The sequence below is a fragment of the Aeromonas sp. PI_26 genome (assembly GCF_027854445.1).
Classification (GTDB): domain Bacteria; phylum Pseudomonadota; class Gammaproteobacteria; order Enterobacterales; family Aeromonadaceae; genus Aeromonas; species Aeromonas veronii.
The window spans coordinates 1-57,671 of record NZ_JAJNOE010000007.1 but is presented as its reverse complement, the minus strand read 5'-3'; the positions used below and the strand labels follow the sequence as shown (position 1 = coordinate 57,671).

The 57,671-nt window shown below is 59.1% G+C and carries 50 protein-coding genes and 1 tRNA gene (1 of these 51 running past the window's edge); 29 read left to right on the top strand and 22 right to left on the bottom strand.

Annotated elements, in window-relative coordinates:
• Positions 1-759, top strand: the 3' portion of a protein-coding gene (locus LRL22_RS09675; RefSeq protein WP_270905277.1) for a winged helix-turn-helix domain-containing protein. Its footprint begins 468 nt before the window's first position; the window shows 759 of its 1,227 coding nt (coding positions 469-1,227); its start codon lies beyond the left edge, outside the window; the stop codon is at positions 757-759.
• A gap of 91 nt (positions 760-850) precedes the next feature.
• A complete protein-coding gene (locus tag LRL22_RS09670) occupies positions 851-1,600 on the top strand; it encodes a substrate-binding periplasmic protein (RefSeq protein ID WP_103250772.1) in 750 nt (249 codons plus the stop codon).
• A 90-nt stretch (positions 1,601-1,690) separates the two neighbouring features.
• Here LRL22_RS09670 and LRL22_RS09665 read toward each other — a convergent pair whose 3' ends face one another.
• The 10 genes from LRL22_RS09665 to mscM all read right to left on the bottom strand — a co-directional run bounded on the left by LRL22_RS09665 (position 1,691) and on the right by mscM (position 14,111).
• The gene (locus LRL22_RS09665; protein WP_270905276.1) at positions 1,691-2,815 is read right to left on the bottom strand and encodes a M20 family metallopeptidase; all 1,125 of its coding nucleotides are present in this window, start codon (positions 2,813-2,815) and stop codon (positions 1,691-1,693) included.
• Positions 2,816-2,840: 25 nt separating this feature from the next.
• On the bottom strand, positions 2,841-3,308 hold the full coding sequence (locus LRL22_RS09660; RefSeq protein ID WP_005335063.1) for a YjiG family protein: 468 nt from the start codon (positions 3,306-3,308) through the stop codon (positions 2,841-2,843).
• The gene (locus tag LRL22_RS09655; protein ID WP_270905275.1) at positions 3,305-4,033 is read right to left on the bottom strand and encodes a nucleoside recognition domain-containing protein; all 729 of its coding nucleotides are present in this window, start codon (positions 4,031-4,033) and stop codon (positions 3,305-3,307) included. Before LRL22_RS09655 ends, LRL22_RS09660 begins: the two co-directional genes overlap by 4 nt.
• Positions 4,034-4,285: 252 nt before the next feature.
• Positions 4,286-4,642, bottom strand: a complete 357-nt coding sequence (gene frdD, locus LRL22_RS09650; protein WP_040066869.1) for a fumarate reductase subunit FrdD — start codon at positions 4,640-4,642, stop codon at positions 4,286-4,288.
• 10 nt (positions 4,643-4,652) lie between these two features.
• Positions 4,653-5,051 (bottom strand): hypothetical protein, encoded by a 399-nt coding sequence (locus LRL22_RS09645; RefSeq protein ID WP_005335058.1) that lies wholly within the window; start codon positions 5,049-5,051, stop codon positions 4,653-4,655.
• Between the two features lie 16 nt (positions 5,052-5,067).
• The gene (locus LRL22_RS09640; protein ID WP_005335057.1) at positions 5,068-5,802 is read right to left on the bottom strand and encodes a succinate dehydrogenase/fumarate reductase iron-sulfur subunit; all 735 of its coding nucleotides are present in this window, start codon (positions 5,800-5,802) and stop codon (positions 5,068-5,070) included.
• A complete protein-coding gene (gene frdA, locus LRL22_RS09635) occupies positions 5,795-7,579 on the bottom strand; it encodes a fumarate reductase (quinol) flavoprotein subunit (RefSeq protein ID WP_047437968.1) in 1,785 nt (594 codons plus the stop codon). Before frdA ends, LRL22_RS09640 begins: the two co-directional genes overlap by 8 nt.
• A 509-nt stretch (positions 7,580-8,088) precedes the next feature.
• On the bottom strand, positions 8,089-9,966 hold the full coding sequence (locus tag LRL22_RS09630) for a methyl-accepting chemotaxis protein (RefSeq protein ID WP_005354019.1): 1,878 nt from the start codon (positions 9,964-9,966) through the stop codon (positions 8,089-8,091).
• Positions 9,967-10,121: 155 nt separating this feature from the next.
• Positions 10,122-10,805, bottom strand: coding sequence for a glycerophosphodiester phosphodiesterase (locus LRL22_RS09625; protein WP_270905274.1), 684 nt, complete (start codon positions 10,803-10,805; stop codon positions 10,122-10,124).
• 24 nt (positions 10,806-10,829) lie between these two features.
• A complete protein-coding gene (gene mscM / locus LRL22_RS09620) occupies positions 10,830-14,111 on the bottom strand; it encodes a miniconductance mechanosensitive channel MscM (protein WP_088868674.1) in 3,282 nt (1,093 codons plus the stop codon).
• A gap of 155 nt (positions 14,112-14,266) precedes the next feature.
• Between mscM and LRL22_RS09615 the strand changes: the two genes are divergently transcribed.
• Complete coding sequence (locus tag LRL22_RS09615) at positions 14,267-15,604, top strand: MATE family efflux transporter (RefSeq protein ID WP_270905273.1); 1,338 nt, start codon at positions 14,267-14,269, stop codon at positions 15,602-15,604.
• An 88-nt stretch (positions 15,605-15,692) separates the two neighbouring features.
• On the opposite strand, the gene LRL22_RS09610 is transcribed toward LRL22_RS09615, so the two are convergent.
• A complete protein-coding gene (locus LRL22_RS09610) occupies positions 15,693-16,514 on the bottom strand; it encodes a peptidoglycan DD-metalloendopeptidase family protein (protein WP_101529520.1) in 822 nt (273 codons plus the stop codon).
• A 301-nt stretch (positions 16,515-16,815) separates the two neighbouring features.
• Here LRL22_RS09610 and LRL22_RS09605 point away from each other — a divergent pair, with 301 nt between their 5' ends.
• Positions 16,816-17,595, top strand: coding sequence for a BPSS1780 family membrane protein (locus LRL22_RS09605; protein ID WP_270905272.1), 780 nt, complete (start codon positions 16,816-16,818; stop codon positions 17,593-17,595).
• A gap of 66 nt (positions 17,596-17,661) precedes the next feature.
• Here LRL22_RS09605 and LRL22_RS09600 read toward each other — a convergent pair whose 3' ends face one another.
• Positions 17,662-18,561 (bottom strand): LysR family transcriptional regulator, encoded by a 900-nt coding sequence (locus LRL22_RS09600; protein WP_270905271.1) that lies wholly within the window; start codon positions 18,559-18,561, stop codon positions 17,662-17,664.
• 126 nt (positions 18,562-18,687) lie between these two features.
• Between LRL22_RS09600 and LRL22_RS09595 the strand changes: the two genes are divergently transcribed.
• The 4 genes from LRL22_RS09595 to oxyR all read left to right on the top strand — a co-directional run bounded on the left by LRL22_RS09595 (position 18,688) and on the right by oxyR (position 23,137).
• Positions 18,688-19,548 (top strand): Vmh family MBL fold metallo-hydrolase, encoded by an 861-nt coding sequence (locus LRL22_RS09595; protein ID WP_058055949.1) that lies wholly within the window; start codon positions 18,688-18,690, stop codon positions 19,546-19,548.
• Positions 19,549-19,623: 75 nt separating this feature from the next.
• Positions 19,624-20,268 carry a DsbA family protein gene (locus tag LRL22_RS09590; protein WP_270905270.1) on the top strand — a complete coding sequence of 215 codons (645 nt, stop codon included), beginning with the start codon at positions 19,624-19,626 and terminating at the stop codon, positions 20,266-20,268.
• A 172-nt stretch (positions 20,269-20,440) separates the two neighbouring features.
• Positions 20,441-22,081: a methyl-accepting chemotaxis protein gene (locus tag LRL22_RS09585; protein WP_151286593.1), complete on the top strand. Its 1,641-nt coding sequence runs from the start codon at positions 20,441-20,443 to the stop codon at positions 22,079-22,081.
• Between the two features lie 156 nt (positions 22,082-22,237).
• On the top strand, positions 22,238-23,137 hold the full coding sequence (gene oxyR / locus LRL22_RS09580; protein ID WP_005354003.1) for a DNA-binding transcriptional regulator OxyR: 900 nt from the start codon (positions 22,238-22,240) through the stop codon (positions 23,135-23,137).
• A 49-nt stretch (positions 23,138-23,186) separates the two neighbouring features.
• Here the strand turns inward: oxyR and LRL22_RS09575 are convergent, their stop codons facing one another.
• A complete protein-coding gene (locus LRL22_RS09575) occupies positions 23,187-25,658 on the bottom strand; it encodes a penicillin-binding protein 1A (protein ID WP_042054572.1) in 2,472 nt (823 codons plus the stop codon).
• 300 nt (positions 25,659-25,958) lie between these two features.
• Between LRL22_RS09575 and tapM the strand changes: the two genes are divergently transcribed.
• From tapM to LRL22_RS09480, 19 genes are all read left to right on the top strand, one after another.
• Positions 25,959-27,020, top strand: coding sequence for a PilM family type IVa pilus assembly protein TapM (gene tapM / locus LRL22_RS09570; protein ID WP_270905269.1), 1,062 nt, complete (start codon positions 25,959-25,961; stop codon positions 27,018-27,020).
• Positions 27,008-27,586, top strand: a complete 579-nt coding sequence (tapN, locus tag LRL22_RS09565; RefSeq protein WP_005353997.1) for a PilN family type IV pilus biogenesis protein TapN — start codon at positions 27,008-27,010, stop codon at positions 27,584-27,586. Before tapM ends, tapN begins: the two co-directional genes overlap by 13 nt.
• Positions 27,583-28,182: a PilO family type IV pilus biogenesis protein TapO gene (gene tapO, locus LRL22_RS09560; RefSeq protein WP_005353996.1), complete on the top strand. Its 600-nt coding sequence runs from the start codon at positions 27,583-27,585 to the stop codon at positions 28,180-28,182. The genes tapN and tapO overlap by 4 nt, the downstream gene beginning before the upstream one ends.
• The gene (locus tag LRL22_RS09555; protein ID WP_005335020.1) at positions 28,179-28,712 is read left to right on the top strand and encodes a pilus assembly protein PilP; all 534 of its coding nucleotides are present in this window, start codon (positions 28,179-28,181) and stop codon (positions 28,710-28,712) included. The genes tapO and LRL22_RS09555 overlap by 4 nt, the downstream gene beginning before the upstream one ends.
• Before the next feature lie 16 nt (positions 28,713-28,728).
• Positions 28,729-30,957, top strand: a complete 2,229-nt coding sequence (gene pilQ, locus LRL22_RS09550; protein WP_270905268.1) for a type IV pilus secretin PilQ family protein — start codon at positions 28,729-28,731, stop codon at positions 30,955-30,957.
• Positions 30,958-31,148: 191 nt separating this feature from the next.
• Positions 31,149-31,667 carry a shikimate kinase AroK gene (gene aroK / locus LRL22_RS09545; RefSeq protein ID WP_005335014.1) on the top strand — a complete coding sequence of 173 codons (519 nt, stop codon included), beginning with the start codon at positions 31,149-31,151 and terminating at the stop codon, positions 31,665-31,667.
• Positions 31,668-31,681: 14 nt separating this feature from the next.
• Entirely contained in the window at positions 31,682-32,764 is a 1,083-nt protein-coding gene (gene aroB / locus LRL22_RS09540; protein ID WP_021229792.1) for a 3-dehydroquinate synthase, read from the top strand.
• Entirely contained in the window at positions 32,754-34,334 is a 1,581-nt protein-coding gene (locus LRL22_RS09535) for an SPOR domain-containing protein (RefSeq protein ID WP_270905267.1), read from the top strand. Before aroB ends, LRL22_RS09535 begins: the two co-directional genes overlap by 11 nt.
• A gap of 70 nt (positions 34,335-34,404) precedes the next feature.
• Positions 34,405-35,277 carry a Dam family site-specific DNA-(adenine-N6)-methyltransferase gene (locus LRL22_RS09530; RefSeq protein WP_005335008.1) on the top strand — a complete coding sequence of 291 codons (873 nt, stop codon included), beginning with the start codon at positions 34,405-34,407 and terminating at the stop codon, positions 35,275-35,277.
• A gap of 189 nt (positions 35,278-35,466) precedes the next feature.
• A complete protein-coding gene (gene rpe / locus LRL22_RS09525; protein WP_270905266.1) occupies positions 35,467-36,141 on the top strand; it encodes a ribulose-phosphate 3-epimerase in 675 nt (224 codons plus the stop codon).
• Positions 36,128-36,796, top strand: a complete 669-nt coding sequence (locus tag LRL22_RS09520; protein ID WP_216961321.1) for a phosphoglycolate phosphatase — start codon at positions 36,128-36,130, stop codon at positions 36,794-36,796. Before rpe ends, LRL22_RS09520 begins: the two co-directional genes overlap by 14 nt.
• A 42-nt stretch (positions 36,797-36,838) precedes the next feature.
• A complete protein-coding gene (gene trpS, locus LRL22_RS09515; RefSeq protein WP_005362251.1) occupies positions 36,839-37,843 on the top strand; it encodes a tryptophan--tRNA ligase in 1,005 nt (334 codons plus the stop codon).
• Between the two features lie 118 nt (positions 37,844-37,961).
• Positions 37,962-38,177 carry a hypothetical protein gene (locus LRL22_RS09510; RefSeq protein WP_005334997.1) on the top strand — a complete coding sequence of 72 codons (216 nt, stop codon included), beginning with the start codon at positions 37,962-37,964 and terminating at the stop codon, positions 38,175-38,177.
• A 21-nt stretch (positions 38,178-38,198) separates the two neighbouring features.
• Entirely contained in the window at positions 38,199-38,780 is a 582-nt protein-coding gene (locus tag LRL22_RS09505) for an aminodeoxychorismate synthase component II (RefSeq protein ID WP_139463500.1), read from the top strand.
• A 276-nt stretch (positions 38,781-39,056) separates the two neighbouring features.
• Complete coding sequence (locus LRL22_RS09500; protein ID WP_158112935.1) at positions 39,057-40,274, top strand: aspartate aminotransferase family protein; 1,218 nt, start codon at positions 39,057-39,059, stop codon at positions 40,272-40,274.
• 76 nt (positions 40,275-40,350) lie between these two features.
• A complete protein-coding gene (gene astA / locus LRL22_RS09495) occupies positions 40,351-41,370 on the top strand; it encodes an arginine N-succinyltransferase (RefSeq protein WP_005334994.1) in 1,020 nt (339 codons plus the stop codon).
• A gap of 72 nt (positions 41,371-41,442) precedes the next feature.
• The gene (astD, locus tag LRL22_RS09490; protein WP_270905265.1) at positions 41,443-42,912 is read left to right on the top strand and encodes a succinylglutamate-semialdehyde dehydrogenase; all 1,470 of its coding nucleotides are present in this window, start codon (positions 41,443-41,445) and stop codon (positions 42,910-42,912) included.
• Between the two features lie 64 nt (positions 42,913-42,976).
• Positions 42,977-43,774 carry a DUF1338 domain-containing protein gene (locus LRL22_RS09485; protein ID WP_270905264.1) on the top strand — a complete coding sequence of 266 codons (798 nt, stop codon included), beginning with the start codon at positions 42,977-42,979 and terminating at the stop codon, positions 43,772-43,774.
• Positions 43,775-44,008: 234 nt separating this feature from the next.
• Complete coding sequence (locus LRL22_RS09480) at positions 44,009-44,269, top strand: hypothetical protein (protein ID WP_270905263.1); 261 nt, start codon at positions 44,009-44,011, stop codon at positions 44,267-44,269.
• An 85-nt stretch (positions 44,270-44,354) separates the two neighbouring features.
• Here LRL22_RS09480 and LRL22_RS09475 read toward each other — a convergent pair whose 3' ends face one another.
• Positions 44,355-44,957 carry an HAD family hydrolase gene (locus tag LRL22_RS09475; protein WP_270905262.1) on the bottom strand — a complete coding sequence of 201 codons (603 nt, stop codon included), beginning with the start codon at positions 44,955-44,957 and terminating at the stop codon, positions 44,355-44,357.
• Between the two features lie 185 nt (positions 44,958-45,142).
• Between LRL22_RS09475 and LRL22_RS09470 the strand changes: the two genes are divergently transcribed.
• Positions 45,143-46,507, top strand: a complete 1,365-nt coding sequence (locus LRL22_RS09470) for an MDR family MFS transporter (protein ID WP_270905261.1) — start codon at positions 45,143-45,145, stop codon at positions 46,505-46,507.
• A 111-nt stretch (positions 46,508-46,618) separates the two neighbouring features.
• Here LRL22_RS09470 and nifJ read toward each other — a convergent pair whose 3' ends face one another.
• From nifJ to pnuC, 7 genes are all read right to left on the bottom strand, one after another.
• A complete protein-coding gene (gene nifJ / locus LRL22_RS09465; RefSeq protein WP_270905260.1) occupies positions 46,619-50,164 on the bottom strand; it encodes a pyruvate:ferredoxin (flavodoxin) oxidoreductase in 3,546 nt (1,181 codons plus the stop codon).
• Positions 50,165-50,390: 226 nt separating this feature from the next.
• A complete protein-coding gene (locus tag LRL22_RS09460; protein ID WP_270905259.1) occupies positions 50,391-52,031 on the bottom strand; it encodes an alpha-glucosidase in 1,641 nt (546 codons plus the stop codon).
• Between the two features lie 200 nt (positions 52,032-52,231).
• Positions 52,232-52,612, bottom strand: coding sequence for a DUF1622 domain-containing protein (locus LRL22_RS09455; RefSeq protein WP_270905258.1), 381 nt, complete (start codon positions 52,610-52,612; stop codon positions 52,232-52,234).
• Positions 52,613-52,679: 67 nt separating this feature from the next.
• Entirely contained in the window at positions 52,680-53,003 is a 324-nt protein-coding gene (yqfB, locus tag LRL22_RS09450) for a N(4)-acetylcytidine aminohydrolase (protein ID WP_139408067.1), read from the bottom strand.
• 42 nt (positions 53,004-53,045) lie between these two features.
• Positions 53,046-53,717, bottom strand: a complete 672-nt coding sequence (locus LRL22_RS09445) for a Crp/Fnr family transcriptional regulator (RefSeq protein ID WP_139408065.1) — start codon at positions 53,715-53,717, stop codon at positions 53,046-53,048.
• A gap of 105 nt (positions 53,718-53,822) precedes the next feature.
• Positions 53,823-54,548: a nucleoside phosphorylase gene (locus tag LRL22_RS09440; RefSeq protein ID WP_270905257.1), complete on the bottom strand. Its 726-nt coding sequence runs from the start codon at positions 54,546-54,548 to the stop codon at positions 53,823-53,825.
• A gap of 3 nt (positions 54,549-54,551) precedes the next feature.
• Complete coding sequence (pnuC, locus tag LRL22_RS09435) at positions 54,552-55,268, bottom strand: nicotinamide riboside transporter PnuC (RefSeq protein ID WP_042656944.1); 717 nt, start codon at positions 55,266-55,268, stop codon at positions 54,552-54,554.
• A gap of 263 nt (positions 55,269-55,531) precedes the next feature.
• Here pnuC and LRL22_RS09430 point away from each other — a divergent pair, with 263 nt between their 5' ends.
• Positions 55,532-57,364, top strand: coding sequence for an SLC13 family permease (locus tag LRL22_RS09430; protein WP_270905256.1), 1,833 nt, complete (start codon positions 55,532-55,534; stop codon positions 57,362-57,364).
• A gap of 218 nt (positions 57,365-57,582) precedes the next feature.
• On the opposite strand, the gene LRL22_RS09425 is transcribed toward LRL22_RS09430, so the two are convergent.
• Positions 57,583-57,666: transfer RNA gene (locus LRL22_RS09425), tRNA-Leu, on the bottom strand.
• Positions 57,667-57,671: the final 5 nt, after the last annotated feature.

The window sequence follows — 57,671 nt, the reverse complement described above, 5'->3', positions numbered from 1 at the left end:
TGGAAACCGGAGAAGCGCCATCTCGAGGTGTTATTTACCAGCGGTCAGCTGATGGTACGGGAGCGGCGCAACTTTCAGCGGGTCTATGACCTGGCCGAGCGGGTTATCCCCGAGTGGAGCGACCAGCGGGATCTGCCGAGCGTCGAGCAGGCGCAGCAGGATATGGTGCGCGCCAGCTGCCGGGCGCTGGGGCTGGTCAAAACTGGCTGGGTGGCGGATTACTACCGGCTGCGGCGCGGCAAATATGACGCCCTGCTCCATCAGCTGGCGGACGAGGGGGAGCTGTTGCCGGTACGGGTGGAGGGGTGGCAGCACGGCGCTTTTGTGCACGCCTCGCTGGCCGATGAGCTGGTGCAGGCAGAGGAAGGCCATCTCAAGGCAACCCATACCACCGTCTTGTCGCCGTTCGATCCGCTGGTATGGGATCGCAAACGGGCCAGTGAGTTGTTCAACTTTGACTATCGTATCGAGTGCTATACCCCGGCCCCCAAGCGTCAGTACGGTTACTTCGTGTTGCCCTTGCTGCATCGTGGCAAGCTGGTGGGCAGGATGGATGCCAAGGCCCATCGCCAGCAGGGGATCTTCGAGATCAAGAGCCTCTATCTGGAAGCCGGTGTGAGAGTGACCCGCACGCTTGCACAGGATCTGGCGAAAGCCCTGCAAAAGCTGGCTGACTGGCACCAGACGCCGCAGCTTCGTTATGGTGCCATTCCGGCCAATTTGCTGGCGTTATGGCATGAAAGCTCCCCTGCAAAGTGAGCAAAATCCCTTCTGGGCTAAGCTGCAAGAGGGATCAACAGTCCGGGAGCGGGAGATGAAACGAGTGGCAACATGGTGGGCGGGATTGGCGATGGCCATCTTGTCCCCCGCGCTATGGGGGCAAGAGCCGCCAGTGAAGATCTGTCTGGGGGAGGGCAACGAGTGGGCCCCCTTTACCTACTGGGAGCGCAAGGACGGGGTGCCCGATACCAGCCGCCTGACCGGTTCGGCGACAACGCTGGTGCTCGATGCCCTGCAACAGAGCGGGCTCTCGCACCAGATCCGCTATCTGCCCTGGGCGCGGGTGCAGCAGGAGCTGGCGGATTATCGCCAGAATGGTCTGTGCGAGCTGACCTGGGATGCCAGCTACAAGCCGGAGCGGGCCGAGTTTGCCTTCTACAGCGTCCCCCTATATTACACTCATCTCGGTTTCTTCTATCTCAAGCGCCGCTACCCCGAACCGCCGGATCTGCAGACGGTCAATCGTTCCCGGGTGTGCGGGGTGATTGGCTACAACTATACCCCCTACGGGCTTGCGCAGGAGCCACGCCGGGTCAAGCAGTTGCAGCAGGCGCTCGATATGCTGGAACGGGATCGCTGCGACTTTCTGCCAAGTGAAATCGAACCTCTGGTGGCTGGCATCAGCCTTGGCATCTACCGCAGCGAGAGCGGGTTGCTCAATCTCGCCCTGCCCAGCCGCAAGGGATTCTATCTGCTGGTGAGCAAGGGCTCCCCCCGCGGTCACCAGCTGGTGAACATCCTCAATCAGTCGCTGGTGGCATTTCAGGAAGGGGGGCATACGGATGAGGTGATGCGCCGCTTCTTGCCGCCAATGGAGTAATAGCGAAGGGTTGCTGTCATTCAGGGGGAGCAGATAAACAGAGGGCACCGCCGGTGCAAACCGGCTGGCCCTTTTTTACGTGAGAGGCTGTCAGGCCGCCAGACGGGTCAGTACCTTCACCAGCAACTCGATGCGCGGGGCAATGCTGACCAGATCCAGATACTCCTCGTCACTGTGGAAACCTGCACCGATAGGGCCCAGACCATCCAGAGTGGGGATACCGAGGGCGGCGGTCAGGTTGGCATCGGAGCCGCCCCCCACCTCTTGCCAGCTGATCGGCAGCCCCAGTTCGGCGCCACACTCCTCCACCAGTTGCATCAGTGCCTGGGTGCCCTCTGACGGCACCATGGCCGGTTTGTGGGCCTCGCGGGTCAGCTGGATGGTGACGCCGTCGAGATGGGGACGATCGGCCAGGGTCAGCAGATGATCGTCGATCTGGTGGTACTCCTGATTGTCCCAGAAGCGGACGTCTACCACGGCGCTGGCATGTGCCGGCACTATGTTGGCGCCATTGCCCCCCTCGACAATGCCGATGTTGAGGGTGGTGCCGCTCTCGAAGTTGGTCAGGGCGTTGATGGCCAGGATCCAGTGGCCCAGCTCGGTGATGGCGCTGCGCCCCTTCTGCGGTTCGTTGCCCGCGTGGGCTGCCTTGCCGGTGAAGTCGATGCGATAACGGGCCATCCCCTTGCGCGCCTTGACCAGCGAGCCATCGGCGCGGGCAGCTTCGGCCACCAGCACCTGTTTCGCCTGTTTGGCCACCGTTGCCAGCCAGTCGCTGGAGTGGAGGGAGCCAATCTCCTCATCCGGGTTCATGCAGACGCAGATGCTCAGGCGATCGCGCACCTCGCGGGGGAGTTCACGCAGCGCATAGACGATGTTGAGCAGGCCGGATTTCATGTCGGAGACACCGGGACCGTAAGCGCGCTCACCATCGATGCTCATCGGGCGGGCGGCGGCGGTGCCGAGCGGGAAGACGGTATCCATATGACCGATCAGCATCACATCGATCTGCGCCGCATCAGGCTGGTTGCGGATCTCCAGCCCCACCCCGGCGGCGCCGCAGTCGACCCGCTTGATCTGCCAGCCGCCCATCGCCTCATATTTGGCGGCCATCAGGTCGGCCACTGCCGCAATGCCCGGCTGGTGCAGGGATCCGCAATCCAGATTGATCAGCGGGGCCAGTTCGGTCAGGTATTGATCCAGAGAAAAAGTCATTGCTTGCTCCACTATCAGGTTCGGGTCAGAGAAGGATGTTCATCACCAACATGGCGCCGAAGGCGTTGAGTACCGAGATGGCGACCATGATGGGGATATAACGCCCTTCGGTGCCGATACAGCCGAGGATGCGGCCCATGTACTGCACCTGGGAGCCCATCAGGTAGATGGCTGGCGCCAGAATGGCGATGTGGGTGCCGTTGAGGATCCCCTGATCGAACAGGGTGATGACCACACCGACCGCGCCCCCCATCGACATCCAGGCGCCGATCAGCACGGCTGCCGCCTCACCGGGCAGACCGAAGATGGCCATGACGGGGGAGAAGATGGCGCCCATGGCATCCAGCGCGCCGGTGATCTGCAGCGCCTTGATGATGACGAAGGCCATCAGTACGTTGGGTACGGTGGAGGTGGTGGCGATGACCCAGCCCTTCTTGGCCCCTTCGACGAATATATCGGTGACGATGGGTTTCTTGATGTTGGCCTGGCTCATTTGGCTTGCTCCTGAGTGTTGAGGGTCTGCTGGGTGTTGTTATCGGTCTGCTTGTCTTCGCTCATATTGAGGTAGACCCGGAACAGGTTGGCCCCGACAAATTTGAAGGCGAACATCACGATGACAGCCAGACCGATGGAGGAGCTGACCGCCGGGCTGCCATCTGCCAGTGTCAGGGTGAACAGCACGGCGCCGGAGGAGAAGAAGTTGACGATGGTGGCACCAGCGGAGAACTGGAACATGGTGAACACGTCGGTTTCACGCTTGGTGATGAGCCCTTCATCCTTGAGCTGACGAGTCATGGCGGCACCGGCATCGGTACTCTGCAGGGAGGCGATAAGGGCGAGGCCGGTGTTGCCCGGGATCCCCATCAGCGGACGCAGCAGCGGGGTCAGTAACTTGCGGGCCGCTTCCAGCGCGCCGTAGTGCTCCAGCACATTGATCATGCCGAGGGCAAACATCACGGTGGGGATCAGGGTCAGGGCAAACAAAAAGCCATCGCGAGCGCCGTTGCCCCCTTTGCCGCGCATGTCGGTCATGGCGGTCTTTATGCCGTCACCATTCTCGCTGACGCTCTGGACCATGGTACCGAACGAACCGTTCAGCGTGGTGAAATCGAATACCCCGTACCACTCGCCGGATTGCAACAGTCCGGAGAAGAAGACCACGGCGAAGGCCAGTGCCAGGTAACTGCCTATGCTCACCGAGCGTGTTTTGTCTGTCATTAGCTAGCTCCATATGAATAATTATTTAATCTGAATAATTATAATTGATATAGATGTCACTAAATTGATGGTGGTCAAAATGGTTTGCTGCAAATGACGAATGTATTGGGGTTATGTGACTGTGATCGCCATATGCTTGGACGATAATCTGGTTTTCATCGAATTGTTTGAGTGAATAAAAAGCAGGGGCGGGATAGCGTGGCAATAAAAAACCGGGCACTTGGCCCGGTTTGGTCAATCAGTCAGATGTGATTACTGGAGTACCAGCACCATCAGCAGGCCGACGGTAATGGCAGATACCAGGAAGGCAAAGCCATAGAACACATAGTGGTGCAGCTTGGTGGTGTGGATCCCCAGATCGTGCAGACCGTGGTAGATACGGTGCATGCCGTGCCAGACTGGCAGGGCGATGATCACCAGCAGGATGCAGGCACCCCACCAGGAGCTGGCGAACGCGTGCACGCGGTCATAGCTCATAGTTTCCACGTCCATGATGCCCATGGGCACCAGCAGACCGGTGATGAGGACAATGACCGGCAGCAGCATGGCAACGACCATGCCACCCGCACCAAACAGACCCCAGTAAATTGGTTCGTCAGAACGTCTCATTGTTTTCTCCTCAGGCCACGATGATCAGGACAAGCAGGGACACCACCGCCAGCGCCACATACTGGGCGAGAACGATCGGCTTCTCCGGTACCAGGTCTTCACCACGGAAGATACGCATGGCTTTCGGCGCCAGGGCGAACCAGGTTTTGGCATGGAACAGGCACGCCGCCAGAGCGACGACATGGAACAGGATGGCGATCGGGCTTTGCAGGGATTCCAGCCAGCCGTTGAACGCTTCCTGACCCTGAACCAGGCGCATCAGGCCCCACATCAGCACAACGGCGTAGATGGAGACGAAGATACTGGTGCCTTCACGGATCATGTAACCGGTGTAGAAGGCGTTCTTCAGCCACCAGTCTTTCTTCATTTCGCGGACGTAAGGTTTACGTTTGCTATCAGTGTTGTTCATGGTCTCAATCCTGCTCTCAATCTGGCTTGAACATGGCGATCATGTAGTCCTTGGCGCTTTCGACCTTGCCAAGCTGGATGGCCGCCGCCGGATCGACGCCTTTCGGGCACACTTCGGAGCAGTAGCCCACGAAGGTACAGCCCCAGACGCCTTCGTCCTGGCTGATGATGCGCATACGCTCTTTGGCGCCGGCATCACGGTTGTCGACGTTGTAGCGATAGGCCAGAGCCAGTGCCGCCGGACCGGTGAACTTCTTGTTGATGCCGTACTGCGGGCAGGCTGCGTAGCAGAGACCACAGTTGATGCACTGGGAGAACTGCTTGTACTGCGCCATCTGGGCCGGAGTCTGGATGTACTCGCCATCACACAGGCTGCGCGGCTCGCTCGGGATGATGTACGGCTTGATGCTCTCCAGCTTCTCGATGAAGTCGGACATGTCGACCACCAGATCGCGCTCGATCGGGAAGTTGTTGAGCGGCTCGACGGTCATCTTGCCCGGCAGATAGTCGCGCAGGAACGCCTTGCAACCCAGCTTGGGCACACCGTTGACCATCATGCCGCAAGAGCCGCAGATCGCCATCCGGCAGGACCAGCGGAAGCTCAGGGTAGAGTCCAGGTGATCCTTGATGTACTGCAGGGCGTCCAGCAGAGACATCTCTCTCTGGTATGGCACCTGGAAGGTTTGCATCCAGGGCTCGTTATCCTGTTCCGGACGGTAGCGCAGGATCTCAATTTCAATCATCTCAGCCATTCTTCTTAGCCTCGTCTTGTTTCTCACCCTCGGAGCCGTACACGCGTTTTGCCGGCTGGGACTTAGTGATCTTCACATCGGAGTAATCGATGGAGGGCGTTTCGCCATTTTTGTAGAACGAGAGCGTGTGCTTGAGGAAGTTCACGTCATCGCGCTCTTCGTAACCATCCAGACGCTGGTGGGAACCGCGGGACTCTTTACGATTGATGGCGGAGTGCGCCATGGCTTCAGCCACGTCCAGCATGTAACCCAGTTCGATGGCGTACAGCAGATCGGTGTTGAAGACAGAGGACTTGTCGTTGATCTTGACCTTCTTGTAACGGGCTTTCAGCTCGTTGATCTTGTCGATGGTGCCCTGCATCAGCTCTTCGGTACGGTAGATACCGACGCCGGCTTCCATGGACATGCCCAGCTCGTTGCGGATATCGGCCGGGTTTTCGGTACCGTCTATGTCCATCAGGGAGAGGTGCTGCTTGATGAGCGCCTCGGCCTTGGCGGCCAGCGCTTCGGTGTTGCCATGCTTCTGAGTCTTGGCAAATTCACCTGCCTGCTCACCGGCCAGCTTGCCGAATACCACGATCTCGGACAGGGAGTTGGAACCCAGACGGTTGGCACCGTGCAGACCGACGGAGGCACATTCGCCCGCGGCGTAGAGGCCGGGCAGACGGGTGGCACACTTGTTGTCAGTCTCGATACCACCCATGGTGTAGTGGGCAGTCGGACGTACCGGGATAGGCTCTTTGGCCGGATCCACGTTGACGTAGGCTTTGGCCAGTTCGCAGATGAACGGCAGACGCTCTTTCAGGTACTTCTCGCCAAGGTGACGCAGGTCGAGGTGAACCACATCGCCCATCGGGCCCTGAATGACGCGGCCTTTCTGCTGCTCTTGCCAGAATGCCTGGGAAACGCGGTCGCGCGGACCCAGCTCCATGTATTTGCTCTTCGGCTGGCCGATCGGGGTTTCCGGGCCCAAGCCGTAGTCTTGCAGGTAGCGGTAGCCATCCTTGTTCAGCAGGACGCCACCCTCACCACGACAACCTTCGGTCATCAGGATGCCGGTGCCCGGCAGACCGGTCGGGTGATACTGGACGAACTCCATATCACGCAGCGGTACGCCGTGACGGTAGGCCAGTGCCATGCCGTCGCCGGTGACGATGCCACCGTTGGTGTTGTAGCGATAGACACGGCCAGCGCCGCCGGTTGCCACAATCACGGATTTGGCCTGGATGAAGCGGGTGATACCGTTCTGGATGTCGAAGGTCAGTACGCCCTGAACGCGGCCGTCGTCCACGATCAGATCAAGACAGAAATGCTCGTCGAAGCGCTTGATGCTCGGGTATTTGACGGAGGTCTGGAACAGGGTGTGCAGAATATGGAAACCGGACTTGTCTGCGGCGAACCAGGTACGGGGAACCTTCATGCCACCAAACGGACGCACGTTGGCTTTGCCATCCGGCTTGCGGCTCCAGGGGCAACCCCAGTGCTCCAGCTGGATCATCTCTTTGGTCGCGTTGTTGACGAAGTATTCCACTACGTCCTGCTCGCACAGCCAGTCACCACCGGAGACGGTGTCGTTGAAGTGGTTTTCGAGGGAGTCGTCATCACGGACGACACCGGCGGCGCCGCCTTCGGCAGCAACCGTGTGGCTGCGCATCGGGTAAACCTTGGAAATCAGGGCGATGTCCAGGTCTGGCTGTGATTCGGCTATAGCGATAGCGGCGCGTAAGCCGGTACCGCCAGCACCGATGATGGCCACATCGGTCTTGATAATATCCACATCTGCCTCCTTAGGGATAGATTTGCTGGGCACGATTTTGCTCTATGAAAAAAATTCAGGCTTGATGCAAGTCAAACTGCTAGGTTTTATTCCCTTTTTATTGGTTATTTTTCTATAAAACACCCAAATCCCTGGATGAAAATGTCGTTATTATCGTCATTTTTTGGTGTTGCTGAGCAGTTGAACACCTAGCTACGAGTACTTTAACTTCTGGATTGTACGTAGTTTTCTTTCAATAAAATGCGAATCACCTCTCTTTTTAGGTACTCGCGAAAAAAATTTTAAGTTTTTTATTGTAATTTTTTAATGAGAATTATTGGCATTTATCTATTCGGATAGAAATAGGTAATCCGAAGTGCGGCGGTGACCACGGCGGTGATCTGATAACTCCAGACGAATTACAAGGATTTCAAGGCGGGGTATTTGGCGGGTAATGTGAGATTACTCACTGAAAATTAAGCGCTATTTAGAAAAATAAAAGGGGCCTGTACGGCCCCTTTTGCTCATGCTCAAATGCGGAACATGCCGACCTGATTGCTCAGTTCACCCGAAATATTTTTAAGTTGTTCAGAGAGATGGCGTGAGCTGTCTGCATCCACTGCCAGTTCGTCCGAGACATCTTTCACTGCCTGAATGTTGCGACTTACTTCGTCGGTGACGGCCCGCTGCTCTTCAGCCGCGCTGGAGATCTGGGTCGCCATGTCGGAGATCTGGTTGATCGAGGTGGTGATCTGCTCCAGCGCATGGGTGGCGTTGTTGGCGTCATCCACGCTGTTCTGGGCCAGCAGCTGGCCTTCGTGCATGGTGCTGACCGCTCCCTGGGTATTGCGTTGCAGGGTTTCGATCATATTGCGGATCTCGACGGTGGAGCTGTGGGTACGCTGTGACAAGACGCGCACCTCGTCGGCTACCACCGCAAAGCCGCGGCCCTGTTCACCGGCACGTGCCGCTTCGATGGCGGCGTTGAGTGCCAGCAGGTTGGTCTGCTCGGCGATGCCCTGAATGGTGGAGAGGATGGTGTTGATCTCCTGAGCGTTTTTCTCCAGTTCCTGAATGATGTTAGAGGCCTGTTCCACCTGGGTGGCCAGATCGGTGATGGAGCGCTGGTTGCGGGCGATCACCTGCTTGCCATGCTCGCAGCTGCTGGAGGAGCTGCGGGCCGCTTCGGCGGTCTGCTCGGCGTTGCTGGCGACCTCGACCGCGGTGGCCGACATCTCGTGTACCGCAGTGGCGATCTGGGAGATCTCGTTTTGCTGACGAGCCAATCCCTGATTAGCCTTCTCCGCCATGCTGTGGGAGGACTTGGCCTGCTGGTTGAGCTGGCCGGAGGAGTTGGAGATATCCTGCACCATCACATGGATCCGCTCGATGAAGGTGTTGACGTGTTTGGCAACCGCACCCACCTCATCCTCACGTTCAATCTTGATGCGGCGGGTCAGATCGCCGTTGCCACGGGAGAGATCGGCAATCGCTTCGCCCAGGGTTTTCAGAGGGGCCAGCGAGCTGTTGATGGCGACATAGGAGAAGCCTGCCACGATCAATATGGTGATAAGCCCCTGAATGAGGGAGGAGGTAACCATGCGGCGTACCGACTGGTAGGCGATCTCTTCATCCACCATCATGCCGTAATACCAGTTGGTATTGGGAATGGCATTAAAGTCGTAGACCTCTTTCTTGCCGCTGATCACCAGCTCGTTGATCATGCCGTCATGGGCGACCTGATTGATGTAGGCCGCAGTCAGCTCCGGTGCCAGAGCGGTAGCGGATTTGAGGCTCAGGGAGGCATCGGGGTGCGCGATGATGGTGCCATTGCTGTCCACCAGCATGGCGTAGGTGCCCTCGGTGGTGACCGCCAGAATGTCCGAGATCAGTGAGCTGATGGAGACGTCACCGGCGATGACTCCCTGGGTATTGCCGCGCTGGAACGGCTCGGCAATGGTAACAATCAGCTGGCCGGTGGAGATGTCGGCATAGGGGGCTGTAATGACCAGCTTGCCTGCGGCGGCCGCGTCCTTGTACCAGGGGCGTTGACGTGGGTCATAACCGGCGGGCAAATCGGTTGGTTTGCTCTGGATCATCTTGCCGTCTGCGGTACCGGCATAGACCAGGTCGAAGCCACCGGCATTCATGGACTGGGCCAGATGACTGATGGGCTCATCTTCTTTGGCGAATGCTTCCTTGGTGGTGCTGACCATGCTGATCCGGGAGTCGACCCAGCGGGAGATCCCCTTGACGTTGGCCATGGAGCTTTCGTCGATGATGTTCCAGACCAGTCGCTGGGTCTCGCTGCGCAGTTGCGAGGTGTTGTACCAGACCTGCAGGCAGGTGATCACCAGAATGATGACCCCGATAGCCAGGACAAGCTTGTTTTTAATGGATAAGTTCATAGTTACATCCTTGTGAGCGTCAGTCTGAAGTGTGTGTGGAATCTAGTTATTGTTATGAGCCTCTGTTTATCGGCTGAAGTTGAACTCTTTGTATCCCGGTCAGCTATTTAAAGTTAGTGCCTAAATCAGTGGATATCCATGCGTGTATCGCCCCCTCACTGCGTCAGAAAACGATCTGGTCGATTGGTGAAGATTCCATCGACCCCCATGCTAGAGAGCGTTTCATAATCTTCTGGATAATCAACGGTATAAACCAGAACTTTGAGCCCCCGGCGATGTGCATCATCGACCAGCGCGGCATCGATAAAATCAACATCGCAATTGATGGACCAGGCTCCCAGCTCGTCGGCAAACTGCGCCAGGTTGAGCGGCAGGTTAGCGGTCAGGGCACCGAGCCGGATATCGGGCCGCAAGGCGGCAAATCGGGCCAGCTCCGGGTGATGGAAGGAGGAGACCACCCACTGGCCTGGAGTAAAGCCCAGCTCGGCCTCTGCCCGTCGGGTCAGGGCTGCCACCGCATCGGCGGTATGGGCGCCCTTGAGCTCGATATGCAACTCGCAGCGTCCGGCGATGATCTCCATCACCTGCCACAGGGTCGGGATCACCTCTCCTTCACCGGCATCGAGCTGCTCCAGATAGGAGCGGGATTGTTCGGTCAGCACCCCCTTGCCGTTGGTGCAGCGCTCCAGCCGCCTGTCATGGAATACCCACAATTCGCTATCGGCCGCCTGCACGTCGATCTCGATGGCTGATGCGCCCAGCTCCAGCGCTTTGGCCATCGCCTTTAGGGTGTTCTCCGGTGCCAGACCGCTGGCGCCACGATGGGCAATAATCTGCATGTTCTGCTCCTTTTACCTCGCGGATCAGCCGCGGCTCAGGTGAATGTCGATCTGTTGATGGGGCAGGGTAAGTCCCTGCTGCTGCATCTTCTCCAGCACCAGCGAGTGAACCTCGTGGGTGATGGGCATCCGGTGATCCATGTTGTTGACGTAGAGGCGGATCTCGTAGATCAGTGCCGAGTCGGTGAACTCGATCAGGAAGACCTCTGGCGTCGGCGTCTCCAATACCAGGGTCGATGCCTGGATGGACTCTTCCAGAATGCGCTGCACCAGTTTCGGATCCCGGGTCAGGCCGATCCGGATCCGCAGTTTGACCCGGGTGATGGCATCGGAGAGCGACCAGTTGATGAACTGTTCGGTGATGAAGGCCTTGTTGGGCACGATGATCTCCTTGCGATCCCAATCCACTATGGTGGTTGCCCGGGTCTTGATCTTGGTGACGGTGCCGGTGAGATCGCGGATGGTCACAGTGTCACCGAGCCGGATCGGCTTCTCAAACAGGATGATGAGGCCGGAGACAAAGTTGGCGAAGATCTCCTGCAGGCCGAAACCCAGCCCCACCGAGAGGGCGGCGACCAGCCACTGGGTCTTCGACCAGTCGATGCCGAGCATGGAGAAGCCGGTGAGGGCACCGATCAGGATCACCAGATACTTGCTGGTGGTCGTGAGAGCAAAGCCGGTACCCGGGGAGAGGCTGAGGTGCTGCAACAGGGTCAGCTCCATTAGCCCCGGCAGGTTGCGGGCTGTCACCACGGTCAGAATGAAGACGAAGGCGGTCAGCATCAGATCCTGCAAGGTGATGGCCGAGAGCTGCTCGATGCCGCCAATCTTGCTGCTCACCTGCCACACCTCGATATTGCTGAGGAAACTGAAGGCGGAGTTGAGATCCGACCATTGCACCACCACCAGCATGGTGAAGCCCAGCATTAGCAGGGTGCGCACCAGCCCCAGCGACTGTGCGCTAATGGTATCGAGATCCAGTTCAGTCTCTTCCACCACGTCCGGGGTCTCGGAGCTGAGCTCGTCATGCCCCTCTTCCCGGCCGCGCTGGGCCAGGATCTCGGCCCGCTTGCTCTTGGCGCGCTCGAAGGCAAGGCGGCGGCGCTGGATCAGCATCCAGCGTCTGGCCAGATAGTAGACCAGCAGGCAACCCAGCCCCATCAGCAGGCTAAGCTCCAGCTGGCGCAGCAGGGTGCGCGAGGTATAGAAGTAGCCAAACAGGGCGCCAATTACCGCCAGCAGCGGCGCCAGCATCAGGCTATTCCAGATGAAGTGGTGCAGCAGATGGGGCTTGGTCATGTCGGTCTGGCCCCAGGTGAGTGGCAGCCGCTCCCGGTTGAGGCGGGCAAAGAAGAGCAGTAGCCAGAGTGCACCGATCATGAAGGCCATCCGGCCGAGGGAATCGTAGAAGGCGTGCTCCTGATAGCTGTTGGCCATCCCCTGCACAAAGAAACTCGGGATCAGCACCAGCAGCAGGGTGCGAAACTGCCCCCACACCTTTTGCACCTGTTCCCGGGGCCAGCGGAAGTGGTGGATCAAAATCCCCCGCTCCAGTGTCAGATGGCGGGCCATCACCAGCGCCAGCAGCAGAAACCAGATCTCGCCAAGGCCGCGTGCCACCGCCACCGCAAACGGGTATTGCCAGGCCCCTTCGAGCAGGCCGCGCACCATCAACACCATGGCGGGCAAGGGGAGAGCGGCAAGCAGGGAGCGCAGCAGCAAGCGGCTGGTGAGGCTGAATTTGTCCTGGGTCACCTTGCCGATCCGCGGCGCAATATGGTCGCAATAGAGGCTCAGATGACGGGCCAGTTTGAACCAGCTCCAGGCCAGCACCAGCAGACCAATACCGGCCAGCGTGAGGCTCAGCGGGCTGTTTTCGGCGATGGCGTAGGGCAGTTGCAACCAGTTGTCCGGGTTGAAGGCCAGGGTTAGCGCGGCAGGAATACCGAGCATCACCTGTGGGGTAAAGGGGCGCACATCCGGCATCCAGAACAGGTGGCTGGCACTGATCTCCCGGATCTCGTCGATCTTGCTGTTCTGACGGCTGTAGAGCAGTTTGAGGCGGGTCTGCTCCTGAATGAGGGTGTCGGAGGCGTCGTTGAGCCGGGTCAGCAGCTGGCGCCGGGCCTTGAGCAGGTTGTCGAGCACCGCTTGCTGTGGCCGATCGAGCGTCACCTCCTCTTCGGCCATCAGCTTATCGCGCAGCTGGCGGGTATCCTTGAGCCCATCCTGCTCGCTCTCGTACTGGTACTTGGCCATGCGGGCGCTGACGATGGCGGACTCCAGCTTGTCGAGGGGAAACTGGGGGGGCAGGTCGGAGAGTTTGCTGCGCAGGTTCTCGCCGTAGGCATTACTGATCTGCAGCCACTCCAGCTGTTCGCGTACCGAGTTGACCAGCTCATTCAATTCAAACAGATTCTTGTCGACGCTGCGCTGCTCGTCCTGCACCCGCTCAATTTGATCTTCCAGTGTGCCGAGCTGGATGGAGAGCGCCTGATTCTGCTGTTGCTGCTCCAGCAGCAGCGGCATGTCGGTGGTGAGCTGTTTGCGCAGCCGTTCGCTCTCCTCCAGCGCCTGCTCGGTCTTCTCCCGCCGCAGCTGGTTCTGCTGGGTCAGCAGGCTGGCTTGCCACTCATCCTCGTCGGCGATGGCCAGATTGAGCTCCTGCAGTTTCAGCTTGCCGAGATCGTTGCGCTGCTGGGCCGAGAGCTGCTCCAGCTCCAGCATCTGGATCCGGTCGGAGAGGCTCTGCTCTTTCATTCTGGTCAGCAGCAGCTGTGCCTCCTGCTGGCGATCCGATTCGCTGCTGAAGCTCAGTCGCTCCAGCTGGCTGCGGGTCAGTTGCAGCTGTTTGCGCAGATCGTCCACCCGCAGGTGATACTCCTGCCCGGTACTCTCCAGCTGGTTGAGGCTGTCCATCACCCCCTGCCGCTCCTTGCGCAGATTGAGCTGGCGGTTGCTGCTCAGGCCAATGGCCTGGCGCAGCGCCTCCTCCTTGAGGCTCGCCAGCGGCGGGCGAGCGGCGGGCTGATAGTTGTGCAGGCTCTCCTTGAGCCGTGCCGACTCCTTGGGGTAATCGATAAGGATCTGCTGATAGGCTTTGCTCTGCTCCCGGTAGCGCTCGGCCTCTCTGGCAAATTGCAGCGCCTGCTGGTAGCTCTCCCGCAGCTTCTGGTTTTCCGGGGTATCGCTCTTGGGCACGCTCTGCAACAGGGATTCGGCCTGGGCAATGGCATCGTCGGCGCGCACGGTTGGCGGCAACAAGAGAAGGGAGAGCAGCAAGAGGGTGAGCAGGCGTTGCAACATGAGGCTCGTTTCCGTTCAGAAGAGGTGGCCCTAGCCTAAAACAGGGCAGGGAGGCGGGTAAAGCAGTCTATATTAATGATTCATAACACAAATAACAGGAAGTCGTGCTGCCGTTTCGCTATGATCCTGGCCGCTTTCTCTCCACCGAGTCGAATATGTCAGCTGTTGATCTGGGCACAGCCCCGCTATCTCGCCTTTTCTGGCGTTACGTAACCCCGACCGTGGCGGCCATGCTGATCACCGGCATCTATGTCACCATCGATGGCATCTTCGTTGGCCATGTGCTGGGTCAGGATGGCATGGCCGGTCTGATGCTGGCTTATCCCATCTGCGCCGTGCTCTATGCGGTGGGGGCGCTGATCGGCATGGGGGCCTCGTCGCTGGTCTCCTTCTATCTGGGGCAGGGCAATCCGGCCAAAGCCCGCCATATTGTCGGCAATGCGCTGGTGATGGTGTTGCTGGCCTCGGCACTGCTCAGTTTTATCGGGAGCCGTTATGGCGAGCCCATGCTGGCCTGGATGGGGGCGGAGGGGGAGATCTTCACCGCCGGGCTCTCCTACCTGCAGGCCTACGCCTGGCTTGGCGTCTTTGCGGTGCTGTCGATGGCGTTCAGCTCGCTGCTGCGCAACGATGGCCGCCCCGGGTTTGTCACCCTCATCATGGTGGTCGGGGGGCTGCTCAACGTGCTGCTCGACTATCTGCTGATGGCGGTGTTTCCGTTCGGACTGGCCGGGGTGGCGACCGCCACCATGCTCTCCCAGGCAGTGACGGGCCTCGCCTGCCTGTGGCACTTCTTCACGCCGCGCAGCCAGCTGCGGATAAGCTGGGACACCTTGCGCCCCGATCTGCGGCTGATGGGCGAGACGGTGCGCCTCGGGGTCTCCAGTTTTCTGATGTACCTCTATCTCTCAGTGGTGCTGGCACTGCACAACAAGGCGTTGCTGGCGGTCGGCACTTCGCTGCATGTGGCCGCCTACGGGGTGATCAGTTACACCGAGGCCTTCTTCTATCTGGTGTTTGAGGGGATCGCCATGGGTATCCAGCCCATCGCCAGCTTCAACGCAGGAGCCGGTCACTGGCGGCGGGTGTTGCGGATCCGCAATCTGGCACTCGGAGTGACGTTGGGGATCGCCCTGTGCGCCATGTTCCCGCTTTATCTGTGGCCGGAGGCGGCGGTCTATCTGTTTGCCGGCGACAACGCCACCTTGCTGCCGGTGGCGAGCCTCGGGATCTGGCTCTACTTCTGGGGGCTGCCGATGGAGGGCTTGCTGCTGGTGGGGGCCACCTACTTCCAGGCCATCAATCGCGCCCGCATCGCCTCCCTGCTCACCGGTGGCAAGCTGGTGCTGATCGGCGGTTTCTTGTGGGGATTCTCGACCCTGTGGGGCGTGCCCGGGGTCTGGCTGGCATTGCCAACGTGCAGCTCATTGCTGGTGTTGGTGATGTGGCGGGCGATGCGTCGGGAGTCCGGCGCCCACGCGCTGGCCGGATAGATAATCAGGTTCGACGTGCAGATAGCAGACAGGCAGCCATGGGCGGCCTGTTTTGTTAGAGGATGTTTTGTTAACGGGCTCTGCCGATTCAGGGCTTGAAGGCACCGATAAAGATTGCGGGATCGACCCGGGTGTCGTTGAGGCTGACGTTCCAGTGCATATGGGGGCCGGTGGCGCGGCCGGTCGAACCGACTCGCCCGACGATGCCGCCACGCGGCAGGCTCTGGCCGAGCTTCACATCGATCTTCGACATGTGGCAGAACATGCTGATGAGCCCCTGACCGTGGTCGACAAAGACGGTATTGCCATTGAAGAAGTAGTTGCCGATCAGGATCACCTTGCCTGCGGCGGGGGACTTGATCGGGGTGCCGGCGCCGACAGCGAAGTCGAGGCCGGAGTGGGGATTGCGCTCCTCGCCATTAAAGAAGCGACGCAAGCCAAACGGGCTGGAGAGGGGGCCGTTGACCGGCTTGTCGAACAGCAGGTTGCTTGGCTGGTTGGGGCTGAAGGTCTGGTAAGCCCGGGTCTGCTCCGCCAGCTCGCGGTTGATACGTGTCATATCCTCGGCAAGCGGATTGACCTGACGGCTGTTCTTTAGCTTGATGTGCTGCTCGCGGTAGTGCTTGGGGGTCACGGTGAAGCCGAGAGTACGGCCATCACCTGTGGTCAGTTGCTGGGCGCCGGGCGTGCTTTTCAGAGAGATGCCGACGATGGCGATCCACTGGTTGTCTTCGCGCACTACCAGCACGGGTTTGTCGTGATAGCGGGCCGTGGGGGCTGTGGGGGACGCGCCAAGAGGGATTACCGCAACGCCACCCGGCACCGGGTGGTTGAGCAGGCGACTGATAAAACCCTCGGCCAGGGCTGACTGGCTGGCCAGTAACAACAACAGACAACACACAACTCTCATGACGATACACTCGATGTTAAAACGCCCGGGATGGCGGGGTGACAACCCCCTGTCCGGCATTCGTCGATCACTAAAGGGTGACCACGACACGCTGGCCACGACAGGTGCGGCTGGGGGAGGGAGCAGATTGTGCCTCGTTATGGTCGAGGCAGCCAGAGGCGGGGCGTGGCTGACGCCCATTTTGTGCATCGCTGCGTCAGGTTTTATGTCGTGGTCGGGCCGCTTCGCCATTGAGTCGCCCCCGCCCTGGCTCTAGAATCGGCTTCCGGCACTGATGCCACCGACACTCCGAGGAGACGATATGAACGGATTACCCCCTTTGCGCACCACTCCGGCCCGGTACACGACAGGTCGTGGCTGGCTCTGGGTTCGCAGCGGGTTCGATATCTTCAACAAGGGGATGGGGATCAGCGTGGCCATGGTGCTGGTCTGGTTTATGGTGGGTATGCTGCTGGAGCAACTGCCAGCGGGTGGCCTTATCTCCCAGCTGCTCTACATGGTGTGGGGCGCGGGTTGGGTGGCGGCCGCCGCTCGGGGTTATCTGGGGGAGCCGCTGCAGTTTGCCGATCTCTTCGCCGGTTTTCGCCACAAGCTGACCCCGCTGATGCTAGGCGGTCTGCTGGTGTTGCTGCTGTTTAGCCTGGTTGGCCTCGTCTGCCTCGGTCTGCTCTCCATGTGGGGGCTGCTCCCGCTGCTGACGCAGGATCCCGAGAGCATGGTGGTCTCAGCCAGCCAGTTGCAACAACTGCTGCTGGTATTGCTGGTGGGGATGCTGCTCATCATTCCCGTGCTGATGGGGGTCACCTTTGCTCCGGCGCTGATCTACCACCACGATATCGGCATCATCCAGGCGGTACGGCTGAGCTTCGCTGGCTGCTGGCGCAATATGTGGCCTTTCTTCTGGTGGGGGCTGCTCTCAGCTATTTTGTTGCTGTTTGGCGCTGTGCTGTTACTGGTAGGTCTGCTGGTGGTGATCCCGGCGCTCAACTACTCCATCTATGTGGCTTATCGGGATATTTTCCTGGACGAGAGTGCGCAGCCGGAAGCGCCGCACTCAGAACCATTCGGATTTGAAGCCTGATCAAGGGATCAGATTGAAGAAGGGGCCCGCAGAGGCCCCTTCTTCATGATCGGGTTTGAGGTGTGTTCACTCCTGCCAGATGGGATCCGCCGTCATGCGAGCCAGCAGAAAATCGAGGAAGCTGCGCAGCAGTGGCGACATCTGCTTGCGGGTGGCATATACCCCGTATACGCCGAGCCGCTTGGGCTGCCAGTCGGTCAGCAGGGGTACCAGTTCCCCGCGCTCCAGATAGGGTTGTGCCGAGTAGCGGGGTTGCAGGCTGATCCCGGCACCTTCCAGTGTTGCCTCCAGCAGCAGATTGGAGATATTGGCACTCAGGTTACCGCTGACCGGCACTGACTCGGGACCATCCGGTCCATTGAACTCCCACAGGCTCTTGCCGAAGTAGGTGTAGGTGAGGCAGTTGTGCAGCGCCAAATCCTGCACCTTGTGTGGCATCGGATGACGGGCCAGATAGGCCGGGCTGGCACAGACTACCGAGTGGCAGGTACCGAGACGGCGTACCACCAGATTGGGGTCGAGGTCGTTGGTGATGCGCACCGCCAGATCGATCCGCTCCTCTACCAGATTGACGGTTCTGTCGAGCAGCAGAATGTCGATGGCCGTCCCCGGGTATTGCGCCAGATAGTCGTTGGCAGCCCCGACCAGCAAGGCTTCCGACAGGGAGTAGCTGCTGGTGATCCGCAGTTGCCCCTTGGGGGCGTCATCTCCCTTCACGGCGATCTGCTCCATCTCTTCGCCGAGCGCCAGCATGGCGCGGGCCCGGTTCAGCGCCTCCTCTCCTGGCCCGGTCAGACTCAGACGACGGGTGGTACGGTGCAGCAGGCGGGCGCCCATCCAGCTCTCCAGCTCGGCCAGATAGCGAGACACCATGGCGCGCGACATATCCAGTTTCTCTCCGGCGCCGCTCAGGCTCCCTTGTTCGACTACGCTGACAAAGACCCGCAAGGCGGTCAGTCGATCCATGTACGGCTCTCTATATGTTCGATATGTGCAACAGTGATGCGCTTTTTATGCTGTATTTGCACCTTAAGTGATCCAATACACTGTGTCCATCAAATGAACCCCCGAATACTTAATGAGGAATAGATGATGAACAACACCCTGATCCGCAACCTGACTCTGGCGACCACCCTGCTGAGTGGCGCCGCACTGGCCGCCCCCCTGAGCGTGACCGTCTACAACCCTGGCGAGAAGGCGATCTTCCCGGTCTCCTCCTCACTGGTGACCGGTGACAAAGAGGCCATCCTGATCGATGCCCAATTCGATGTGCAAAATGGTCAGGCGCTGGTCGACATGATCAAGAAGAGTGGCAAGAAGCTGACCACTGTCTATATCAGTGCCGGTGACCCCGACTTCTACTTCGGTCTGGAGCCGGTCATGGCGGCGTTCCCGGATGTCAAAGTGCTGGCCGATCAGCATGTGGTTGACCACATCAACCAGACCAAGGATGCCAAGCTGAGCTACTGGAGCCCGATCCTCGGCAAGGGCGCACCGAAGAGCCTGACCGTGCCGCAAGTGATGACCGCCAGCCACCTGACGCTGGATGGCGAGAAGATTGAGATCAAAGAGATGAACACCCCGAATGCCTACCTCTGGGCCCCTTCCATCAAGACTGCTTTTGGTGGTGTACCGGTCTACCACGGGGTGCATGTCTGGATGGCGGACAGCCAGACCAAGGCGGCCCGCAGTAACTGGGTCAAGGCGCTGGACAACCTGCTGGCCCTGAAACCCGAGCGCGTGGTACCGGGCCACTTCCTGGGCACTGCTCCCAAAGGCACTGCTGCTGTGAGCTTTACCCGTGACTATGTAGAGCGTTTCGAACAGGAGCTGGCGAAGGCGAAAAACTCCGGTGAGCTGATTGAGGCTCTGAAGAAGGCCTATCCGGCACTGCCGGTTGACGATGGTCTGGCCATCGGTGCCAAGGTCAATACCGGCGAGATGAAGTGGTAAGCCACTGAGCCTGCTTTCCCTGTGTTTTTTTACCGGGCCTAAGGGCCCGGTTTTTTATCCGAGATTGAAGTGAGAATGAAGATGAGCGAACCACAAACCACCCTCCATTATGTCTATGACCCGCTCTGTGGCTGGTGCTACGGTGCCGCCCCCCTGTTGCAGGCGGCAGCCACCATGGCCGGACTCAAGATCGAGCTGCATGCGGGCGGTCTCTGGATGGGTAGTCGCCGTCAGCCGATGGGCGAGGCATTGCGTGATTATGTGCGCCCCCATGATCAGCGGATCGAAGCGCTGACCGGCCAGCATTTTGGCGAGCGCTACTTTAACGAACTGCTGCTGCGGGAAGGCTGTCTGCTGGACTCCGAGCCGCCGATCCGTGCGGTTTTGGCCGTCACGGCGTTGGGGGGCGATGGGCTGGTCATGTTGCACCGGATCCAGAAATTCCACTATCGGGACGGGATCTGGATTGGTGAGCCAGCGTTTCTAGCCACGCTGGCGGCAGAGCAGGGGATTGCAGCCGAGGCATTTCAGCAAGCTTATCTGCAGGCCCCCTTGCTGCAACATCTGGCAGATAGCCAGGGCTGGATGAAACGGCTGGGCGGTCAGGGTTATCCCACCCTTGGGTTGATGCACAACGGTAAGGTGAGTGCTGTTCGAGTGGCTGACTTTTTGGGCGATCCTGCCGGGTTGCGTCAGCATCTTCTTGAGTTGATGGAATAGTTATTAGAATGTGAACGGACAAGGTCTCTTTAGAATTGGAATGAACGGGCCGATATTCCTGTATGCAGAAGCGATATGAAAGCCTTCGACTTTCTGCTTGCAGACTATGCTCTATGTGACCATTCCCGGCGGATGTTGCGGGAGTGCAGACTCATTTCAAGGAAGCCCCCATATGTTCAAAAACATGTCTATCGGCCAGAAACTGAGTGCCGGATTCGCCATCCTGGCACTGCTGGTACTGGGCTTGGCCTGGTTCTCCATCAGCCAGTTGGCAAAGCTCTATGGTGATACCGAAACCATTACTGACAACCTGCTGCCGTCAACCCGCTATGCCAGCCAGATGCATGTTGCGATTCTGGATGCGCGCCGCTCAGAGCTGGCCCAGGTCATCGGTGGTCTGAACAAGGATGATCAAGAGGTAAGCGATCGCACTCTGACCTTTAATAAGGCCAAGCAGGAGTTTGAACAGGCCGCCCAAAAATACGGTGCTTTACCTTTCACTACTGGTGAAGAGAAACAGGTTTATGAGCAGGTGGTTGCGGCGGGGGCCAAGTATTTTGCGGTGCATGACCAACTGTTGAGCGCCTTTGCTGCTGGCGATCTGGAGCGAGTCAGAAGTCTGCGCAAAAACGAAACCCGGGTCGCGCTGGAGGAGGTGGGAGCAAAATCCTTCCGCTTGCGGGAAATCAATAACGAGATTGCGGCCCAGATGACAAAAGATGTGGAGGCGCTCTACAGCAGTGCCAGAACCATGAGCATCATCGTTAGTCTGGTGACGCTGGGTTTTGTGGTGGCAATTGCCTGGCTGCTGACTGGTCAGATCCGCAACCCCGTGATGGCGTTACTGGAACAGACCCGTCGTGTCTCCTCTGGTGATCTCACCTCCCGTATCGATATGCAGCAGTTCAACAATGATGAACTGGGAACCCTTGCCAAAGGGTTTGGTGAGATGCAGACCAATCTGCGCACCCTGGTGAGTGAAGTGTCGGGCTCTGTGGTTCAACTGAGTTCCGCTGCGGAGGAGATCAGCTCTGTTGCCAGCCAGTCAGCCAACAATATGAATGCTCAGCAACATGAGCTGAACCAGCTGGCGACGGCGATGAACGAGATGCAGGCTACGGTGCAGGAGGTCTCTCGCAACACCAGCGATGCGGCCAGTGCCGCCACCTCGGCCAGCGAAACGGCAGAGATTGGTGCGCAAACGGTGAATGACTCCATTCTGCGCATCGAGCGGGTCGCCGGTGCTATCGAGAGCACTGCGGTGGTGATCCGCCAACTGGGCGATGACAGCCGCAATATCGGTATGGTGCTGGAGGTGATCCGCGGTATTGCCGAACAGACCAACCTGCTGGCATTGAACGCCGCCATTGAAGCGGCCCGTGCCGGTGAGCAGGGGCGGGGGTTTGCGGTGGTGGCCGATGAGGTGCGTACTCTGGCCAAGCGCACTCAGGACTCCACCTCCCAGATCAACACCATCATTGCCGAGTTGCAGCAGCGTGCCGAACAGGCCGGCAGTACAATGCAACAGAGTCAGGAGCTGATGAACACCACGGTTGCTACCGCGCGGGAAGCTGGCGAGTCCATCTCCCAGATCAGTGGCTCGGTCAGCAGCATCTCCCACATGAACATCCAGATTGCAACGGCCACGGAAGAGCAGGGCGCGGTGAGCGAGGAGCTCAACCGTAACGTGGTCAATATCAGTCATGCTTCCGAAGAGGTGGCCGCCGGTGCCACCCAGATGGCTCAGGCGTGCAACGAGTTGAACCACCTGGCTACCCAACTGCAGGATATGGTGCGCCGTTTCAGGGTGTAATCCATCGGCGAGTCAAACAGCCCGATTACCGCAAGGTGGTCGGGCTTTTCTGTTTTGGAGGGGCAGCCAGAGAGGCTCACTGCAAGTGGATGACTTGTCCCGCCGGACGATATTGTGCATGCTGATGGCCCATTTTCCAGGCAGGACTCTTGCTGTATGAATCTTCGCGATCTCGAATATCTGGTGGCGCTGGATGAGGAAAAACATTTTCGCAAAGCCGCTGAACGCTGCTTTGTCAGTCAACCCACCCTGAGCGGCCAGCTGCGCAAGCTGGAAGATGAACTCGGGGTCATTCTGATCGAACGTACCTCGCGCAAGGTGCTGTTTACTCCGGCTGGCGATGCCATGGCCCATCAGGCGCGTCGGGTGCTCAAGGAGGTGCGCGAGCTCAAGAGCATCGGTCAGCACTTCTCCGAGCCGATGTCCGGGGAGATCCATATCGGTTTCATTCCGACCGTGGGCCCCTACCTGTTGCCCCGCATTATCCAGACCCTGCGTGAGCGTTTCCCCCAGCTGGAGTTCTACCTCTATGAGGAGCAGACCCAAACCCTGCTCAAGCGGTTGGAAGAGGGGGAGCTGGATTGCGTCATTCTGGCCGAGATGCCGGGGATGGAAGGGTTTGGTTCAATCCAGCTCTATCATGAGCCGATGTGGTTGGCTGTGCCTTGCCATCACCCCGAAGCACAGGCCAGACAGGTGCCACTCGGTAATCTCAAGGGCAAGAAATTGCTGATGCTGGCCGATGGCCACTGTTTGCGGGATCAGGCGATGGGATTCTGTTTCGCCGGCGGGATAGGTGAGGATCAACGCTTCAAGGGGACCAGTCTGGAGACGCTGCGCAACATGGTGGCCGCCGGTAGCGGCATGACCCTGGTGCCAAAGTTGGCCGTACCTGCCGATCATGATGAAGGCGGGGTGAGCTATCGACCTGTGGTTGACCCTGTGCCGGGGCGTACCATCTCGCTGCTCTATCGCCACTACTCGGTGCGTCGCCCCTGCTTCAATGAGCTGGCGGCCTCGATCGCCACGCTGATGAGCAAGCAGTTGGCCCAATAAAAAAACCGGCAGCCAAGGCTGCCGGTTTTGCTTCTGCCGTAAGAGCAGCTTAGAAGATATCGTCGGTTGAGACAGGCCCTTCCACATCGGGGTTGTCACCGCCGTAGACCTGATTGCCATCCGAGCTCGGTGCTGCATAGCGGGTCGGCTCGGTCCCTTCCTTGAAGTATTCGTCGGTGCCGCCACTGGTTGCCAGCAGGCCGGTTTCGCTATCAATCTTCACTGTCATGATCCCTTCGGGAACCGGCATCTTGTGCTCCGGCAGCTTTTTGAGGGCGACTTTCATGAAGTCGATCCAGATAGGCTGCGCGGCGCCACCGCCAAATTCGGCACGGCCAAGACCACGCTGGTGGTTGTCAAAACCGATCCAGGAGGTAGCTACGATGTCCGGGGTGTAGCCGGAGAACCAGGCATCCCGCGATTCGTTGGTGGTACCGGTTTTACCGGAGATGTCGTGACGTTTCAGGTCGCGGGCTGCACGCCAGCCGGTACCACGCCAGCCGTTGCCCCCCCAGATGGCCGTGCTCAGGGTGTCAGTGATCAGGAATGCGCTCTGGGCACTGATGGTATGCGGGGCGATGGTTGGCGCGAGAGGGGTCTGCGTGCCATCTTGTGCGGCTCCATCAACAGTTGGCTCTGGCAGTGTGCTCTGCTCGGGCGCGGCCTGCTGCTCGCAGGTGGTGCAAGCAATAGCAGGATTGGCCTGATAGAGGGTGTTCTCCAGACTGTCGGTCACTTTGTCGATGAAGTATGGGGTCACCAGGAAGCCACCGTTGGCCAGAACCGAGTAACCACGCACTACCTCGAGGGGGGTGAATTCAGCAGCTCCCAGTGCCAGCGACTCATGGGGAGAGATGAAGTCGCGAGGGAAACCAAAGCGGGTCAGACCGTCGATATAGGTATCCAGACCGATGGCGCGCATCAGTCGAACCGACATCACGTTCTTGGATTTGGCCAGTCCCAGACGCAGCGGGGTGGGGCCATCATAAACGGCAGGGGAGTTCTTGGGCTGCCACATGGGCCCTTTTGACGGATCCCACTGGTTGATCGGCGCATCGTTGATGAGCGATGCCAGGGTATAGCCATGCTCCAGAGCGGTCGCATAGAGGAAAGGCTTGATATTGGAACCGATCTGGCGACGCGCCTGATCGACCCGGTTGAATTTGGAGAGTTCGAAGCTGAAACCACCGACCAGTGCTTCCAGCGCCCCATTTTTCGGGTTCATGGCAACCAGCGCGGCGTTGACGTCCGGGATTTGGGCCAGCAGCAACTCTTCGCCCTCTTCCCGCACCCAGATCTGGGCGCCGACTTTCAGCACATCGCGCGCCGATTTCGGGGCATAGCTCTGGCGGTCGTCGGTAATAAAGGAGCGGGCCCATTTAATACCGTTCCAGCCGAGCTCTGCTTCCTTGCCATTCTTCAGTACCAGCGTGGCGCTGCGATCACCGAGCTTGGTCACGACCGCCGCCATCAGCGGATCATAAGTGGGCTGCTTGCCAAGGTGAGCGACAATCTGCTCGTAATCCCAGGCTGTCTCGCCAGCCTTCCACAGCTGAGCCGTCGGGCCGCGATAGCCGTGGCGCATGTCATAGGCAAAAACGCCATCCAGCAGTGCCTGTCTTGCCGCCCGCTGACGTTCGGCAGAGACGGTAGTGTAGACGTGCAGGCCCATGGTGTAGGCATCTTCACCGAACTGCTCGACCATCTTCTGGCGCACCATTTCACCGAGATAGGGGGCGTGCAGGGTCACTTCGGCGCCGTGAAAACGGGCCTTGATCGGCATCTTGGACGCTTCGTCAAACTGGGCCTGGGTGATCTTGCCAGTTTCCAGCATCCGGCCCAGCACAACGTTGCGGCGAGCAAAGGCGCGCTCGGGAGAGCGGATGGGGTTGAGCATGGAGGGGGCTTTTGGCAGACCGGCAATGATGGCGATCTCGTCAAGTCCCAGATCCTTTACCTCTTTACCAAAGTAAACCTGTGCCGCAGCACCGATCCCGAAGGAGCGATAACCAAGGGGGATCTTGTTGAGGTAGAGTTCGAGGATCTCGTCTTTTGAGAGATTCTGCTCGATCCGCCAGGCCAGGAAGACCTCCTTGATCTTGCGGATGATGGTCTTCTCATTGCTCAGGAAGAAGTTGCGGGCAACCTGCTGGGTGATGGTACTGGCCCCCTGACGGGCATGGCCGGAAACAGCCCAGACGGATGCGGCTCGAATGATACCAATCGGGTCAATGCCCGGGTGCTCATAGAAACGTGCATCTTCGGTCGCCAGTACGGCATCGATCATGGGTTGCGGAATTTCGTCCAGACGCAGCGGAATGCGACGAATTTCGCCATATTGGGCGATCAACTCCCCATCCCGGCTGTAAACCCGCATCGGGGTTGCCAGCTTGACGTCACGCAGTGCGGTGACATCGGGCAGTTGGGGTTTGATATAGAAGTAGATACCGATGAGGCTGGCGACACCCAGCACTGCACCCAGCATCATGACAATAAACAGGCGAACGAGCCATTTCAGCATGGAAGAACTACCAATCGTCTTAAAATTAGCCAACGGGCGCAGAGTATAGCCCTTTTGCCATCGGGAATTCGAGGTTTTCCTGTGGCGAGCCACCCACCTCAAAAGGATGCGAGAGGTTAGCACTACGTGGAGCAATAACCAAGGAGGGCCACTTGCCATGAAGAAAGCGAGATGGGTCACTTTTCGGCATAAACTTTATGACATTGATAGTTAGAGCATTTAGGATGAGTGAAGCACTCCTCTGATCGGGTGTCCTACACTCTGTTCAGGAATAAAACCAAATAACGCATGGATGTGTATATGTTTGGGCTTTTTAACAAGGGATCCCTCCTCCCCCTGGTGGGCATTGATTTTGGCAGCCAGACCATCAAGGCCGTTACCCTCAGTGGCCGACCCGGCAAGCTTCATCTCGAATCGGTCGCCGATATTGCCACCCCGAAAGGGACGCTGGTTGACTATCAATTGCAGGATATCGAGCGTGTCAGCCAATCTCTCAAGACCCTCAAGCGCCTGATCCCAGCTCACAGTGACTATGCCGCCACTGCGGTGACCGGTTCCAATGTGATAACCAAGGTGATCCAGATTGATGCCCGCCTCAGTGACAAGGAGCTGGAGAATCAGGTGCAGCTGGAGGCCGAGCAGATCATTCCCTTCCCCCTCGATGAAGTGAGCCTCGACTTTGAGGTGCTGAGCACCAACAACAGTGAAGATCGTCAGGATGTGCTGCTGAGCGCAGCCCGCACCGAGAGTGTCAACGGCCGGGTCAGCGCTCTTGCCGAAGCTGGTATTGCCGTCAAGGTGGTGGATGTGGGGGCCCACGCGCTGGGCCGTGCCGTGGTGGCCTGCCTGCCCGAATTGCTGGAGAGTGAACGGCCAATCGGAGTGATCGACATTGGTGCCAGTGCCATGACCTTTGCGGCGCTGGTCAAGGGGGAGGTGATCTACTCCCGCTTGCAAAACTTCGGCGGCGATCAATACAGCCAGGCGCTCTCCTCCTTTTATGGCATGACGTTGGATGAAGCTGAGCAGGCTAAAACCAAAGGTACCTTGCCAGTTGACCATGAGCTGGATGTGCTGATGCCCCACATCAACTCGCTGCTGCAGCAAGTGCGGCGCAATATCCAGCTGTTTTGCAGTTCATCCGGTTATCGCGACATCGCAAAACTGGTGCTGACGGGGGGAGGCAGTCTACTGCCCGGTTTGTTGGTGCAGGTAAAAGAAGAGGTCAATTGCGAGGTGTTGCACCCGGATCTGTTCGCCCTGTTTGGCAAACCAAAAGGGGAGGCCGAACTGGTACATGGTGCTAAATATATGACGGCATTCGGGTTGGCTCTGAGGAGTTTTACACCATGTCAAATATAAACCTTCTCCCCTGGCGTGAAGCCCGAGCCCAGCGCCAAAAGAAACAGTTCGGGGCCTTGCTGGGGATTTTTGTGCTGGCCACGGTCGCGCTGGGATTTTTTGCCAACTGGCTGGTTGATCGCCAGATCGTCGCCCAGCAGCAGCGCAACCAGCGGCTGGTTCAGGAGATGACTATTCTGGATGCCCAGCTGGGGGAGATCCGTCTGCTCAAAGAGCGTCGCAAGGAGCTGATCGATCGGATGCAGCTCATCGAGCAGTTGCAGATGCGCCGCAATGTGCCCGTTCGCCTCTTTAATCAACTGCCTTCACTGGTGCCCAACGGGGTTTACCTCAACACACTTTCGATGCAGAACAATATTATTGATGTTAATGGCAAGACCGAAGCCTATGGTCGGGTGGCCAGCATGATGCGGCGGATTGATGGTTCCGGTTGGTTGGGTCAGGCAAAGATAAGCACTATTTTTGCGGCTGATGTTGCGCCAGTGTCATTGAGCCAGTTTTCCATGATGTTCCTGATCGCCAACAATGCTGCGGCTGCAGGGAATGTGGCCAAGGAGCAACAATGAACCTTCAGCAACTCAACGAGTTGGATATCAATGACATAGCAAGCTGGCCAAAATGGGCAAAAGGGGTCTTCATCTTTTTCTGCTGCGTGTTGACCGGCGGCGCCATCTACTACTACGTGATTGCCAACTCACTGACCAGTTTGACTCAGGAAGCGGGGAAAGAGACCGAACTGAAAGCCCAGTTTGAAAGCAAGGCGATGCTGGCTGCCAACCTGGGGGCATACAAGGCGCAAATGGTTCAGCTTGAGCAACTGGTCGATACCCAGCTCAAGCAGTTGCCCAATACCCATGAGGTCGCCGGGCTGCTGGACGATATCAGCTTTATTGCTACCGACAACGGCTTGAAATTGAACCGGATCAACTGGGAACCTGAGGTCAAGCACGAGTTTTCGACAGAGCTACCGATGCGTATCGAAGTCGTGGGCACTTACCATCAAATTGGCAAGTTCACCGCTGACATGGCCGCTTTGCCCCGTATCGTCATTCTTGACTCCTTCACTCTGGGTCAGAGCAAGGATGAAGGGGAGCTGATTTCGATGTCGATGTTGGCCAAGACCTACAAGTACAACGGTAAAACAGTGGAGCCGAAACAATGAGACGCATCTGCTGGTTGTTGCCTGCTCTCTTGCTGGCGGCCTGTGGTGGCCAGGAGGACATGGATAGCTATGTCGCCCAGACCAAAGCAAGGCCACCCATACCTATCGAGCCCTTGCCCGAACTGAAGCCTTTTGCCCCTATGCACTACCAGCAACGCGAGTTGCGCAGCCCCTTCATGGTTCCCCAACCTGAGGCGACGGTCGGAAGTACAAGCACTGCCAAGGCCCAGCCGGATTGTGCTCAGACCCTGATGGATCGTGAGAAAGAGGTGCTGGAAAATTATTCGCTGGCCAGTCTGTCGATGCATGGTTCTTTGGGTAAGGCGGGTCAGTTGTGGGCCTTGATCAGCACCCCGGATGGCAAATCGATGCGGGTCGGGCTCAACCAGTATATGGGGCTTGATCAGGGCCGGGTCATCAAGATCACTGACACTGCCGTGGATTTGCTGGAAACCATTCCGGACGGGAAGGGGTGCTGGGTAACAAGAGAAACCCAGTTGGCAATGGCCAATGTGCAAGAAAAACAATAATCAGGGACGAACAGCAATGAGAACAACAATAGAGAGTGTATCCAAAGTAGCTTTGCTGTTTTGCGCCAGCGCCCTCAGTCAGGCGTGGGCAGTGGCAACCCTGCAGGAGATCAAGGTCAATCCGCTGCTTGCTGATCAATTGCTGGTGGAGCTCAGTTTCAGTGAGCCGGTCACTGGCTTTACCGATCGTCTCTCTTATCAGCCCAATCAGCTGTTGTTGCACGTTCCCGGTGCGGTAGGGGCACTTAAAGTGAACCCGCTGCCGATCCAGCGCCTGGGGGTAGATAATATCAAGGTTGAGGGGAAGGGCGCAGGTCTGGATATCAAGATCGCACTCGATCAGCTTGCTCCCTATCAGGTGCAGCAACAGGGGAACAAATTACTGGTGTCATTGGGCGAGGGGGCCTCTTCCGGGCTCATCAATGGTGAGAGCGCGCTGATTGCACCCGCAACCTCGGCTACTCCTATGCCAGCGCCCTCTTCGATGGCGGCCACACCCTCTCCCTCGGCGCTGCTCAATCCTCAAGTCGTTGCCCGGTCTATGCCTGTTGCACCCGTGACAACGCCGGTAGCCACACAGCCTGCCAGCAAGCCGGTGCTTAACAACTATCAGAGCAGTGGGGGCGGTGCCTATTTCAACTCGGTTACCGGTGTGGATTTTCGTCGTGGCAAGGATGGTCAGGGGGAGTTTCTGGTCACGCTGGATAACAGCTCGGCCGCCGTCGATGTGAGCAGCCGAGGCCAGACCGTACTGGCCAAGTTTCATGGCACTCGGGTACCGGATGGCTTGCTTAATCTGATCAATGTGCAGGATTTCGCAACGCCGGTCTCTCAGGTTGAAGTCTCCCGGCAGGGCAGTGATACCCTGTTTGAACTGTCGATCAATGGTCAGTTTGATTACCGTTACGATCAGGCGGACAAGCTCTTCATTATCGAGGTAAAAAAGCGGACGACGGCCACGGCATCCAAGCAGTATCAGGGCAAACCCATCTCATTGAACTTTCAGGATATTCCAGTCCGTACCGTATTGCAGCTTATTGCCGATTTCAACAACCTTAACTTGGTAACCACAGATTCGGTATCAGGCAATATTACCCTGCGTCTGGATGGGGTGCCGTGGGAGCAGGCGCTCGACATTATTTTGAAGGTGCGGGGTCTGGATAAGCGGCTGGATAACAACATCTTGCTGGTAGCGCCTGCAGAAGAGATCGCAACACGCGAGAAGCAACAGCTGGAGAGCCGAAATCAGGTTGCCGATTTGGCTCCGCTCTATACCGAGTATCTGCAGATAAACTATGCCAAGGCCTCGGAAGTGGCTGCCCTGCTCTCTTCCGAAAGTACCAAGTTGCTGTCACCCCGTGGTGCGGTGAGCGTGGACGAGCGAACCAACGTGCTGGTGGTCAAGGATACCGCCGATGTCATCAGCAGCATCAAACGGATGCTCGATATCCTCGATATTCCGGTCAAGCAGGTGGTTATCGAGGCGAGGATGGTGACCATTGATGACGGTTTTGATGAAGCGCTCGGGGTGCGCTGGGGGGTGACCAAGAATGATGGTCATGGCAACAGTACGTCCGGTTCTATCGAGGGGAATGATGGCTCTGGTAATAACAATGGAGGCTCGGCGATCAACCCTCGGCCATCAGCTGACGATCGGTTGAACGTCAACCTGCCGGTGACCAATGCGGCCGGTACCCTGGCCTTCCAGGTAGCCCGTCTGGCCGATGGCACCTTGCTGGATCTCGAGTTGTCGGCGCTGGAAAAAGAGAGCAAAGCCGAGATTATCGCCAGTCCGCGGGTGACCACGGCGAACCAGAAACCGGCGCTGATCGAGCAGGGTACCGAGATCCCCTATGTGGAGTCCTCTTCCAGTGGTGCTACCTCGGTTACCTTCAAGAAGGCGGTATTGAGCCTGAAGGTGACCCCGCAGATCACCCCTGACAATCGGGTGATTCTCGACCTGACCGTGACCCAGGATACCAAGGGTGAAACGGTACCGACCGGTACCGGTGATGCGGTTTCCATCAACGCCCAGTCCATCACCACTCAGGTGTTGGTGAACAATGGCGAGACGCTGGTGCTGGGCGGCATCTATCAGCAGACCATCAAGAGCGATGTGACCAAGGTGCCGCTGCTGGGTGATATTCCCGGATTGGGGGCCTTGTTCCGCAAGACCACCAGCGAGAACAAAAAGCGGGAGTTGCTGATTTTCGTGACGCCCAAGATAGTCACCGACGCCTTCTGAATGCTTTACATGTGAGGGTAAAACACATATAACCTTACGCCCCAATGAGGCTGGGGCGTAAGGGCTGCGGTTGCCAGTCCCGATATCTATTGAGATAATCCCCCTCCTGATCCATCGCAAGATAAGGTTCATAGGTACCCCGATCCAGTATTCATCGGGGTCGTACAGTTTGTAATTACTAACGAAAAGACATGGCTGAGAAACGCAATATTTTCCTGATAGGTCCCATGGGTGCGGGCAAGAGCACCATAGGTAGACATCTGGCAGAACAACTGCATATGGAGTTTTTCGACTCAGATCATGAGATTGAGCGCCGCAGTGGTGCTGATATCGGCTGGGTGTTCGATGTTGAAGGCGAAGAAGGTTTCCGGATTCGCGAAGAAAAGGTGATCGGCGAATTGTCAGAGCAGCAGGGTATCGTGCTGGCGACGGGTGGCGGTGCCATCAAGAGTCGCGAAACCCGCAACAAGTTGTCTGCTCGTGGCATCGTGGTCTACCTCGAAACCACTATCGAAAAGCAGCTGGCGCGCACACAGCGAGACAAACGCCGCCCTCTGCTACAGACCGAAGAACCGGCACGCGAAGTGCTGGAACGTCTGGCACAAGAGCGCAATGCCCTGTATGAAGAGGTTGCCGACTTTGTTGTGCACACCGATGACCAGAGCGCAAAAATCGTTGCCAATCAAATTGTAAAGCTGATCGGTATGTAATCTAGAGGACGTCCATGGAACGGTTGAAGGTCGAACTGGGTGAACGCAGCTATCCCATCGAGATAGCTGCCGGGTTGTTGCAGCGCCCCGAGGCGCTGGTATCGACCATCAAGGGCAAGCGGGTGATGATAGTGACCAACACGGTCGTTGCTCCGCTTTATCTTGAACGGGTAACCGCTCTGCTGTCGGGTTTTCAGGTTGAACACCTGATCCTGCCTGACGGTGAGGCATACAAGAACCTGGCGACCTTTGAGCAGATCATGTCTGCTCTGCTTGAAACCAACCATGGGCGCGATACGACACTGATCGCTCTGGGGGGCGGCGTGATCGGGGATGTGGTGGGCTTTGCGGCAGCAAGCTATCAACGTGGCATTCCTTTTATCCAGATCCCGACCACCCTGCTCTCCCAGGTTGACTCCTCTGTTGGCGGTAAAACCGCTGTCAACCACCCCCTCGGCAAGAACATGATTGGGGCTTTTTATCAGCCCAAACAAGTTGTTATCGATACCGAATGTCTGAGTACCTTGCCCGCCCGCGAATTTGCCGCAGGGATGGCCGAGGTGATCAAGTACGGCATCATTTGGGATGCTGATTTCTTCAGCTGGCTGGAGCAGAACATGGTGCGTCTGCAACAGCTGGAACCTGCCGCGCTGGCCTACGCCATCAAACGCTGCTGCGAGATCAAAGCCGATGTGGTCGGTCAGGATGAGACCGAGCACGGCGTCCGTGCTCTGCTCAATCTGGGTCACACCTTTGGTCATGCCATCGAGGCCGAGCAGGGGTATGGCAACTGGCTGCACGGTGAAGCAGTATCCGCCGGCACCATGCTGGCAGCCTGGACTGCGCAGGCCCGTGGCGATATGAGCGAAGCGGACGTTGCGCGAGTGCGCGCCCTGCTGCTGGCCGCCAATCTGCCCATTCATGCGCCTGCCGAGATGGATTTCGCCGCCTTTATTCGCCATATGCGCCGTGACAAGAAGGTGCTGGAAGGCAAGCTGCGTCTGGTGTTGCCGGTTGGTATCGGCCATGCGCAGGTGGTCGGGGATGTGTCCGATGCCGAGTTGCTGGCGGTGATCGAGTCTGGTCGTGACGAATAAACTGCTAAAACTTCCTTCTCAGCGGCAGCTGGTTGACCGGCTGCTGCATCTGATTGAATTCAATCACCCTTTCATTTTTCTCTCCGGTAAACCCGGTTGTGGTCGCGGTACCCTGTGCGAATCCCTGCTCGGCGTGTTGCCGGATAAAGTGCGGGTGGTAAGCCTGATTGGTACGCCTGCCATGAAGATGGTGGATGTACGCCAGCTGTTGCTACCACAGGTGGTGGCGCGCCCGCTCTTCAATCCACAGGATGCGCTGGCGGAGAGCTTCTTTCGCATGCTGGAGGGGAGCAAGCCAGCCACCCTGTTGCTGCTGATAGAGCGGGCCGACCAGTTGCCAGCTGAATTGCTGGGAGAGTTGTGGGCGATCATACGTCATAACGATACCCTGGCGGCGCCCCATCAGCTGGCCATTATTGTCTCGGGCAGTGACGTCTGGTGTCGTACCCAACGACCGCAGCTCAAAGGGCGTGCCATGCCAGCCCTTGAGCTGGAAGTGCCGCCACTGAGCCCGCCCGAGCAGCGCATCTTCTTGTATGAAAAAGCCAAAGAGCTCAAGATCCCGGCGACCCTCTTGCCCAAGCCGCAAGTGGAGGAGATCCTGAAAACGGCGAACGGACATCCGTCCACCATCATGCAGTTACTGGAGGATATCATGACCGACAGAAGGCCCAAGAAGCGTCAGGCGGAGTTGCCTGTCAAGAAGATTGCCACCGCTATCGCGCTGGTTGCTGGCGGCCTGCTGGCGTTGAGCTACCTGCTGCCTGCGCTGTTTGACAATGAAAGCAAACCGGCGCTGCAGGATCCGGTGCAGAACACGGCATTGCCGATCCCGGTAGCGGGAGGCGATCCCCTCACCGCTGGCGGTTCGAATACCGATGCCGCTGCACAAGGCGCGCAAAACAGCGATGCAGCCAGCAATCCCAACGGGGTAGTGAAGGATTGGCAGCCGGAGGCGAAAGTGCTGCCCAAATCGGTGGAGAGCGAAACTGTGACCACCGAATCAACCAATTACGAAGGGCGTCGGGTGGTGATCTCTGACGAGGTCGTGCAAAAGCTGATGACCGAACCCAAGGTGAGCGGCGCTCTGCCTACTGACGTGGTGGACGAGCTGACCGGCAAGAACCCGAGTGGCACAGCCCCCAGTGGTGCAATCGCAACCACGGCGCCAGCCAGTACCTCCAAAGCACTGAATCCGGCGACAACCGCAACGCCTGCGGCCACCACCAAAACCGCCAGCAACGAGCCGGTTGCCGCGCCAGCACCCAAGGTGGCCCTGACTCCGGTCGCCACCTTGAACAAGAAGCCGCGCAACCACTACAGCGTTCAGCTGATGGGGGCGAGCAACACCAAGGCGGTGGATCAATTTGTCGCCGAGCATGGTCTGGCGGGCAAGGTATGGGTCTATCAGACCAAATTCCGTGGCAGCCCCTGGTACGTTGTGCTGCAAGGGGATTATGCCGGTCTGACCCAGGCCAAGAGTGCCATTCGCAAGCTTCCGCCAGCTTTGCTGAAAGGTCAGCCCTGGCCCAAGTCGTTTGCACAGGTACAAAAAGAGCTGAAGCAATAGCCTTGATACCGGATAAGGGGGTAGAATCGTCCCCCTTTTTGGGTCTTGCCTTCTTACACACCGGATTTCCATGAAAAAAACACGCGCTTTTTTAAAATGGGCCGGGGGAAAATACTCCCTGGTTGAAGAGATTGCCGAGCGCCTGCCGGCCGGGCGTGTGTTGCTGGAGCCCTTCGTCGGGGCTGGGTCAGTGTTTCTCAACACCGACTACGACGCGTATGTGCTCAACGACATCAATCCGGATCTGATCTGCCTGTACAACCACCTCAAGCTGACGCCGGACAGTTTCATTGCCGAGGCGCGCAAGCTGTTTGTGGCAGAGCACAACCACAAGGCGGCCTATTACCGGCTGCGTACCCAGTTCAATCAGACCGAGACCACCTTCGAGCGGGCACTCTTGTTCCTGTTTCTCAACCGTCACGGTTTCAACGGACTGTGCCGCTACAACAAGAAGGGCGGCTTCAACGTGCCGTTCGGCTCCTACAAGAAGCCCTATTTCCCGGAAAAAGAGCTGTGGGCCTTTGCCGAAAAGGCGCAGAAGGCGACCTTTATCTGCGAGAGCTACGCCGACGCCATCAAGCGTGCCGAAGAGGATTGGGTTATCTATTGTGATCCACCCTATGCGCCGCTCTCCACTACGGCGAGCTTCACCACCTATGCCTCCGGTGGGTTTACCCTGGATGATCAGGCGATCTTGGCGCGATTGGCCCGCCACACAGCCGCTCACAAAGGGGTGCCGGTGCTGATCAGCAACCACGATATCGAGCTGACTCGTGAGCTTTATCGCGGTGCCCGCCTCGACGAGATCCTGGTCAAGCGCACCATCAGCCGCAACGGCGGCACCCGCAACAAGGTGGCCGAGTTGTTGGCGCTCTATCCCCCCGGTATCGAGCCGGAGCAGGGCTACTATCCCAGCGACAGTGAACTACTGCCACTGACGTAACAGACCATGCGGCGCCCAGGGGCGCCGTTTTTTATGGGCGAGTCCGCGCCCGTGCCGATGCCCCAAAACCCAGGTTGCTGGGGGAGGGGAGGTGATTGCCCCATTTACCCCGCATTCGAGTCGTTTTCGCCCGCCTTTTACGTTAAAATTGCGCCGCTTTTTCTCCCTGGCTGCCAATGGATGATGCTGATGAAAGACTTTCTGATTGCCCCCTCGATCCTCTCTGCTGATTTTGCCCGTCTGGGTGACGATGTAGCCAATGTACTGGCTGCTGGTGCCGACGTGGTTCACTTCGACGTGATGGACAACCACTATGTCCCCAACCTGACCATTGGCCCCATGGTCTGTCAGGCGCTGCGTGACTACGGTATCGAGGCCCCCATCGACGTGCACCTGATGGTCAAGCCGGTGGATCGCATCATTCCTGATTTTGCCAAGGCCGGTGCTTCCCTCATCACCTTCCATCCGGAAGCGTCCGATCACGTTGATCGCTCTTTGGGCCTCATCAAGGAGATGGGCTGCCAGGCGGGTCTGGTGCTCAATCCGGCTACCTCGCTCTCCTGCCTCGAGTATGTGATGGACAAGCTGGATGTGATCCTGCTGATGTCGGTCAACCCGGGCTTCGGTGGCCAGAGCTTCATCCCCGGTACCCTCGACAAGCTGCGTCAGGTGCGTCGTCTGATCGACGAGAGCGGTCGCGATATCCGCCTCGAGATCGATGGCGGGGTGAAGGTCGACAACATTCGCGAGATCGCCGAAGCGGGCGCCGACATGTTTGTCGCCGGCTCTGCCATTTTCAGCCAGCCTGACTACAAGGCGGTGATCGACAAGATGCGTGCGGAGCTGGCTCATGTCACACGCTGAGCGCGCATTTGATTTGGTGCTGTTCGATCTGGACGGCACCCTGATTGACAGCGCCGCCCAGTTGGCGCTGGCGGTCAATCTGACTCTGGCAGACCTCGGTCTGGCGCAGGCCGATGAAGCGGTTATCCGTACCTGGGTCGGCAACGGAGCCGACAAGCTGATCCAGCGTGCGCTCGCCTATCGCGAGGCCGATCCCGAGCTGTTTGCCAAGGCCAGACCGATTTTTTTCCAGCACTACAACGCTTGCCTGCTGCAAGGGTTGGAGATGTATGACGGGGTGGCCCAGAGTCTGCGTCGCTTGCAAAGCCTGGGCTACAAGCAGGCGATCGTCACCAACAAGCCGAGCGATTTCGTGGCACCCATCCTCGATGCCCTTGGCATCAGCGATTGCTTCGAACTCTGGCTTGGCGGCAACTGCGTGCCGGTCAAGAAGCCGAGCCCGGAGCCCTTGCTGCACGCCTGCCAGGAGTTGGGGGTGAGCCCGGCTCGCACCCTGATGGTGGGCGACTCCGAAAATGACGTGCTGGCGGCCAAGGCGGCTGGCATGAAGGTGGTGGGTCTTACATACGGCTACAACTATGGCCGTCCCATCGCCGACTCCCATCCCGACTGGGTATTCGAGCAGTTTGCCCAGCTCGATGCACTTTTGGTCTAATAGCGCAACTGGGCTGGCTGAATAACAAGGATTAACACTCTCATGACTAAACCAATCGTATTGAGCGGAGCGCAACCCTCCGGTCAACTGACCATCGGCAACTACATGGGGGCCCTGCGTCAGTGGGTCAACATGCAGGATGAGTTCGACTGCCTCTACTGCATCGTCGACCTGCACGCCATCACCACTCGCCAAGACCCGGCTGCCCTGCGCAAGGCTTGTCTGGACGCGGCTGCCCTCTATCTGGCGGTCGGTATCGATCCCAAGAAGAGCACCGTTTTCATCCAGTCTCACGTGCCGCAGCACGCCGAGCTGGGCTGGATCCTCAACTGCTACACCCAGATGGGTGAGCTGTCGCGCATGACCCAGTTCAAGGACAAGTCCGCCCGTTTCGAGAACAACGTCAACGTCGGCCTGTTCGGTTATCCGGTGCTGATGGCCGCTGATATTCTGCTCTATCAGGCCAATCAGGTGCCGGTCGGCAACGACCAGAAGCAGCATCTGGAGCTGACCCGCGACATCTGCACACGTTTCAACAACCTCTATGGTGAGGTGTTCACCATGCCGGAGCCCTTCATTCCGACCGAAGGTGCGCGGGTGATGAGCCTGCAGGATCCGACCAAGAAGATGTCCAAGTCGGATGACAACGAGGCCAACTTCATCGGCCTGCTGGAAGATCCCAAGCAGATCGTCAAGAAGATCAAGCGTGCGGTGACCGATTCCGACGAGCCGGCGGTGGTGCGTTTCGACCCGGAAAACAAACCGGGTGTTTCCAACCTGCTGACCCTGATGTCCGGTGTGACTGGCCGCTCCATCCCCGAGCTGGAGCAGCATTTCGAAGGCAAGATGTACGGTCACCTCAAGACCGAAACCGCCGAAGCCGTGGTTGCGCTGCTGGAACCGATCCAGGCCCGTTTCCATGAGTTGCGTCAGGATGAGGCCCATCTGATCGCGATTCTGGCAGAAGGAGCACAAAAGGCGCGTGAAAGAGCTGAAAAAACCCTGACCAGCGTATATGATGTAGTCGGCTTCGTTCCTCGAGCCTGACATACTGGGAAGGTGTAGTAGAAGAGAGCTGGGTATTTGCCTGGCTTTCTTTATTTTCTGCTCGGCTATTTTGTTTAATTTCTTTATTTCAACCTGGGTAATATCCCCAAGAGAAAGCATGCCTGTTCAACCAACTATTTCTGCTGAAGAGCTGAGTGACAAAGGTCACTGGCTACGTAAATTTCGCAAGGCGAAAAACCTCAATACCCTGCAGTTGATGGTCTCCAATGCCATCGACAAGCACCATAAAACCCCTGCCGTTGCTGCCGCCATCTATCTGGCCGAGTGTCAGCGTGAACGGGAAATGGAACAGGGTCGTTATCTCGATCGTTAATTCTCTGCTGTTGGTTATCTCATGCTGTTGTTGATCGATAACTACGACTCTTTTACCTGGAACCTGGTGCAATATTTCGGCGCCCTGGGACAAGAGGTTGTGGTCAAGCGCAATGATGAACTGACGCTTGATACCATAGCGCAGCTCTCCCCCCGTTTTCTGGTGATCTCTCCCGGTCCCTGTACGCCCAATGAGGCGGGGATCTCTCTCGACGCTATCAGCCACTTTGCTGGCAAGCTGCCCATTCTCGGCGTCTGTCTCGGTCATCAGTCGCTGGCGCAGGCCTTCGGCGCCCGCGTAGTGCGTGCCCGTCAGGTAATGCACGGCAAAACCTCGCTCATCCGCCATCGCAATGAGGGGGTGTTCAAGGGGCTCAACAACCCGCTGAGGGTGACCCGTTACCACTCCTTGGTGGTGGAGCGCGACACGCTGCCCGACTGCTTCGACATCACCGCCTGGAGCGAGCATGCCGATGGCTCGTTTGACGAGATCATGGGGCTGCGCCACAAGACGCTCCCTGTCGAGGGTGTTCAGTTCCATCCGGAGAGCATTTTGAGCGAGCAGGGCCATCAGTTGCTGGCCAACTTTCTGGCGCGTTCATAAAAAGTTGTGATCGCCTTCTCAAGTTCGAGAGAAGGCAAAAAAAATTTCCCTGACACTTTATTCACCCCCTCTCCTGCCCAAATTATCTCTTGCCAAGCCCCCCTGAGTCGTTATGCAATGCGGTTGCCTAAAATCTCAAGAGCAATCGAACATTGTTCCTTATAGGCCGTCTTGTTACAGACTTTTTACTTTATTTCTGTGATAATCCCGTCACGTTTACACGGATTTAACTTTTGGGCGGTGGATTATTCTGTCGCCGAATCGAAGGAGAGCTATATGTCAGAGTTGTTGGCAGTGACACGTGAAGTGTTTGATGAAGTGATGGTTCCCAACTATGCGCCCGCCAAGATCATCCCGGTGCGTGGTGAAGGGTCACGTGTCTGGGATCAGGAAGGGCGCGAGTATGTCGACTTCGCCGGTGGCATCGCCGTCAACGGTTTGGGTCACTGTCATCCCAAGCTGGTCGAGGCCCTGAAAACCCAGGGCGAGAAGCTGTGGCATCTCTCCAACGTCATGACCAACGAGCCGGCCCTGCGTCTGGCCAGGAAGCTGGTTGCCGCCACCTTCGCGGACAAGGTCTACTTCTGCAACTCCGGCGCCGAAGCAAACGAAGCCGCTCTCAAGCTGGCTCGCCGCTACGCCATCGAGAAGTTTGGCGAGCAGAAGACCCAGATCATCGCCTTCAATCAGGGTTTCCACGGTCGTACCTTCTTTACCGTCAGCGTCGGTGGCCAGGCAGCCTACTCCGATGGCTTCGGTCCCAAGCCCGGTGACATTACCCACGTACCCTACAACGATCTGGCGGCGCTGGCCGAGGTGATCTCCGACAACACCTGCGCCGTGGTGATGGAGCCGCTGCAAGGGGAGGGGGGCATCATTCGTCCTACCGACGAGTTTGCCAAAGGGGTGCGCGAGCTGTGCGACAAACACAATGCCCTGCTGGTGTATGACGAAGTGCAGTCCGGCGTCGGCCGGACCGGTGATCTCTATGCCTATATGGGGCTGGGCGTCACGCCGGACATCCTCACCAGCGCCAAGGCGCTGGGTGGCGGTTTCCCTATTGGCGCCATGCTGACTACCAACGAAATCGCCTCTTACCTGAAAGTGGGCACTCACGGCTCTACCTACGGCGGCAACCCGCTGGCCTGTGCGGTGGCGGAAGCAGTGATCGACGTGATCAATACCCCGGAGGTGCTGGCTGGCATCAAGCAGCGCGAGCAGCTGTTCCGCGATGGCCTTGAAGCCATCAATGCCAAATACCACTGCTTTAGCGAGATCCGCGGCAAGGGTCTGCTGCTGGGCGCGGCCCTGAGCGATGCCTACAAGGGGCGCTCCCGCGACTTCCTGCTGGCCTCCATCGATCAGGGGCTGATGGCACTGGTGGCTGGTACCAACGTGGTTCGTTTTGCCCCTTCACTGGTGATCCCGGAAGCGGACATCAAGGAAGGGTTGGCCCGCTTCGAGAAGGCGGTTGCCCAGGTGGTTAACGCCTGATTCCAAATTGAGGTGGGGAGCTCTCCCGGCAGGAGCCGGGACCCCACCTGTCGTCAATGAAAGGGAGTTGTCATTTATGTTGGTTATCCGTCCCATCGAGCAAAAAGATTTTGCCGGGCTCAAGACCTGCGCCATCGAGTCCGGCACCGGCATGACCTCGTTGCCCGTCAACGATGAGCTGCTGCAGCGCAAGATTGACGCCTCTACCCAGACTTTTTCCGACAAGCCGGCCGGTAAGGGGGACTGCCTCTACTTCTTCGTGGCCGAGGATCTGGAGACCGGCGAGATGGTCGGCACCTGTGCCATCGATGCTGCGGTTGGCCTCTCCCAGCCGTTTTACAACTACCACATCGGCAAGGTGGTGCACTCTTCTCCCAAGCTTGGCATCTACAACGTCGTTGAAACCCTGACCCTCTCCAACGACTACACCGGCAACTCCGAGCTCTGCACCCTGTTCTTGCGCGAATGTGCCCGCGAGGGGCTCAACGGCCGCCTGCTATCCAAGCACCGCTTCCTGTTTATGGCCGAGCACCCTGAGCTGTTTGACGAGACCGTCTTCGCCGAGATGCGCGGCGTCTCCGATGCCAACGGCCACAGTCCCTTCTACGAGTGGCTGCAAACCCACTTCTTCTCGATGGATTTTCCCACCGTCGACTATCTGACCGGCATCGGCAAGAAGCGTTTTATCGCCGAACTGATGCCCAAGTACCCCATCTACGTCAATTTGCTGAGCAAAGAGGCGCGGGCCGTTATCGGCCAGACCCACGAGAAGACCCGCCCGGCCATCAAGATGCTGCAGGACGAGGGCTTCGTGAACCGTGGCTACGTCGATATTTTCGATGCGGGCCCCACCGTCGAGTGCGACGTGAAGAATATCCGCAGCGTGCGCCGCAGCAAGAAACTGCGGGTGCTGGTGGGCGAGCCCATCGGTGGCAAGACCCACCTTATCTGCAACAGCCGTTTCGAGCATTACCGCGCCTGCTACGGCAATATCCGGGTCGATCTCGACAAGCATGAAGCCATTATCCCGCCCAAGATGGCGGCGGCACTCAAGGTGCAGGATGGCGACATGGTGCGGGTGGTCGACCTCGACTGAGACAAACAGGACAAGCAAACCGATTATCAGACAGGCAGCCGAGGCTGCCTGTCAGCGACAGGGAGTGAATGGATGAGCCAGTTAGTGCAATTTATCGACGGTCAGTGGCTTGCCGGTGAAGGCAAGCCGTTCGAGTCAACCGATCCGGCCAAGAACAAGGTGATCTGGCAGGGGGCTGCCGCCAGCGCGGCGCAAGTGGATGCCGCCGTCAAGGCCGCCCGTGCCGCCTTTTACCATTGGGCGGATATGAGCCTTGAGGATCGTCTGGCCATAGTGCGCCGTTATGCCGACCTGCTCGGCGAGCAGAAAGAGGCGCTGGCCCTGACCATCGCCCGCGAAACCGGCAAACCGCTGTGGGAGACCCGCACCGAAGTGGCCGCCATGCAGGGCAAGATTGCCATCTCCATCCGTGCGCACGACGAGCGTACCGGCACCGTTGAAAATGCCATGCCGGGCGCCAAGGCGTTTGTCCGTCACAAGCCCCACGGTGTGGTGGCGGTGTTCGGCCCCTACAACTTCCCGGGTCATCTGCCCAACGGCCATATAGTCCCGGCGCTGATTGCGGGTAACGCCGTGGTGTTCAAACCCTCCGAGCTGACCCCCATGGTGGCCGAGGCCATGGTCAAGGTGTGGCAGCAGGCCGGATTGCCCAAGGGGGTGCTCAATCTGGTGCAAGGGGAGGTCGAGACTGGCAAGGCGCTGGCTGGCAACCCCGACATCGACGGCCTCTTCTTTACCGGCTCCTCCCGCACCGGTCATTTCCTCCATCAGCAGTTTGCCGGTCAGCCGGGCAAAATTCTGGCGCTGGAGATGGGCGGCAACAACCCGCTGATCGTGAAAGAGGTGAGCGACATCGACGGCGCCGTCCATGCCATCGTCCAGTCGGCGTTTATTACCTCTGGTCAGCGCTGCACCTGTTCCCGCCGTCTGTTTGTCGAGCGTGGCGAGCGGGGCGATGCCCTGGTCAAGCGACTGATCGAGGTGGTCGGCCAGATCAAGGTCGGCCTCTATGACGCCGCCGAACAGCCGTTCATGGGCTCGATGATTAGCGAGAAGGCTGCGATTGGCATGGTCGAGGCGCAAGCCAACCTGCAGCGCCTCGGTGGTGAGAGCCTGCTTACCCTCAAGCATCTGGAAGCGGGTACCGGCTTTGTCTCCCCGGGCATTATCGACGTGACCTCAGTCAGCGAGCTGCCGGATGAAGAGTACTTCGGCCCGCTGCTGCAGCTCATTCGCTATGACGATTTCGATGCTGCCATCGATCAGGGCAACGCCACCCGCTACGGTCTCTCGGCCGGTCTGCTGGGTGACAAGGAGGCGGACTGGAATCACTTTTTCAAGCGGATCCGCGCCGGTATCGTCAACTGGAACAAACCCATCACCGGCGCCTCCAGTGCCGCACCGTTTGGTGGTATCGGTGCTTCCGGTAACCACAGGGCGAGCGCCTACTACGCCGCTGACTACTGTGCCTATCCGGTTGCCTCCGTGGAAGACAGCAAGGCGGCTATGCCTGAGCAGCTCTCGCCGGGCCTCTTCTTCTAAACAGACAACTACAAGGGGCACCCATCGGGGCCCCGTTTCGTACCCGCAATCAAAGGAAAGAGAGATGCAAAAGGATATCGACACCCTGTTCAGCCATCTGTGGGACAACTACATCAAGGTGACCCCGAGCGCCCTCAAGGTGCACACCCTGCTGGGTGGCGGCGAGCCCATCGTCAACGATCACGTGGCGTTTCGTACCTACAACCTGCCCAAGCTGGGGCTGGAGAAGCTGGCGGCCCACTTTCTGGCGCTCGGTTACGAGCAGAAGGGCGAGTACGTTTTCAAGGCCAAGAAGCTCTACGCCAAGCACTTCGAGCATCAGGATCCGGACGCTCCCAAGGTGTTTATCAGTGAGCTGAAGGTGGAAGAGCTCTCTCCGGCTGCCCAGGCCATCATCCACAAGCTGGCGGATCAGGTGCCCGATCATCTGACCGATACCCCGGCATTTCTCTACACCGGCGCCCCCTGGCAGGTCTCCTATGCCGATTATCAGACTCTGCTGGCGGAGAGCGAGTACGCGGCATGGATGGCAGCATGGGGCTATCGTGCCAACCACTTCACGGTCAATATCAACAAGTTGAAGGATTTCGACACCATCCATCAGGTCAATGCGGCACTCAAGGCGGCGGGTTTTGTGCTCAACAGTGTGGGTGGCGAGGTGAAAGGGGACCCGCAGGTGATGCTGGAGCAATCCTCCACCATGGCGGACAAAGCAGAGGTGCCGTTCAGCGATGGGGTGCGTACTATCCCGAGCTGCTTCTACGAGTTTGCCCTGCGCTATCCGCAGGCTGATGGTGCGCTCTATCCGGGCTTTGTCGAGGCCTCGGCGGACAAGATCTTCGAATCGACGAATGCCATGTAACGGGAGCCACCCTGTTTCAGTCGCCACGCCTCCTTTGTGGAGGCGTTTTGTTTGGCGCAGACTGACGGTATCGGGTGTTGTCTGACGCCGTGTGAAGAGGAGATTTGGACGGCGCCCAACCGGTAAAGGTTTGTTGATAAAAATGTGAAATAGATCACTTGATACGTCACAGATTGACGCTGGCGGCGGAGCAAAAAGGAGTAGAATGGCGCTTTATTTTTGCGGGGCCAATCGATGCCTAACTATCACTTTTTCAAGCAGGCTCAGGCGCTTACCTATCTAGATGCCAATGCACCCAGCTATAGCGATGAGCGTCGTCAACTGGTCGAACAGGGATTTGCCGCCATCGCCGCCCCCACCTTTGCAGATACCCCGGCCGAAGCCCTTGAGCTGCTTCGTACTCATCAGGCACTACAGGATGAGGCCAACGCCAACGCCCTTTGTCTGACGGTTGCCACTATTCCGGCTGCGATCGCAACTCTGTCCGGGCACTGACGCTGCCGCTATGCTCACGTAAACAAAAAATGGTGCCACTGTGATGGCACCATTTTATTGGTTTGCCTGCTTGCCCCTGAGCCGTTTAGCGCGGGTGCAGGTCACCTTCGATAACCAGCACGGTATCCATCCCTGCCGCCTTGCCAGCCTCAAGCCCGATCCGGGTATCTTCAAACACCAGACAGTTGGCGGGATTGGCGCCGAGCAGTTTGGCCACCCGCAAGAAGGTGTCGGGATGCGGTTTGTGGTTGGTGACATCATCGGCGCTGACCACCACAGAGATATAGGCATCGAGCCCGGTGCTTTTGAGGATGGAGTCCGCCTGATTGCGCGGTGAGCCGGTGCCAATCCCCATCTTGACCTTGCCGTGATAGTGCCTGACCAGCTCCCACATCTTGGGAAAGACGCTGACCTTGTCGATATGTTCCATATAGAGGGCAATCTTGCGACGGGTAAAAGCCTCGACATCCACCGTCAGCCCCTGCTGCTCGGCCAGCATGGCGATGATCTTGCGGGTGGGAATGCCGCCGTACTGATAGAGCTGATCCCGCTCGAAGGGGATGCCGAATTCGGCGCAGGTAAGCTCCCAGGCATCCAGATGGAGGGGCATGGAATCTACCAAAGTGCCATCCATATCGAAAATCAGGGCATCGTAGTGATCAAACCCGTACTGCTCACGCTCGCTCATGGGGGCTCCTCGAATCAAATAGGGCAGGCTAGCAGAAACGGTCGGCGTTTTGTGGGATCGGCCTCATGGTTGGGCAGATTGTGGCCGCCGTTTTTTCTATCTCTTGCTGATTTGTGAGACAATAATCCGTTCATTGCCGGATACTTTGGCATATCAGATCTGCGAGTCCGCTTATGACCTCGAAAATGTCCCCCAAAACCATCTTCTCCAGTGTGGCGCTTGTGATCGCGCTCGGTTCACTGGAAAAGAGCATCGTCACTACCCCGCTGCCCATGATTGGCGCCGAGCTGCATGCCGGTGCCGCCCTCACCTGGGTGGTCACCGCCTACCTGCTGGCCGCCACCGCCGTGCTGCCCCTCTATGGCAAGCTGAGCGATCTCTTTGGTCGGGTGCGGATGCTCAATATCGGCATCGGCCTGTTTCTGGCGGGCTCGGTGGCCTGTGCTCTTTCCCAGGATCTGCAGACCCTGCTGGCAGCGCGGGTGCTGCAAGGGCTGGGGGGCGGCGGTCTGATTGCCCTCGCGTTTACCGTGATTGCCGACACCATTCCGCCGCGGGAGGTGGGCAAATATCAGGGCTACATTTCGGCGGTCTATGCGGTCTCCAGTATCGCTGGCCCCTTGCTCGGCGGCTACTTCACCGAGCAGCTCAGCTGGCGCTGGATCTTCTGGATCAATCTGCCGCTCGGGGCGCTGGCAGTCTTTCTCATCAACCGCAACCTCAAGCAGCTCAACGTGCGTCGCCACAGTCGCTTCGACTGGAAGGGGGCGGGTCTGCTGATTACCGTCACCACGCTCACCCTGTTGCTGCTCTCGCCGGAAGCGGCGCTGCCCGCCGTCTGGCTCTCGGCGGCACTGGGCGTTGCGTTGCTGCTGCTCATTCTTATTGAGCGGCGTGCCCACGACCCCATATTGCCTGCCCATCTGGCACGGCTGCCCGGTTATCTGGTGAGCGTGCTGCTGGTGATGCTCTCCCAGTTGCTGATGTTTGCCGTGCTGGTCTATCTGCCGTTGCAGATGCAGTGGCAGAAGGGGATGAGCGCCAGCGAGAGCGGCGCCATCATGGTCATCTTCATGATCTGCATCACTGCTGGCGCCTTTGTCGGCGGCAAGCTGATTGGCCGTACCGGCCACTACAAGAGTTTTGTCGCGGTGGGCTTTGGCCTCGCGGCAGTGGCGCTCTGGCAGATCCACTTCGATGCTTGGGTCAGACTGGCGCTCGGGTTTGCCGGTATCGGTCTGGGTCTGGTGCTGCCCGCCCTCTCGGTAGTAGTGCAAAATGCACTGCCGCGGCAGGATCGCGGCATCGGCATGTCGCTGTTCAACTTTGGGCGGGAGCTCGGCGGTGCCGTCGGCGTGGCCATCTGCTCCATGCTGTTTCACTTCCGCCTGCCAGCCGGCAGCGATGGCGATCTGAGCCGACTTGCCCCCGATCTGCTGGCCCCGGGCTTCAGCGCGACCTATATCGGCATGGCTCTGATCGCCACGCTAGCGCTGCTCATCACCCTGCTGGCGTTGAAACGCCACGAGCTGGCCTCCATCAGCGCCTGATTTGACCTGCGCCGACATTGGCTCACCATAGATAGCATCAGGGCTCCCCGCGGGGAGCCCTGATTGTTATTTGGCGAACAGAGTGGCTGCTGCCATCAAGCCATGCGCGAGTTACTCCTGCGCCGGACTCTCCTTGCCCGCCAGCTGGCTCAGCCAAGCGAAGCGGCGGTTGGCCTCCTGCTCTGCCTCTTGATAGAGCTGGCTGGCCACTTCCGGTAGCTGGCGCTCCAGCCGCTGGAAGCGGGGCTCGTGGCGCAAGGTCTCGGCCAGCGAGGCATTGGGTGCCCGCGAGTCGAGTGCCAGCGGCAACTTGCCCTCGTCAGCGCGGCGCGGATCGAAGCGGTAGAGGGGCCAGAAGCCGGTTGCGGTCAGCTGCTTCATCTGCTCATGGCTCTCGGCCATGTCGTAGCCATGCTCCTCGCAGGGGCTGTAGGCGATGATGAGAGAGGGGCCCGGGTAGGCTTCCGCCTCCAGAATTGCTTTCACAGTCTGGTTCATCTGGGCGCCGAGGGAGATCTGCGCCACATAGACGTGGCCATACATCATCACGCTGGCCCCGAGATCCTTGCGCGCCTTGCGTTTGCCCTGCTCGCCAAACTTGGTGATGGCACCGAGTGGCGTCGCCTTCGACTGCTGGCCGCCGGTGTTGGAGTAGCACTGGGTGTCGAGCACCAGCACATTGATGTTCTCCCCCAGACTCAGCACATGGTCGAGTCCGCCAAAGCCGATGTCGTAGGCCCAGCCATCGCCGCCGATGAGCCAGACCGATTTTTCCACCAGATAGTCTGCATCGCGAGCCAGCTCTTGTGCTGCCGGGGTCTGGCTCCCCTGCAGCAGCGCTCGCAACTGCTGGATATGGGCCCGCTGCTCGGAAATCGGCAGAGTGGCATCGCCGAGCGCCTCGCGCAGCGCTGCCGGAATGGTGTCGCCCAGGCTCGCCAGCAGACGGCGCACCCGCTCCCTGTGCTGATCGACGGTAAGACGGAAGCCCAGTCCGAACTCGGCGTTGTCTTCAAACAGCGAGTTGGCCCAGGCCGGCCCGCGCCCCTCGGCGTTGGTGGTGTAGGGGGTGGTAGGCAGGTTGCCGCCATAAATGGACGAGCAGCCGGTGGCGTTGGCAATCAGCAGTCGATCGCCATAGAGCTGGGTCAGCAACTTGATATAGGGAGTCTCGCCACAGCCGGAGCAGGCGCCCGAGTATTCAAACAGCGGCGAGATGAGCTGGGAGGTGCGGATGTCGATGCGCTCCAGCTGCTCGGCGCTGCGCTCTGGCAGGTCGAGGAAGAAGTCGTAGTTGGCCTTCTGCTCGTCGAGGTGATCGAGGCGCGAAGCCATATTGATCGCCTTGCGATCCGGGTTGCTGCGATCCTTGGCCGGGCACACCTCGACGCAGAGATTGCAGCCGGTGCAATCCTCCGGCGCCACCTGCAGCACGTACTGCTGGCCGCGCATGTCACGGGATTTCACATCCAGCGCATCCAGGGTAGCGGGAGCAGCGGCCAGTGCATCCGGTTCCACCACCTTGGCGCGAATGGCCGAGTGGGGACAGGCGGCGACGCAGTAGTTGCACTGGGTACAGAGCTCCGCCTCCCAGATGGGGATCTCCTTGGCGATATTGCGCTTCTCCCAGCGGGTGGTGCCGACCGGCCAGGTGCCATCCGGCGGGAAGGCGGAGACCGGCAGGCTGTCACCCAGCCCTGCCAGCATGGCGGCGGTGACGGTCTGGACAAAGCTGGGGGCCTTGGCCGAAACCACCGGCGGGCGGGGGCGGCTGGCGGGATCCAGCTCACCCAGCGGCGCCCGGGTCAGGGCGGCGCAGGTTGCCTCCAGTGCCTGCCAGTTGCGTTCGACCAGTGTCTGCCCCTTGCTGCCATAGCTGGTGGCGATGGCCTGCTTCAGCAGGCTGGTCGCCTCTGCGGGGGGAATGATGGCGCTGAGCTGGAAGAAGGCCATCTGCATCACGGTATTGATGCGGTTACCGAGCTGGCAGTCGCGGGCAATTTTGGCGGCGTTGATGATGTAGAAGCGCGCCTCTTTCTCGCGCAGGGCATGCTGTACCTCGCTGGGGAGGCGCTGCCAGATATCCGCTTCGCTGTAGGGGGTGTTGAGCAGGAATATGCCGCCCGCTTTCAAGCGTTCCGCCATCCGGTACTTGTCGACAAACTGCCACTGATGGCAGCCGATAAAGTCCGCCTCTTCCACCAGATAGGCCGACTGCAGCGGCCGCTCGCCCACCCGCAGGTGAGAGACGGTGAGGCCGCCCGCCTTCTTGGAGTCGTAGACGAAATAGCCCTGCGGATAGAGGTCGGTGTGGTTGCCTAGGATCTTGATGCTGTTCTTGGCCGCCGAGACGGTGCCATCGCTGCCAAGACCGTAGAAGAGCGCCTCCAGCTTGTGTTGCTGGTTGTGGATGGGGCTTTGCGAATTGAGCGCTGCCAGCGGTAGCGAGAGACCTGTGATGTCATCGAAGATGCCGACGGTAAAGCGCGGGCGCGGGTTCTCCTGTGCCAGCTCGGCAAACACCGCCAGTGCGCAGGCGGGGCCGAACTCTTTGGAGGAGAGGCCATAGCGACCGCCGATAACCCGTGGCAGGCTTGCCCGCTCGCCCCGGCTGACCGCTTCGGCCAGCGCCGTCATCACGTCGAGATAGAGGGGCTCGGCCTGTGCGCCCGGCTCCTTGGTGCGATCCAGCACGGCGATGGAGCGGGCACTCTCGGGAATCGCGGCCAACAGGTGCCCGGCCGAGAAGGGCCGGAACAGCCGCACCTTCACCAGACCTACCTTCTCCCCTTGGGCCAGCAGGCGCTCGATCACCTCTTCACAGGTGCCGATGGCTGAGCCCATCAGCACCACAATCCGCTCCGCCTGCGGGTGGCCGACATATTCAAATGGCCGGTAGTGGCGGCCGGTCTGCTCGCCAAAAGCTTGCATCGCATCGTTCACATGGCCATAGGCGGCGTCATACCAGGGGTTGCTCGCCTCCCTGCACTGGAAGTAGGTGTCCGGGTTGGCGGCGGTGCCGCGAATGACCGGTTTGTCGGGGGTGAGCGCCCGGTCACGATGAGCACGGATGGCATCTGCGGGCAGCAGGGCACGCAGAGTGTCGTCAGCGAGCGGCGCTATCTTGGCGATCTCGTGAGAGGTACGAAAGCCGTCGAAGAAGTGGATAAAGGGGAGGCGGCTGTTGAGGCTCGCTATCTGGGAGATCAGGGCAAAGTCCTGCGCCTCCTGCACATTGCTGGCACAGAGCATGGCGCAGCCGGTCTGGCGCACCGCCATCACGTCCGAGTGATCGCCAAAGATCGATAGCGCATGGGTCGCTACGGTGCGCGCCGCCACATGCAGCACAAAGGGGATAAGCTGACCCGCCAGCTTGTAGAGGTTGGGGATCATCAGCAGCAACCCCTGCGACGAGGTAAACGAGGTCGCCAGCGCGCCGGTCTGCAGGGCGCCGTGGACGGCGGCGATGGCGCCCCCTTCCGATTGCATCTCGACAACCCGGGGGACATCCCCCCAGAGGTTCTTGCCCCGCTCGCTCGACCAGGCCGACGACTGCTCAGCCATTGCCGAGCTGGGGGTGATGGGGTAGATGGCGATGACTTCGCTGGTGCGGTACGCCACCGAGGCGACTGCGTTATTCCCGTCTGTGGTGATCATCTGTTTTCCACTTTGCTATGCCAGTTTGAAGGCCGATAGTTGCATCGGCAATGGATAGGTCGCAGGCATAGTAAGAGGGGCAATGAGAGCGTATCAAACGGGATAAATAATCAATTAATAAGTCAGTAATAGTGGTTAATTTAATCCCGTTACGTGGGGACGTGATTTTCTGCTAGTAGCCGGTGGGGTGGCTGACGGGCCATTGACATGGCCCGTCAGCACGGGGTTAACCCCGCTCCACTTGCAGCCAGATGGCGCACTGATAAGGGGCGAAGAGCGGCAGTGGTTCGCTTGGGTAATTGGCCAGCAGCAACCGCATCTCGTCTGTCACCTTGTCGAAGTGGGGCATCGGCAAGGGGTTCGCCGTGAGATTGGCGAGCAGCAGCAGGGTGTGCCGATCTCCGCTTGCCGGATCCTGCCAGTGGCGGTGATAGCTGATGCGCTCGGGATCATCCCCATCCAGCAGCTCGAAATTGCCGTAGCAAATGACCGGGTGAGCCTTGCGCAGGGCGATGAGCTGGCGATAGCAGCGAAACGGGGAGTCGGGACGGGCCAGCTGCTCGGCGGCATTTATCTCGACGTGATTGGCGTTGAGGGCAATCCAGGGCGTGGCCGTACTGAATCCGGCGTAGGGGCCGGCGTCCCACTGCATCGGGGTGCGGGCGTTGTCGCGGCCAATGGCATCGAGCCGCCGACTCAGCTCGGCAGGATCCAGCCCTGACTGGCTGGCGCGGTAGTTGATGGCCTCCACATCGCGCAGCTCGCCCGGCTGCCAGTGGCGGTTGGTCATGGCGAGCTCCTCCCCCTGATAGATGAAGGGAGTGCCCTGCATCATGTGCAGCACCATGGCCCACAGCTTGGCGCTGGTTTCACGCCACTTTGGCCTGTCATCGCCAAAGCGGGAGACGGCGCGAGGCAGGTCGTGGTTGCCGAGAAACAGGCTATTCCAGCCACGTCCGTGCAGCCCTTGCTGGTGGCGGGCCATGGCTCGCTTGAAGGCGAGGGGATCAAAGCGGGATGACCACTTGTCACTGCCGAGCTCCAGATGCTCGAAGTTGAACACCATGCTGAACTCGCTGCCATCTATGCTGGAGTAGTGCTGCATATGGGCGAGATCGGCTCCCCAGGTCTCCCCCACCGTGATGATCCCCTTGCCGCCGAAGCTCGCGGCATTGAGCTCGCGGATATAGTCGTGCAGGCGCGGGCCATTGCTCATGGCCAGCCGGTCCCACTCCTTGCTCACCATGTCGATCACATCGAAGCGAAATCCCTTGATCCCTTTGCCCAGCCAGAAGTTGATCACCGCCGCCATTTCGGCTCGCACCGCCGGGTTGTCCCAGTCCAGATCGGCCTGACTGGGATCGAAGTTGTGCAGGTAGTAGCGATCAAGCGCTGGCACATACTGCCAGCCGCTGCCGCCAAAAATTGAGGTAATGGGGTGAGCATCGACAAAGGCTTGATCCCGGAAGACGTAATAACCCTGATAACGGGGATCCCCGGCCAGTGCCTGCACAAACCACTCATGCTCGGTGGAGGTGTGGTTGGCGACGATATCCATCATGATGCCGATGCCGTGAGCGGCCGCTTCGGCGATCAGCTGCTCCATCTCGGCCTGGGTGCCGAAGGCGGGGTCGATGGCGCGGTAGTCCGCCACGTCATAGCCGTTGTCCCGTTTGGGGGAGCGATAGATGGGGGTGAGCCAGAGCATATCGACCCCGAGGGTGGCCAGATAACCGAGGCGCTGACGGATGCCGTTGATGTCGCCCATGCCGTCGCCATCGCTGTCCTGAAAACTCATGGGGTAGATCTGGTAGATGACGCAGCTATCGAGGTCGATATCGGGCGTGTGAAGGGAGTGCGTATTCATCAGCGTGGCCGGTTGGGGGAAGAGATTTTCTATCTTACCGAGATGAGCGGGCAGTCAACAGGGCAGGGGAAACCTTGAAAAGGGTTCCATAGTTGGCTGATTGCCAAAAGTGCGGGAAGGGTCACAAAGGTGCCATCCCGGGCCACGGAAGTGGTCGGGATGGCACGACACTCAGCGATGATGCTGTGTAAGGAAGGGGGCTATTGGGCCGCCTTGGCCTGCTCGCTGCGCTGCGCCTGCTGGTGTTCCGCTTGTGCCTCCAGCTCCTTGCCGAGGAAGTAGTTCAGGAAGGTGCGGATCACCGCGATGATGGCGAGGCGGATCAGCTCCTCCTTGCTTGGTGCGACCGTGGTGGCCAGGATGTCGGCGGCGAGCTGGAACTCCAGCGCCAGAATGAGCCAGCTGCCAAAACAGAGGCGAATGCGCGGAAAGCCGGGCTGGTGATCCCGCACTCTTGCCGCCAGCCAGAGGGTCTTGCCAAGCCCTATCACCACACAGGCGATGGAGATGATCTCCAGCAGCAGCTGGAACAGCTCGACCCCGTGCATCATCCCCTCTTTCAGGCTCGCTATCTCAAACACTCGGGTCACCTCCCTGATTCAAAAGAGGACACTATTAACACATCGCTCGGCAAAGGCCAAATCCGGCTCAGGCAATCATTTTGAATTCAATCACATAGAGCGGCGGCAGATCGGGGTAGATCTCGCGGATCACCTGTTTGAGCTCGGGGAGGGTCATGTTCTCCTGGCGGGAGTGTTCGTCATTGAGCTCATCGAAGGCTACAGCATTGACGGAGAGCACCTCTATGGTGCCGAAGGGCTGGTGTTCCGGGTTGGTGAACAGCGCCAGCCGCTGGCCGGGCCGCCAGTTGGCCTCGCTCTCGTCGCGGATGGTGATGGTCTTGCGGCCCGCCTGAATGTCGGCAACGAAGCGGCTGAAGAAGGTGAATTCGGGATAGGAATGAGCAGACATGGTGACTCCTGACTGGGTGAATTGAAATGAGGTGAATGGAAATCAAAGATCGAGATAGGCGCGCAGCCTGGCCAGATCGGCGATAACGGGGCCATCGCTGCCGTCGGCAACTATGCCCTGTTCGACCAGCTCCTTGAGGGCGCGGCGGTAAACCCGCTCTGTGGTGCCGAAGCGCGCCGCCTCGTGGGCCCGCTTGCGCGATCCCAGCATCGGAGTGCGCTGGCGCTCACGCCACAGCTCATAGGCGATGTTGTAGGCGATGGGGTGGAGCAGGCGGCTGGTGGTGATCTCCAGGGTATCGAGATAGTCGCTGGCAAGTGCGGCGGCGAAAAAGAGGGTCAACTCGGGTTCTGCCAGCAGGCGCTGGGCCAGCTTGTGGGCGCAGATGACTCGGGCATCCAGCTCGGTCTCGGCCACTACGTTCCACTGTACCGGGGTTGCGCTGAAGAACTCCATCTCGCCGAAGATTTGGCAGTGGCACTCAATTTCGCCAAGCTGGAAGCGGCGGCCAGAGTGTACCGTGCTGTTGAGGGATACCCGGCCATGTTCGACCAGATAGAGCTGCTCGCTCTGCTCCCCCTGCCGCATGATCAATTCGCCCGGCAGGTAACGGCGCAGAAACAGGGTGCAGGCGTCGAGCGCCGCGGCAAAGCGGGGTTCAAGCTGCTGGAGTTCGGCGTGAAAACGGCCGAGGGGGTAGGGCTGTTGCTGCATGACTTGCCTGTCGCACCGGATGACGAGGGCCATGAGGCTAGCAAGAGTGCGGGCCGGATACCAGCCCGCACGGTAGCGGATGTGCCGCAGTTAACGGTTTGCGCTTTATTGCACCAGAGCGTGGAGGGCGGCCGCGATGGCTTGCTGCTCACCGGCCATCATCGCCTGTTCGGCGCTGGCGTAATCCGCCACCCCTTGTTGCACATCCTGCTCGAACAGCACTACGTTGCAGAGCACGGCTGCAACCCGCACCTTGCGCAGGCGACCCACGGTCAGCAGGGCTGCGGTCTCCATGTCAGCGCCGAGCACGCCACGGGCATGCCAGTAGCGGCACACCTCCTGCTCATCATCTCGATAGAAGCTGTCGTGGGAGCGTACCAGCCCGTGCCAATGAGGCTGGCTGCCGGTTGCCACCTGATTGAGCAGGGCCGCTTGCAGCCAGATATCGGCGCAGGCGGGGTACTCGGCGGGCAGATAGGCCTGCGAGGCCCCCTCATTGCGTACCGCCCCTTCCACCACGATAAGGTCGCCAAGACCGATGTCGTGTTGCAGGGCACCGGCGGAGCCGACCCGAATAAGCGAGTGGGCACCGGCTTGCACCAGCTCCTCCAGCGCTATGATGGCTGAGGCGCCGCCGATGCCGGTGCTGCAGACCGTGATGGGCAGCCCCTGATAGCGGCCGTTGATGAGGCGAAATTCCCGGTTTTGCCCCAGCACTTCACACTGTTCGAGCTGGCTGGCGATGCGATCGACCCGGGCCGGGTCGCCGCACAGTACCACCCGCTCGGCAATCTGGTCGGGGTGGCACTGCAGATGGGGTAACAGACTCATAGCTTACAGACCTTGTGGCTGGCGCTTGGCGGCAATCACCCAGAGGCGGGTGCCGTTGGCGGCGATGAACAGCAGGATCAGGTACTCCAGCGACATGGCGTAGACGCCCTGCGCGGCATAGACACCGATGCTGATGATGTTGATGACGACCCAGAGGATCCAGTTCTCCACGTATTTGCGGGTCATCAGGATCTGAGCGACCACCGAGAGCACCGTCATGCTGGCATCCCAGAACGGGAAGGCATCGGGTGAAGGCTCGGGGGTAGCAAGGTTGGCACCAAACAGGTTGAGCAGGGAGACCGAGGTGCGCGCCAGGGTGGCGAAGACCGGGTCGATATAGCGGGTCAGCAGAGCGATGGCCAGCACGCTCACGGCGGCGGTCACCATCAGTTTGGATTTGCTGAGCCAGCGGATCTGCAGGGTATCCCCCTGATCGTTGGCCGGGCGGGTCCAGGCGTACCAGCCGTAGACGTTGGCGCAGAAGAAGAACAGCTGCAGCATCAACAGTCCGTAGAGCTGGATCTGGAAGAAGATGATGGCAAACAGGCTGACGTTGATCAGGCCAAACAGGTAGTTGATGGTTTTCTCCTGACTGGCGAACCAGATACAGGCCAGCCCGAACAGGGTACCGATGGCTTCAATCCATGACATGGCATAGCCGCCACCCAGCGGTATGGTCACTAGCGTGTTATTGATGCTGAACAGCTCGAATATGCTCATTTTCTGATCCTTGGACATGAGGGTTAGTATGCGAGGGCGCCATTCTAAGGGGTGAGGGGGAGGAGGGGCAGGACTTTTGTCCGCCCCGTACTTGGCCCATATCAAAGAAATCGCCGCTGCTGCCCGGTTATTCCAGCAGTGATGGGTTATGGGGTCCCGATGGGCCGGACTTTATTGATATGTAGCAAGATGATAGCGCCATGGCTGTGGTCTGATAGAGTCCACTCTCCGGGAGGAGAATCACGTGATAAAAGGAGGTTGCATTGAATTCCGAGCTTGTCTGGGTGCTCTGTCTGCTGGCTGGCGCCATCTATCTCTTTATGACCAACAAGGTGCGCATGGACGTGGTCGCTCTGTTGATCATTATCCTCTTTGTGCTGAGCGGCACCCTCACCCTGCCGGAGGCGCTGGCGGGTTTTAGCGATCCCAACGTCATTCTGATTGCCGCCCTGTTTGTGGTGGGTGAGGGGCTGGTGCGCACCGGCATCGCCTATCAGGTGGGGGATGCATTGGTGAAGGTGGCGGGTAGCAGCGAGACCAAGCTGCTGGTGCTGCTGATGGTGGCGGTGGCAAGTCTTGGGGCTGTGATGAGCAGTACCGGGGTGGTGGCCATCTTTATTCCGGTGGTGCTGAGCGTGGCGAACCGGATGGGGATCCCGGCCGGTCGCCTGATGATGCCCCTCGGTTTTGCCGGGCTGATCAGCGGCATGATGACGCTGGTGGCCACGCCCCCCAACATGGTGGTCAACAGCGAGCTGATGCGTCACGGCATTCACGGTTTCGGGTTCTTCGATTTCACCCCCATGGGCGTGCTGATCCTGGGGCTGGGCATCCTCTACATGCTGCTGGTGCGCGGCTCCTTGGTGGGCGAGGGAGAAGAGGGCAAGGGCAAGCCGACCGGGCGCCGCACCCTGCGCGATCTGATCCGAGACTATCGCCTTACCGGTCGGGCCCGTCGTCTGGCGCTGCGCCCGGACTCCCCGCTGATTGGTCACACCCTGGACGAGCTGCAACTGCGTGCCCGTTATGGTGCCCACGTCATCGGGGTGGAGCGCTGGCGCAAGTTTCGCCGGGTGATGGTGCCGGTGTCGGGGATCAGTGAATTTCAGGCCAAGGATGTGCTGCTGATCGACATGTCAGACCCCGAGGTGGATGTGCGGGCGTTTTGCACCGAGGCGCGGCTCGAACCCATGATCCTGCGCGGGGAGTACTTCTCCGATCAGGCGCGGGAGGTGGGGATGGCCGAGGTGTCGCTGATCCCTGAGTCCAAGCTGCTGGGTAAAAGCGTGCGTGAGGTGACCTTCCGCTCCAGCTATGGTCTGAGCGTGGTGGGGCTGCGCCGCGACGGTGAGGCACTGGCAGGCAAGCTGGTGGACGAGCCGCTGCAGATGGGGGATACACTGCTGGTGGTAGGAAACTGGAGCCACATCAGACAGTTGCAGACCCATAGCCGCGACTTTCTGCTGATGGGGTTGCCCGCAGAAGTGGACGAGATGGCCCCCGCCCGCAGCCAGGCGATCCATGCCCTCTTCTGTCTTGGAGTGATGATCCTGCTGATGGTGACCGATCCGGTGCCCAACGTGATTGCCGCGCTGATCGCCTGTCTGCTGATGGGCAAGTTTCGCTGCATCGATATGGAGAGTGCCTACAAGTCGATCCACTGGCCGACCCTGATCCTCATCGTCGGCATGCTCCCCTTTGCGCTGGCGCTGCAAAAAACCGGCGGGGTGGATCTGATCGTCGGTGGTCTGATCAATGCGGTAGGGGAGATGGGGCCGCGGGTCATGCTGGCCAGCCTGTTTGCCCTCTGCGCGGTGATCGGGCTCTTTATCTCCAACACCGCGACTGCTGTGCTGATGGCACCCATTGCGCTGGGCACGGCCCAGCAGATGGGGGTATCGCCCTATCCGTTTGCCATGACCATTGCCATCGCCGCCTCGGCTGCCTTTATGACGCCGGTCTCGTCACCGGTCAATACCCTGGTGCTGGGGCCGGGCAACTACAAGTTTGCCGATTTTATCCGTATCGGGGTGCCATTCACCCTGTTGGTGATGGCGGTCAGCGTGGTAGCGATCCCCTGGTTCTTCCCGTTCTGATCACCGGGATGATGAATGTGTGCACCAGCGGCCTGCGGGCCGCTTTTTTATGGCCGGGAGACAAGAGTGGCAAGGCGTGCTCGGAATCAGTGAAGAGTGATGTGGACGGGAATTAACGTGGAGCTGGGTTAATAGAGGAGCGAGAGAAAAACTGGGGAGAGGCAAATTTCAGATACAAAAAAACCAGCGTGAGCTGGTCTGTTTGGTACTGCTATTAATGGTGCGGAAGGAGAGACTCGAACTCTCACGCCTAGGGCGCCAGAACCTAAATCTGGTGCGTCTACCAATTTCGCCACTTCCGCAATAT

What these genes read in the sequence shown, in the direction of transcription:
- LRL22_RS09500 (WP_158112935.1), top strand. Translation starts at nt 39,057, where the DNA reads ATGTCAGAGTTGTTGGCAGTGACACGTGAAGTGTTTGATGAAGTGATG.
- LRL22_RS09480 (WP_270905263.1), top strand. Translation starts at nt 44,009, where the DNA reads ATGCCTAACTATCACTTTTTCAAGCAGGCTCAGGCGCTTACCTATCTA.
- LRL22_RS09510 (WP_005334997.1), top strand. Translation starts at nt 37,962, where the DNA reads ATGCCTGTTCAACCAACTATTTCTGCTGAAGAGCTGAGTGACAAAGGT.
- LRL22_RS09485 (WP_270905264.1), top strand. Translation starts at nt 42,977, where the DNA reads ATGCAAAAGGATATCGACACCCTGTTCAGCCATCTGTGGGACAACTAC.
- aroB (WP_021229792.1), top strand. Translation starts at nt 31,682, where the DNA reads ATGGAACGGTTGAAGGTCGAACTGGGTGAACGCAGCTATCCCATCGAG.
- pnuC (WP_042656944.1), bottom strand. Translation starts at nt 55,268, where the DNA reads ATGAGCATATTCGAGCTGTTCAGCATCAATAACACGCTAGTGACCATA.
- LRL22_RS09610 (WP_101529520.1), bottom strand. Translation starts at nt 16,514, where the DNA reads ATGAGAGTTGTGTGTTGTCTGTTGTTGTTACTGGCCAGCCAGTCAGCC.
- pilQ (WP_270905268.1), top strand. Translation starts at nt 28,729, where the DNA reads ATGAGAACAACAATAGAGAGTGTATCCAAAGTAGCTTTGCTGTTTTGC.
- LRL22_RS09555 (WP_005335020.1), top strand. Translation starts at nt 28,179, where the DNA reads ATGAGACGCATCTGCTGGTTGTTGCCTGCTCTCTTGCTGGCGGCCTGT.
- LRL22_RS09640 (WP_005335057.1), bottom strand. Translation starts at nt 5,802, where the DNA reads ATGGCTGAGATGATTGAAATTGAGATCCTGCGCTACCGTCCGGAACAG.
- LRL22_RS09665 (WP_270905276.1), bottom strand. Translation starts at nt 2,815, where the DNA reads ATGACTTTTTCTCTGGATCAATACCTGACCGAACTGGCCCCGCTGATC.
- LRL22_RS09520 (WP_216961321.1), top strand. Translation starts at nt 36,128, where the DNA reads ATGTCACACGCTGAGCGCGCATTTGATTTGGTGCTGTTCGATCTGGAC.
- yqfB (WP_139408067.1), bottom strand. Translation starts at nt 53,003, where the DNA reads ATGTCTGCTCATTCCTATCCCGAATTCACCTTCTTCAGCCGCTTCGTT.
- LRL22_RS09460 (WP_270905259.1), bottom strand. Translation starts at nt 52,031, where the DNA reads ATGAATACGCACTCCCTTCACACGCCCGATATCGACCTCGATAGCTGC.
- aroK (WP_005335014.1), top strand. Translation starts at nt 31,149, where the DNA reads ATGGCTGAGAAACGCAATATTTTCCTGATAGGTCCCATGGGTGCGGGC.
- LRL22_RS09530 (WP_005335008.1), top strand. Translation starts at nt 34,405, where the DNA reads ATGAAAAAAACACGCGCTTTTTTAAAATGGGCCGGGGGAAAATACTCC.
- LRL22_RS09585 (WP_151286593.1), top strand. Translation starts at nt 20,441, where the DNA reads ATGTTCAAAAACATGTCTATCGGCCAGAAACTGAGTGCCGGATTCGCC.
- LRL22_RS09600 (WP_270905271.1), bottom strand. Translation starts at nt 18,561, where the DNA reads ATGGATCGACTGACCGCCTTGCGGGTCTTTGTCAGCGTAGTCGAACAA.
- LRL22_RS09440 (WP_270905257.1), bottom strand. Translation starts at nt 54,548, where the DNA reads ATGAGTCTGTTACCCCATCTGCAGTGCCACCCCGACCAGATTGCCGAG.
- LRL22_RS09605 (WP_270905272.1), top strand. Translation starts at nt 16,816, where the DNA reads ATGAACGGATTACCCCCTTTGCGCACCACTCCGGCCCGGTACACGACA.
- LRL22_RS09625 (WP_270905274.1), bottom strand. Translation starts at nt 10,805, where the DNA reads ATGCAGATTATTGCCCATCGTGGCGCCAGCGGTCTGGCACCGGAGAAC.
- LRL22_RS09630 (WP_005354019.1), bottom strand. Translation starts at nt 9,966, where the DNA reads ATGAACTTATCCATTAAAAACAAGCTTGTCCTGGCTATCGGGGTCATC.
- LRL22_RS09505 (WP_139463500.1), top strand. Translation starts at nt 38,199, where the DNA reads ATGCTGTTGTTGATCGATAACTACGACTCTTTTACCTGGAACCTGGTG.
- frdD (WP_040066869.1), bottom strand. Translation starts at nt 4,642, where the DNA reads ATGAGACGTTCTGACGAACCAATTTACTGGGGTCTGTTTGGTGCGGGT.
- rpe (WP_270905266.1), top strand. Translation starts at nt 35,467, where the DNA reads ATGAAAGACTTTCTGATTGCCCCCTCGATCCTCTCTGCTGATTTTGCC.
- tapM (WP_270905269.1), top strand. Translation starts at nt 25,959, where the DNA reads ATGTTTGGGCTTTTTAACAAGGGATCCCTCCTCCCCCTGGTGGGCATT.
- astA (WP_005334994.1), top strand. Translation starts at nt 40,351, where the DNA reads ATGTTGGTTATCCGTCCCATCGAGCAAAAAGATTTTGCCGGGCTCAAG.
- trpS (WP_005362251.1), top strand. Translation starts at nt 36,839, where the DNA reads ATGACTAAACCAATCGTATTGAGCGGAGCGCAACCCTCCGGTCAACTG.
- LRL22_RS09590 (WP_270905270.1), top strand. Translation starts at nt 19,624, where the DNA reads ATGAAGATGAGCGAACCACAAACCACCCTCCATTATGTCTATGACCCG.
- LRL22_RS09575 (WP_042054572.1), bottom strand. Translation starts at nt 25,658, where the DNA reads ATGCTGAAATGGCTCGTTCGCCTGTTTATTGTCATGATGCTGGGTGCA.
- LRL22_RS09470 (WP_270905261.1), top strand. Translation starts at nt 45,143, where the DNA reads ATGTCCCCCAAAACCATCTTCTCCAGTGTGGCGCTTGTGATCGCGCTC.
- LRL22_RS09595 (WP_058055949.1), top strand. Translation starts at nt 18,688, where the DNA reads ATGAACAACACCCTGATCCGCAACCTGACTCTGGCGACCACCCTGCTG.
- LRL22_RS09660 (WP_005335063.1), bottom strand. Translation starts at nt 3,308, where the DNA reads ATGAGCCAGGCCAACATCAAGAAACCCATCGTCACCGATATATTCGTC.
- LRL22_RS09445 (WP_139408065.1), bottom strand. Translation starts at nt 53,717, where the DNA reads ATGCAGCAACAGCCCTACCCCCTCGGCCGTTTTCACGCCGAACTCCAG.
- LRL22_RS09475 (WP_270905262.1), bottom strand. Translation starts at nt 44,957, where the DNA reads ATGAGCGAGCGTGAGCAGTACGGGTTTGATCACTACGATGCCCTGATT.
- astD (WP_270905265.1), top strand. Translation starts at nt 41,443, where the DNA reads ATGAGCCAGTTAGTGCAATTTATCGACGGTCAGTGGCTTGCCGGTGAA.
- tapN (WP_005353997.1), top strand. Translation starts at nt 27,008, where the DNA reads ATGTCAAATATAAACCTTCTCCCCTGGCGTGAAGCCCGAGCCCAGCGC.
- LRL22_RS09655 (WP_270905275.1), bottom strand. Translation starts at nt 4,033, where the DNA reads ATGACAGACAAAACACGCTCGGTGAGCATAGGCAGTTACCTGGCACTG.
- tapO (WP_005353996.1), top strand. Translation starts at nt 27,583, where the DNA reads ATGAACCTTCAGCAACTCAACGAGTTGGATATCAATGACATAGCAAGC.
- oxyR (WP_005354003.1), top strand. Translation starts at nt 22,238, where the DNA reads ATGAATCTTCGCGATCTCGAATATCTGGTGGCGCTGGATGAGGAAAAA.
- LRL22_RS09615 (WP_270905273.1), top strand. Translation starts at nt 14,267, where the DNA reads ATGTCAGCTGTTGATCTGGGCACAGCCCCGCTATCTCGCCTTTTCTGG.
- LRL22_RS09645 (WP_005335058.1), bottom strand. Translation starts at nt 5,051, where the DNA reads ATGAACAACACTGATAGCAAACGTAAACCTTACGTCCGCGAAATGAAG.
- mscM (WP_088868674.1), bottom strand. Translation starts at nt 14,111, where the DNA reads ATGTTGCAACGCCTGCTCACCCTCTTGCTGCTCTCCCTTCTCTTGTTG.
- nifJ (WP_270905260.1), bottom strand. Translation starts at nt 50,164, where the DNA reads ATGATCACCACAGACGGGAATAACGCAGTCGCCTCGGTGGCGTACCGC.
- LRL22_RS09670 (WP_103250772.1), top strand. Translation starts at nt 851, where the DNA reads ATGGCCATCTTGTCCCCCGCGCTATGGGGGCAAGAGCCGCCAGTGAAG.